Below are 56,152 nucleotides of genomic sequence, written 5' to 3'. Positions count from 1 at the left end.
TCGGCGAGAACCTGCTGTTCGGCGCCTCGCGCAACCCCCTGTTCAACGGTCGCGGGCGGGCGCGCAATCCGTTGCTTCTGAAAGTGCTGGAGGCGGAACAGCTCACCGGCGATCTCATCGGCATCGGCGCGCGCATCGCCTCGACCATGATGGAAATCTTCTCGGACCTGCCGCCCGATCACCCGCTGGTCTCGCAATTCTCGTTTCTGGCCTCCGACGAAATGAGCGATTTCGAGAGCGCTCTCGGCCGCTGGACCCGGCGCGGGTTGCGCGGCCTCGGCCCGGATGATCGCGAGCGGTTGCTGGCCCCGTCGTTCGACTACATCGAGCCGCGCCATCGCCTCGGCCTGCTGGACGACGCCATGCGGGAACGCCTGTTGCGGGCCCGCCGGCACGTTCGCGAGGAAATCACGCGGACGGACGGACGCTGGGATCTTGAACCCTATCGGCGCGATGCGTTCTGCCATAACGCCGTGTTGCGCGACAATCTGCTGTTCGGCCGCGTCGACATGCGCATCGCCAATGCGCGCGCGCGGGTCGCGAAAGTGGTCATCGATGTCGTCAACGATCTCGACCTGCGGCCCGCCATCAGCGCCGTCGGACTCGATCTCGACGTCGGGCCGGGCGGACGCATGCTCACGCGCCGGCAGCAGACCGGAGTCGATCTGGTGCGCTGCATCGTCAAGAAGCCGGAAATCATGATCGTCGACGGAGCGTTTTCGGTCTTTTCGAACGCCGATTGCGAGACCATACTGGGAAAGCTGATCGCACTGTTCCAAAATCGCTGTCTCGTCATCATCACGCGCGATGATGCGGGGCTGGACGCCTTCGACACCGTGTTCGCGTTCGAGAACGGCGCCGTGATCACCCGGCGCCCGGACGCGCACCCCGGGCCGCAGCCGCCGGCGGCATGATCAGGTTTGAGGCGGGGAGCGGATCGACAGGCTGGCGCCCCCCGCAGAACGGCTATCGGAGTGCGGACGATGAATCTTGAAACGGAAGTGCGGGCGCTTCAGCGGGTTCCGATGTTCCGGGATCTCGACAAGGGCCGCCTCAAGCTCCTCGCCTTCACGAGCGAGCGCGTCGGCTTCTCCGCCGGGCAGGTTCTGTTCAACAGGGGCGATACGTCCGATGCCGCCTATGTCATTCTCGAAGGAAAGGCGCATGCCCTGGTGGATGCTCCGACGGGCGTGCTGAAAGTGGCCGAGTTCGGCGCGCACGACCTCATCGGGGAAATGGGCGTGCTGGCGGAAACGCCCCGCTCCGCGTCCGTGGTGGCCATCACGGATCTGCTGGTGCTGCGCATCGACAAGGACGTGTTCCTCGAACTGCTGCACCAGTTCCCGCAGATCGCCATCGCCGTCATGCGCGAGCTGGCGCACCGCCTGGAGCGCACGACATCGCGTCTCGCCCGGACCGGCTCACCGGCCGGCTGATCCTCGAGCGCCGGGGCGTTTCAACAACACGTCGAATGCTGCATCTTTTTGCTTCGATGCATTGTCTTGGATGCATTGTCTTCACGCAAACCGGCATCCGCCCGCACCGCCGCAAACGGAAAATGCCCGCCGGCTTTCGACCGGCGGGCATGGCAACATGGAGGGCAACCACAGGGAAGCCCGTCTTCGCGCATTCGTCCGGCCGACCGCGCCGGGAGGCGGAACCGGCCGGACGATACCGGGATCAGAAGTCGCGCTGCAGACGCAGGCGGGTCTGGATCTGGTCTTCGTTGCGGCCGCGATCGAAGACGAACTGGTTGGTGTTCACGTTGTAGTAGCTGAAGCTGTCACGCTCGACACGGCCGTACAGAACCTCGACACCGATGTCGAACTTGCTGACCGGCGACCAGATAAGGGCCGAGCCGACCTGCCACACGTTGAAGTCGCGCAGGTTGCGGTTGCCGTAGGTGCTGATCGCAGCTTCACGGTTGACGTCGACGCCCGTGTAGGAGCCCCAGAGGGTCGAACGGATGGACGGGGTCCAGTAGTGGACGCCGGCAGCCGTGATGTTCCAGCCCGAGGTCTTCTTGATGTCGCCGTTGACGATGTAACCATCGGCGGCGACGTTGACGGAGCGACCGATCGTGGTGGTGTTGGTGAGGCCGATGTAGCCGAGGGCGCCGTCAGCATAGGCGGCCTGCAGCCACAGGACGTCGCCCTTGCCGAGCGCCGGGACCTTGAGCTTCACACCACCCTGAACGGCCCAGCCGTAGGTCGTGTCGACGCGCGTGGACCACTGGGCGCCCCACGGGTTGTAGATGGTGCCGGAGTTGAGCTGGTGCAGGGCACCGGAGAGCTGGGCGGAACCCCAGTCCTGATCGACGCGGATGTTGGCGACGACGTCGGGAACGCGCTGGCCGGCGACGTCGTAAAGCGCGGGGGAAACCTGACGGTTGTTGCGGTCTTCGAGCGAGAGCGTCGCCGAGAAGCCCGAGCCGAACGTGGCGGTGTAGGCCAGCAGGTTCGTGGTCAAGTCCGAGCCGGGGGTGACGATGGCGCCCCAGTTCAGGTCGGAAGCATAGAAGTCGAAGAACGAGGTCGCGTAACCGGCGGTGATGCCGGCCCACTGGATGAAGGCCTTGTCGAGGAGAGCGCCGTTGCCCGTGCCGTCAGCGCCCGAGCGCTTGTCGATCTGGAAACGGAAGAACGTGCGCAGCGTGCCGAAGTCGGTCGGCGTGCGGGTGTCGACATCCAGACGGGCGCGGGCGCGCCAGCCGATCGTGTCCTTGTAGCGGCCGGAATTGGCGGCGGCGTTCACGTCGCCGAAGTTGAACGACTGACGCGGCTGGGTGTAGTAGTAGTCGGCGCGGACGCGGCCACCCAGCTTGATGCAGGTGTCCGAGCCGGGAACATAGAAGAAGCCGGCGCCGTGCGCGGAACAGACGCGAACGTACTCGACGGGAGCAGCCTTGGTGACAGGCAGGTCGGCAGCCCGGACACCCGAGACGGCAACCAGGCCGGCAACGGAACCAAGAAGAAGGCCCTTTGCGATCTTCATAATCATCAATCTCCAAATGTCATATCTTGCGGCTTCACACGCAAGCCGAAGCTCGCCGGATGGTCTTCAATTGCGCTGCCGCTGCACGGAACCGAATTGAGGAACGCGATCCATGTCCGCAACCTGATTCATATCGCGCTTCAAGACAATACCGCCCCCCGCCATATCTGGCGTATTCGGAATCATTCCAGCCGCCTGTTGCACAAATGACGCTATATATGTCGCCAAATCGACATACGCCGATACACCGGCCGCGAAGTCTCGCGGCGGCGCGCAAACAGGAACGCGCGCGACCGACATCGCCGCGCTCCCGGCGGCGTTTCCGGCGAATCTGTCCGGGGAATCGAGGGCGAATCAGGATTTGTCATGCGTTCCGCGGGGCAATGCCGCCCTTCGCGCGTTCGCGGGCCCGCCCTCACGGATCCGCGACGAAGCGCCGGGAACCGCCCTCGCTCTCATGCCCGGAGCGCTTCCCGATCAAACGAAATCAATCGATCGACAATAATTCAATGGGATCGACAGAATATATCATGCGAGATTTTCAATAGAGCTGCGACATGAGCTAGAGCGGCGTGCATTCAAGTGGAATCGTCACGCCGCTCTAAGTTCTATATTTTACCGCAACTTGCATTCAATTCGATGGATCGATTTGAACGCAAACTGCTCTAGAATGCATGCGTGCTTTCAGGATTGAAAGCGAGCGATACCGGGGCTCCGGCGACAATCCCGGATAGCGCGGCATGGCCGAACGGCAGGCGAACGGAAATCACCGAAGCGCCTGGCGGCTCCACGAGTACATGAATGTTGTTGCCGAGAAAAGTGACGTCGCGCACCACGCCGTCCAGCGTGCCCCGCCCCTCCCCGACCGCAAGATCGATGCGCTCGGGGCGCAGCATCAGCGAAACCTTGCCGGACGTCGCGCCTCCGTGCAGGGGGATCCCGCCGATGACGCCCCCGCCGGGCAATCTGAGCTGCGCGAGACGCCCCTCCACCGCGAGTATCTCGGCGTCGAGGAAGTTGCTGTCGCCGATGAAGCCGGCGACGAAACGCGTCGCCGGATCGGCATAAAGCTCCCGCCCCGTCCCGATCTGCTCGATGCGGCCCTGGCTGAAGACGGCGATCCTGTCGGACAGCCGCAGCGCCTCTTCCTGATCGTGCGTGACATAGAGAATGGTGACGCCCGTTTCCTGATGGATCCGGCGTATCTCGAACTGGATTTCGTCGCGCAGCTTCTTGTCGAGGGCCGACAGCGGCTCGTCCATCAGCAGCACGGGCGGCTCGTAGACGAGCGCGCGCGCCAGCGCCACGCGCTGCTGCTGCCCGCCCGACATGTTCGCGGGCATGCGGTCCTCATACCCGTCGAGGCGCACCAGCTCGAGCGCCGCCTTCACCTTGTCGGCGATCTCCGCGTTCGGACGGCGGCGGATGCGCAGCGGGAAGGCGACATTCTCGCCCACGCTCAGATGCGGGAAAAGCGTGTAGCGCTGGAACACCATGCCAATGTTGCGCTTGTGCGAAGGGGTGGAAAGCAGGCTGCGCCCCTTGAGCAGAATGTCGCCCTCGGTCGGGTCCTGAAAACCGGCCAGGATGTAGAGCGTGGTCGACTTGCCCGAACCCGACGGGCCGAGAAAGGTCATGAACTCCCCTTCCCCGATATCCATGCTGACATTGCCGACAGCCGTCACCGCGCCGTAGACCTTGCGGATGCCGCGAATGCTGAGAAACGGCCCGGTCATGCTTTTTCCCCTTTGCGGAACAGCGCCGCGAATATCATCAGAACGACGGTGAACAGAATGAGCAGCGTGGATACGGCCGCGATGACCGGCGTGAGATCCTGCCTGAGCGTCGTCCAGATCTTCACCGGCAGGGTCTGCAAGGTGGGGCTCGCCATGAAGATCGCCAGAACCACCTCGTCCCACGAGGCCAGGAAGGAGAAGACGGCGGCGGCGAACAGGCCGTGACCGATCGCCGGCACCGTCACCCGCAGACGCGCTTCCCACGGGCTCGCGCCGCACAGGATGGCCGCGTCCTCGATGGAACGGTCGAAGCCCTCGAGCGCATTGCCGATCGAGATGATCGAGAACGGCAGCGCGATGAGCAGATGAGCGACCACGAAGGCGAATGTCGTGCCGGCGAGCCCCATTCTCAGGAAGAGAGCGTAGAGAGCGACGGCCAGCACGACGACCGGCAGGATCATCGGCGTCAGGAAAAGCGCCCGCAGCGCCTCGCGGCCCCTGAACTCGCCGCGATTGAGGCCGAGCGCCGCGAGAAAGCCGACGATCACCGACAGCACGGTGACGATGACGGCGATCTTGAGGCTCGTCAGCGCCGAAAGCAGCCAGCGGGGATCGGCGAACAATTCCTGATACCATCGCAGCGTCCAGGACGGCGGCGGAAAGATCAGCCAGCGCGACGAGCCGAAGGACAGCGCCGCGATGAAGACGATCGGCACCAGCAGGAAGAGGCAGACCGCGACGGTCAGTCCGATCAGGAACCACCGCCATGCCCCCAGTTTGCGGAAATCGAGCAGCATGTCCTACCTCGCCCGGCCGGTGTTGAAGAACCTGAGCTGGATGACGTAGAGCGCGAGCGTCACCACCAGCAGCACGAACGCCGCCGCCCCGCCCATGCCCCAGTTGACCAGCGACTGGACGAACTGGGCCACCAGTTCCGCCAGCATCATGTTGGCGGTGCCGCCGAGCAGCGCCGGCGTGACGAAATAGCCCAGCGACATCACGAACACCATCAGCGCGCCGGCCGCGACGCCGGGCAGCGACAGGGGCAGGAGCACGCGCGTGAAGCTTTGCCAGCGGCTGGCGCCGCACAGGGCCGCCGCCTGAAGGACGGCGGGATCGATCGCGCGGATCACGCCGAGCAGCGGCAGGATGACGAAGGGCAGCATGATGTAGGTCATGCCGATCGTCACGCCCACGAGGTTGTTGACCAGCGCCAGCGGCGCATCGACGATGCCGAGGCTCATCAGCGTCTTGTTGACGACGCCCGTCCGCTGCAGGAGCACCATCCACGCATAGGTCCGCGCCAGCAGGTTGGTCCACATGGACAGGATGATGACGGCCAGCACGAGACGCGGCCACGGCGCCGGCATGATCGCCAGCAGCCAGGCCACCGGATAACCCAGCGCGACGGAGATGACCGTCACCAGCCCCGCGACGACGAAGGTATTGACGAAGATCCGCAGGTAGGTGGAGGAGCCGAGCAGCGTGGCATAATTGTGCAAGCCCGGCTCGGGCTCCAGCACGCTCCGCAGGAGGAGCATGAGAACCGGCAAGATGAAGAAGATAACGACCAGAGCCAGCGCAGGCACCAGATAAGACAGGCTGCCGTCGTACCTTTTCCTGCGCCGCCATCCGTCGGCGGTCAGCGATAATGCCATATCCGATCACCCCGATACACAAGATAGAGACCACGGACCGGGTTCGTCTGGTCCATCTGACGCCGGTCCGCCGGCCCCGTCCGACGATCGGGCGAGCCCGCCCGCACGGGGCCGGACGCGACGCGGTCGCGCCGTCACCGGCCCTTTACCGGGCCTGCCACGCGTACCAGCGGGAGCCGATCTCGTCCCGGTTTTCGGCCCAGTAGCCCAGGTTGGCGTTGACCTGCGTCTCCGTCTGCCTGTCGGGCAGCGTCTCGCGGGTAGCCGCATCCATCTGCGCGCTGGAATCCAGATTGATCGGGGCATAGCCGGTGGCGGCCGCGAACGCCGCCTGCGGACCCGCGCCGGTGGCGTGGGCGATGAACTTCATGGCCGCCTCCCTGTTCTTCGCGCCCTTCGGCACCACGAGGGAATCCGCGGCCGTGATGTTGTTGTGCCAGGAAATCTCCACCGGCACGCCGGTATCCTCCAGCGCCGTCAGACGGCCGTTCCAGAACGAGCCGTAGGGCGCTTCGGCCGAAGCGAGAAGCTGCTGGGACTGTGCACCGCCGTCCCACCAGATGATATCGGACTTGATCGTATCGAGCTTTTTGAATGCCCTGTCGAGATCAAGCGGATAAAGATCGCCGGGAGCAACACCGTCCGCGAGCAGCGCCGCCTCGATGACGCCCGGCGCCGACCATTTGTAGAAGGTGCGCTTGCCGGGAAACGCGGCGGTGTCGAAGAGATCGGCCCAGGTCCTGGGGCAGGTCTTCACCGCATCGCGGTTGCAGCCGATGGCGAAGGAATAATAGAAGCTGCCGACCGAATAGTCGGTCACGAAGCGCGGATCGAGCCTGGCGCGGTCGATGATCGAGAAGTCGAGCTTTTCCAGCAGCCCGGCCCGGCCGGCCTGCTCGGCATAATCGCCCTCGACATCCACGACGTCCCAGCTCACGTTGCCCGCCTCGACCATGGCCTTGAGCTTGCCATAGTCCGTCGGCCCGTCCTGGGTCACGCCGATCCCCGTTTGCGCGGTGAAGGGCGCCGCCCAGAATTCCTTCTGGGCGTCCTGCGTGGTGCCGCCCCAACTGCTGAAGACAAGCTCTTCGGCCTTTGCGGAACCCGCGAGGCCGACGACGGCCGAAACCAGTGCCATAACGATCTTCGTGTTCATATGTCCACCTCTAGAATATTTTATTATTGCGAAAGATCTGCCCTGTTCGAGCACCCCTACCCGTGCGCCTCCTGTTCGCCGGACGGCGAAAAATCCGCCGGTTTCAGGATCTTGTTGTCCGCCGTCACGATGAGATCGCGTATTGCCGGCAGGAAGGCCCGCCACTCGGGATCGGCCTGCAACGCATCCCGCCGGGCCTGCCGGTCGTTCAGGCTCTCGTAGGCCCAGATGTGCACGATCTCGTTGACGGGACCGATTTCGGAGAAGAAATAACCGACGAGCCGGCCGAGATGGCGTTTCTGGATGGCGATGCCGGTTTCGCCCACCGCCTTGAGATATTCCGGGATGGCGCCGTTCTTCAGCCGATAGGTGCGGATTTCGTAATACATGCTCTCACCGCATCACAAAAGGATCGGGAAACGGATCGTCGGAAGTCCGCAGCCATACCGTCTTCGTCCGCGTGTAGTCGAGCGCCGCCGCCAGCCCGCCTTCCCGGCCGTGGCCCGAATGTCCGTAGCCGCCGAACGGCGCGATGGGAGAAACCGCGCGGTATGTATTCACCCACACGACGCCGGCCCGGATCTTTCGAATCATGCGATGGGCGCGGGTGAGGCTGCGCGTGAAGACGCCGGACGCCAGCGCATAGGGCGTTGCGTTGGCGAGGGATACGGCTTCGTCCTCCGTTCCGAAGGACAGCACGGAGAGAACCGGCCCGAACAGTTCCGTCCCGGCGGAGGGCGACGATACGCCGTCGCAGTCCAGAATGGTGGGCGGGTAGAAGAAGCCCTCGCGGTCGAGCGGCTTCGCGCCGGCCACGACCCTCGCCCCCGCCGCGATCGAGGCTGCGACGACACTGTCGATGTGGTCCCGCTGCCTGAGCGTGCAGAGCGGGCCGACCTCCGTGGCCATGTCGAGCGGTTCGCCGATCCGGATCGCCTGCGCCTTTTCCCGAAGCAGATCGAGAAAACGCGCCTTCACCGACGCCTCGACGATGAGGCGCGAACCGGCCACGCAGCTTTGTCCGCTGGCGGCGAAGACGCCGGCGACCTGCGCATTGGCCGCGCTGTCGAGATCGGCATCGGCGAAGACCACGAACGGCGATTTGCCTCCAAGCTCCAGCGAGATGCTGGCGAGATTTTCAGCCGAGTTGCGAATGACATGCGCCGCGGTCGCCGGCCCGCCGGTAAAGGCGATGTGGGCAACGCCCGGATGACGGGTGAGCGCGCTGCCGCAGGAAGGGCCGAAGCCGGTGATGACATTCACCACGCCTTTCGGGAACCCGGCCTCATGCACGAGGCGGGCGAATTCGAGCAGCGGCGCGGGACCGTCCTCGGACGCCTTGACGACGATCGTGCAGCCTGCCGCGAGCGCGGGCCCGATCTTGACGGCGGCGAGGAAAAGCTGGCTGTTCCACGGCACGACGGCGGCGACGACGCCGACCGGCTCCCGCAGGGTCCATACTTCCATGTCCGCCTTGTCGACGGGCAGCGTGGCCCCCTCGATCTTGTCGGCAAGCCCCGCGTAGTAACGATAGTAATCCGCCACATAGGCGATCTGCGCCGAGGTCTCGCGAATGATCTTGCCGGTGTCGCGCGTCTCCAGATCGGCGAGCCGGGCGGCGTTGGCCTGCACCAGATCGGCCAGCCGATAAAGCAGCCTGCCGCGCCCGGTCGCCGTCGTCTGCGGCCAGGGGCCGGACCGCAAGGCCCGCCCGGCCGCGATGACCGCACGATCCACGTCGGCCTCCCGCGCCTCCGGCATCGTGGCCCAGACGGCGCCGGTGGCCGGGTCGAGGCTTTCGAACCGCCCCGCGCCGTCCTCGAAAGCGCCATCGATATATTGCTGGAACCGCTGCATGTCTGACCTCACCGGAACGCGGGCATGACATCGGCGATGAACCGCTCCAGCGAGGCGCGCTTGCGCTCGAAGCTCATGCCGCTGTCGATCCAGAACGAATATTCGTCATAGCCCAGTTTCTCGTAATCCTTCAGCCGGCCGATCACCTCGGCGGCGGTGCCGACGGCGAGGTTGCGGCGCATCACCTGCGGCGAGAGATTTTCATTGGCTGCGATCTCCGCCTCGCCGAGTCGCTCGATCAGCCCCTGGGTAACGGGACGCTCGTTCTTGAACCAGGCGAAGAAGTAATTGTAATAGACGCTCAGTTCCCGCGCCGCCTGATCGATATCCGCCTCGCTCTCCCCGACATAAGTATGCAGAAGCAGCATGATCTTCGGGCGCGGCACCTGCGGATTCCCGTCGCAAGCCGCAGTGAAGCGCTCCATCAGGCTTCCGATCTCCGCGTCGCCGTTCCACAGCGGCGTCACCTGCACGTTGCAGCCGTTGCCGACCGCGAATTCATGGCTGCTGGGGTCCCGCGCCGCCACCCAGAGCGGCGGATGGGGCGTTTGCAACGGCTTCGGAGCGGAGGTCGTCGCCGGGAATTGCCAGAACTCGCCGTCATGCGCGTAGTCGCCGTTCCAGATGCCCTTGACCGCCGGGACGAGTTCGCGCATGCGCTGGCCGGCTCCCCAGGCGTCCAGTCCCGGCACAAGACGCTCGTACTCGAAGCTGTAGGCCCCGCGGGCGATGCCCACCTCAAGCCGGCCCTCCGCGATGATATCCGTCATGGCGGCTTCGCCCGCGAGCTTGATCGGATGCCAGAACGGCGCGATCACCGTGCCGGTGGCGAGGCGCACGTTCTTCGTGCGGCGGGCCAGATCCGCGATGGTGACGAAGGGATTGGGCGCGATGGTGAAATCCATCGCATGATGCTCGCCCGTCCATATCGCGTGCATGCCGCCCCTGTCGGCAATCTCGCACAGCGCGATGAACTCGTCATAGAGCTCCTTGTGGTTCTGGTCGGCGTTCAGTCTTTCCATATGGATGAACAGCGAAAACTTCATGGCTCCCCCTTTGCGGCCACGGCATGCACCCGCCCCTGTTCCTGATTGCCGAAATAGACACCGAAATTGCCGAGCGCGCTTTCGGCCGCGTAACGCGCCAGAAGCTGGCGCACGGCCGCGTCCGCGATCGTTTCCAGCGGCAGGTCGCGGGCCGGAAAGAACCGGCCGTCGCGCGCGTCGCCCGCGCCGAGTTCCGCCCGGTAGATGACGTGCTGGCGCTTCGTCTTGGTGTCTTCATAGACGGAATAGAGAAGACCGGCACGCGCCCGCAACCCCGTAGCCGCCCGCAGATACGCCTCCAGCGCCTCGATGCCGTCGCCCTCCGCCTTTTCCACGAGGGGCAGCGTCCGGTTGCCCGACGCGTCGGCCATCAGCAGGATCTCGCCGTCGCGCTCCGCCACCGCCCCCAGAAGCAGGCCGCCGTCGGAGCCCGCGAGCAGGGTCTTGTCCGCGAGCGCCGGCGAGAAATAGGCGCCGCGCGCATAGCCGAGCCCCGTCCCGCCGCTGTTCCCGAACGCCTCGACGCGGCCGATCAGGATCGCATGATCGCCGGCATCGATGATCTGATGCGGGGAGCAATCGAACCATGCGGCGACGCCGGCGAGAACCGGCGAGCCGAAGTCGCCGCGCCGCCAGTCGACGGCGGCGAATCTGTCCTCCACGGGGCGCGCGAAGGTGTTGGAGACGTCCGCCTGCTCCTCCGACAGAACGTTGACTGCAAATCCCTTCGCCGACACCATCGCCCGGTAATTGCGCGAGGTTCTGGCAAGGCAGACCAGCAGCAGCGGCGGATCGAGCGAAACGCTGGTAAAGCTGTTGGCCGTGAAGCCGATCGGCGCGCCGGCCTCGTTGAAGGCCGTGACCACTGTCACGCCGGTCAGGAAGGCCCCGAAGGCATCACGCAGGGCTCTGGCTTCGATCATCGTTCCCCTCTCCCGTTTCGGCCGCCGTTTTCCACGTCAACCAGTCGGCCAGACATTCGTTGACGGCGTCGGGCGCCGTCAGGTTGACCATGTGCCGGTGCCCCTCGACGACGACGGCCTTGCCGCGCGGCGCGGCCGCCGCCATGGCGCGCGCCATTTCCGGCGTCGAATTCATGTCTCCATCCCCGGTCAGGAAGAGCGCCGGGCAAGTCACCCGCGGCCAGCAATCCGCGTAAACATCGTCTCCGGCGGCAAAAGCCCGATAGGCCGCTGCGTAGCCCTCCCGATCCACGCAAGCGAGCAATTCGCGCGCCAGAACACAGGCGGGGCTGGCGCCTTCATCGGCGGAGAACCACCGCGCCAGAGGCGCCTCGCGATCGAACGCACCCGTCGCGATCTCGTCCGCGCGGGCGATCACCGCCCGGCGCGCCGCCTCGCTGCGCCTGTGGACGCCGTTGAGCAACGCCACGCGCCTTACCAGAGGCGCCGCCTCGACGGCGATGCCGCCGGCGATCATGGCTCCCATCGAGTGGCCCGCGATATTGACCGGGCCGGGAGCGAGTTCCTCGATGACATCGCGAAGCCACGCCACGAAGTGCCTCAGATGCGGCGGCCCGCTCAGCGGGGCGGATGAACCGTGGCCGGGAAGATCCACCGCGAGAACGCGGCAGTACCGGGCCAGCCGGTCGATCTGCGGTCCCCAGGCCTCGCTGCGCATGCCGACGCCGTGGACGAGGACCACGGTTTCATCGCCGCTCCCGGCGTCGAAATACGCGGCACCCGATCGGGTGCTAGACCGCGGCAGGGTTTGCAACGTCATGGCCGAGTTCTTTGAGGTCCTGATACCGGTCGCCGATCCGGTGGTGCGGGCGTCCGCCGATGGAAGCGCCCAGCGCGACGACGATCTCGTCGGCGGCCGGCGCATCCGCGATGGCCGTCTGGATGGTCAGGTAATGCGAACGCCGGCCCTCGTCGTTCTTGTCCATGAGCGGAATGGAGATCGGCGCGTTGGCGGGTCCGCGCGTGTTGGTGAAGGCAAGATACGACTTCGCACCGACCGCGGTGCGGTAGTGATTGCCGAAACGCAGGGTATGGATCAGCGCGGAGGCGTGCTCGATTTCTCCGTCCAGCCCCACTACCGCCGCCTTGCCGTAGCCCTCGACATTCTCGCCCGACCCGGCGACATCGATGACCATCTGCGTCAGCAGCGCGCCGAGAAGAGGCGCGGCGTCGTGGATTCCCGGCCTCAGATCCTCCACGAAACCGAGGCCCGCCCACGGATTCTTCAGCACGGCGATCGCAGCGATCAGCTTGAGCGGCGTCGGCGCTTCACGCCCGCCCTCGAACAGTGTCGTTTCCACGTGCAGCAGGGTTTTACGAATGATCGTCGCCACGGGTTTCTCCTGTCGATTTGACTTTCGCGATCATGGTATACCATCATATGGCATGTCAACATCTTGCGCGGATGAATTTTTGCGCATAAAGGGATGTCATGAGCAAATCAGCCGAAAATCTCGCCGCGCTGCGCATCGAAACCCCGCCGGCGACCCTCCGGGAACTGGCGCTCAAGCGCATGCGCCGGGCGATCATCAGCGGCCTGTTCGAGCCGGGAGAGCGACTGGTGGAACGCACCTTGTGCGATCAGCTGGGCGTGTCGCGCTCCGTCATCCGGGAGGTCATCCGGCATCTGGAAGCCGAAGGGCTTGTCGAGATGCTGCCCAAGCAGGGGCCGATCGTCGCGCGCCTCGACTGGGACAACGCCCGGCAGATCTACGACATCCGCATCGCGCTTGAATCGGCGGCGGTCGCCGATTGCGCGCGTCTGGCCGACGCCGGCATCAAGGCGAAACTCGCGGCGGCGATGGAGGAACTGGACCGCACGTCCAGGACGAATGCGCCGGCCGCGATTCTCGATGCGACCACGGAGCTTTACAGGATCATTTTCGAGGCGGGCGGACATACGATCGCCTGGGAGATCGTATGTCGGCTCAACAGCCGCATTTCCCGGCTGCGCGTCATGACGCTCGCCACCGCCAACCGCACGGTATCCGGCCCCGCCAGGATTCGCGAGATCTTCGGCGCCATCGAGCGAAACGACCCCGTGGCGGCGGCCGAGGCCTGCCGGATACACGTCTCCGAAGCGGCGGCGATCGCCCGCACGCTCCTGGGGCCGGCAGACAGGGCATGACAACCGCCGGGGGCGGCGTCGCCCGCTTTCCGGCATGGTCAGAACGCCGGCGGCGTCAGTCCTTGCGCGCGATGCGCCGCGATGACCGTGTTGGCCATCAGCATGGCGATGGTCATCGGCCCCACGCCGCCGGGCACCGGCGTGATGACGGAAGCGACACCGGCGCATTCCGCGAAGGCGACATCGCCGACGAGGCGGGTCTTGCCCTCACCTCTTTCGGGTGCGGGAATCCGGTTGATGCCGACATCGATCACGGTCGCGCCGGGCCGCACCCAATCGGCTTTCACCATTTCCGGCCGGCCGACTGCGGCGACGAGGATATCCGCGTTTCGACAGAATGACGGCAGGTCTCCGGTGCGCGAGTGCGCGACCGTCACCGTCGCGTTGGCGTTCAGCAGCAGTTGCGCCATCGGCTTGCCGAACAGGTTCGAGCGCCCCACCACGACGGCATTCAGGCCCGAGAGGTCCGCGCCGTGAATACGGCGGACGAAGACCATCGCGCCGGCGGGCGTGCAGGAGACGAGGCCGGTGGCAAGATCGCCGGTGGCGAGCTTGCCGGCGTTGACGACATGGAGACCGTCGACGTCCTTTTCCGGCCGGATCGACTGGATGATCGGCTCCGGGTCGAGGTGCCCCGGCAGCGGAAGCTGCACCAGTATGCCGTGGATGGCGGCGTCGTCATTGAGAGACCGGACGAGGGCGGCGAGTTCCGCCTGCGTCGCGCCGGCCGGCAGCGTATGCTGGATGGAGTTGAAACCGCATTCCTTCGCCATGCGGCTCTTGGCGGCCACATAGGTGTGGCTTGCGGGATCGTCGCCGACGATGACGACGGCGAGACCCGGCCGCACGCCCTGCCGCTGCTCCAGGGCGAGAGCCGCCGCCTTCACCGCCGCGACCACGGAGGCGGCGATCCGCTTTCCATCGATGATTTCAGCCATGGTTCAGCCTCTCAGCCCATCCGCTCGGAAGCATAGCTGCCGGGGCTCGCCGGGAAGACGACCGTGCGGTTGCCGTTGATGAAGGTGCGGTGGTGAATGTGCGCATGGATGGCGCGCGCCAGAACCTGGCTTTCAACGTCGCGACCGATGGAAACGTAGTCGTCCGGGCTCTGCGCGTGGGTGATGCGCACCGTGCCCTGCTCGATGATGGGCCCCTCATCGAGATCGGCGGTCACGTAATGGGCGGTCGCGCCGATGAGTTTCACGCCCCGCTCATAGGCCTGCTTGTACGGATTGGCGCCCTTGAAGCTCGGCAGGAAGGAATGGTGGATGTTGATGACGCGGCCCGACATCTCCGCGCACAGGTTATCCGACAGGATCTGCATGTAGCGGGCGAGCACGATGAGGTCGGTTCCCGTCTGCCGAACGATGTCGAGCAATTGCGCCTCGGCCCGCGGCTTGTTCTCCTTCGTCACCTTGACGTGGTGAAACGGAATATCGTGGTTCACGACGAGCTTCTGGTAGTCGAAATGATTGGACACCACGCCGACGATATCGATCGGCAATGCGCCGATCCGCCAGCGGTAAAGCAGGTCGTTCAGACAATGGCCGAAGCGCGAGACCATCAGCAGAACCTTCATGCGCTCCCTGGTATCGTGGAATTCCCACGCCATGCCGAACTTCTCGGCGATGGGGGCGAAGGTGTCGACGAGGACCGGACGGCCGACGCCTTCCTCGGAAATGAAGGAGACGCGGATGAAGAAGCGGCCGGTGTCGAGATCGTCGAATTGCGACGAGTCGACGATGTTGCAGCCCTTCTCCGCGAGAAAGGTCGTTATCGCGGCGACGATCCCGCGTGTGGATATGCAGGTGGCGGTGAGAATGAAAGTTGTCATGACGGCTCTCGCTCTCCGGACGAGGAGGGCTTCCCCGTGCGCGGCACGGGGAAGATGATCGCTGAGGCGGCTGGGGATCTCAGATGTCCAGGGTGGTCGCGTGTTCCCAGTTCGTGAACTGCGAGCAATAGACGTTCCACTCATCATGCTTGAGCTTGAGATAGGCGGCCGAGAACGCGCCGCCCAAGGCCCTCTGCAACTCCGCATCCCGCTCGTACTCGCGCAATGCGTCGAGCAGGTTGAGCGGCAGTTTCGGCGTATCCGTGAGCTTGTGGCCGTCGGCATACATGTCGATATCGTGGTGCGGCCCCGGATCGGCCTGCGAGCGGATGCCCGACAGGCCGGCCGCGATGATGATCGCCTGAAGCAGATACGGGTTGACGGCGCCGTCCGGCAGGCGCAGCTCGAAGCGGCCGGGACCCGGCACGCGCACCATGTGGGTGCGGTTGTTGCCGGTCCAGGTGATGGCGTTCGGCGCCCATGTCGCGCCGGAGGTGGTTCGCGGCGCGTTGATGCGCTTGTAGGAATTGACCGTCGGATTGGTGACGGCCGCGAGCCCGGAAGCATGCTTCATGATGCCGCCCAGGAAATGCTTGCCCTGCGCGGAAAGACCGAAAGGCATCGACCTGTCGGCGAAGGCGTTCACCTCTCCATCGGGATCCCACACCGAGATGTGGGCGTGGCAGCCGTTACCGGTCAACCCCTTGAAAGGCTTGGGCATGAACGTCGCGCGCAGCCCGTGCTTCTCGGCTATCGACTTCACCATGAACTTGAAGAACGAATGCTTGTCGGCCGTGCGCAAGGCGTCGTCGAATTCCCAGTTCATCTCGAACTGGCCGTTCGCGTCCTCGTGGTCGTTCTGGTACGGTTTCCAGCCGAGTTCGAGCATGCTGTCGCAGATCTCGGCGATGACATGATAGCGGCGCATCACCGCCTGCTGGTCATAGCAGGGCTTTTGCGCCGTATCGAACGTGTCGGAGATGGTCGCGCCGTCCGGCGAGATGAGGAAGAACTCCGGCTCGACGCCGGTCTTCACCCGCAGCCCCTCCTGCGCCGCCTCGGCGATCAGCCGCTTGAGCACGACACGCGGCGCCTGCTCCACTGGCGTGTCGTCCATGACGCAGTCGGCCGCCACCCACGCGACGTCACGATTCCAGGGCAACCGGATGACCGACGAGGCATCGGGGATGGCGAACAGGTCGGGATGGGCGGGGGTGAGGTCGAGCCACGTCGCGAAGCCGGCGAAACTCGCGCCGTCCCGCTGCATGCCGGCGATCGCCTCGGCCGGAACCAGTTTCGCGCGCTGCCCGCCGAAAAGGTCCGTGTAGCTGATCATGAAATACTTGATTCTGTTTTCGGCAGCGTATTCGGAAAGCTCCTGTGTCACTTCAGTTCCCCTTCGGGATATCCGCCGCTTGTGTCGCGGCTTAGCCGGATATCCAACTTTCTTATTGGTGGATGCGAACCTGCCCTCCCGTTACAGGCCGCGGGTTTGGATATCGTCTCAAAAGCCGTTCCCGCCCGGATACCAGCCGGTGCCGGCAAGCGGCACCTGCGCCATGGCGGCCGCCTCCAGGGTGAGGGCGCACAGGTCTTCCGGCTCCAGATTGTGCAGGTGGTTCTTGCCGCAGGCGCGGGCGATGGTCTGGGCCTCCAGCGTCATGACCTTGAGGTAATTCGCGAGCCGGCGGCCGGCGGAGACGGGATCGAGGCGGCTCGCCAGTTCCGGGTCCTGCGTGGTGATGCCGGCGGGGTCACGGCCCTCGTGCCAATCGTCATACGCGCCCGCCGTGCTGCCCAGCGCCCGGTATTCGTCCTCCCAGCGCGGATCGTTGTCACCGATGGCGACGAGCGCGGCGGTGCCGACCGATACCGCATCGGCCCCCAGAGCCAGCGCCTTGGCGACATCGGCCCCCGACCGGATGCCGCCGGAAACGACGAGCTGCACCTTGCGATGCATGCCCAGATCCTGCAATGCCTGCACGGCAGGCCGGATGCAGGCGAGCGTCGGCATGCCGACATGCTCGATGAAGACGTCCTGCGTCGCCGCCGTGCCGCCCTGCATCCCGTCAAGCACCACCACGTCCGCGCCTGCCTTGACGGCGAGAGCGACATCGTAATAGGGCCGCGCGCCGCCGATCTTGATGTAGATGGGCTTCTCCCAATCCGTGATCTCCCGCAACTCCATGATCTTGATTTCCAGATCGTCCGGCCCTGTCCAGTCGGGATGACGGCAGGCGGAGCGCTGGTCGATGCCCTTGGGCAGCGTGCGCATCTCGGCCACGCGGTCCGATATCTTCTGGCCGAGCAGCATGCCGCCGCCGCCGGGCTTGGCGCCCTGGCCCACGACGACCTCGATCGCGTCCGCCCGGCGCAGGTCGCGCGGGTTCATGCCGTAGCGCGACGGCAGATACTGATAAACGAGAATCCGGCTGTGTCCGCGTTCTTCATCCGTCATGCCGCCGTCACCCGTCGTCGTCGAGGTTCCGGCGAGCGTCGCCCCGCGCCCGAGCGCTTCCTTCGCCTGGGCTGACAATGCGCCGAAGCTCATGCCCGCGATCGTGACCGGAATCTTCAGTTCGATGGGCTTTTTTGCAAAACGCGTGCCGAGAACGACCGACGTCTCGCACTTCTCGCGATACCCTTCGAGCGGATAGCGGGATATGGAGGCCCCGAGGAACAGCAGGTCGTCGAAATGCGGCACCTTGCGCTTCGTGCCGCCGCCGCGGATGTCATAGATGCCGGTCGCGGCGGCGCGGCGGATTTCGGCGAGCGTATAGTCGTCGAAGGTCGCGGACTTGCGCGGGGGAGTGTGGGGATTGTGATAGCTCATGACGGGTCCCTCGCTTCAATAGGCGTCCGCGTTGTCGATGTTGAAGTTGTAGAGCGTGCGGGCAGACCCGTAGCGCCTGAACTCCTCCGGGCTGACGTCGTGGACGCCGGCCTTTTCGAGAAGTTCCGCGAGCTTCGCGCGATGTTCCGGCCGCATTTTCTTCTCGATGCAGTCGGCGCCGAGGCTTTTCACCGTGCCGCGAACGAAGAGCCTCGCCTCGTAAAGGGAATCGCCCAGCGCGTCACCCGCATCTCCGAGGACGACGAGATGCCCCGACTGCCCCATGAAAGCCGACATATGCCCGATGCTTCCGTGCACCACGATGTCGATGCCCTTCATCGAGATGCCGCAGCGCGAGGCGGCGTTGCCCTTGATGACGAGGAGGCCGCCCCTGCCCGTCGCGCCCGCGTACTGGCTGGCGTCGCCCTCCACGACGACGGTGCCCGACATCATGTTCTCGGCGACTCCCGGCCCGGCGGAGCCATGGATGACGACGGTGCCGCCGTCGTTCATGCCGGCGCAGTAGTAGCCGACCGACCCGCGGACATCGACGGCCACCGGCGCGTCGATGCCGACGGCGACGGCATGGCTGCCGCGCGGGTTGAGCACCTCGAAGGCGATGTCGTTGCTTCCTTGCGGAAGGTTGCGCAATGCGCCGTTGAGTTCGCGCAGCGGCGTTCTGGAAAGATCGAAAACGGACATGGATGACATGTTCCCCAGGTTTGCGCCTGCTTGATGCAGGCTTGCCGGTCGGGAAGACGGGCGGGCGCTCAGGCGGCCTTGTCGTGGTCCCAGAAATAGACGGTGGCCGGTTCCGGCTCCCAGATGCGGGCGTTCTCGATGCCCGGCAGGTTGACGAGCGCGCGGTATTCGGAACCGAAGGCGACATACCGGTCGGTCTCCGCCATGACGGCGGGCTTGCAGGCGATCGGATCGCGCAGCACGCCGAAGCCGGACGCGGTGCCGACGACGAAGGTGAAGAAACCGTCGAGATCGTCGAGCGCGCTGCCGAGCGCCTCGCCGAGATCCTTTCCCTTCGCCATTTCAGCCGTCAGATAGGCGGCCGCAACCTCGGAATCGTTGTGCGTTTCCAGCGTGATGCCCTCGCGGGCCAGCGCGCGGCGCAGGTTGTTGTGATTGGACAGCGACCCGTTGTGGACCAGGCATTGGTCGGCGCCGGTGGAAAAAGGATGCGCGCCGAGCGTGGTGACGGCGGATTCCGTCGCCATGCGGGTATGGCCCACGCCATGCGTGCCGCCCATGCCGCGGATGCCGAAGCGCTCGACGACATCCTTCGGCAGACCGGTTTCCTTATAGATCTCAACGCTGCAACCCGCCCCCATGACACGGACGGAAGGCCGGCGCGCCGCGAGGAAGGCGCGCACGTCGCTTGCCGGGGCTGCGGTTTCCACGACCGCATGCGTGCTCTTGACCGTGACCGACGCCGCGATGCCGGCCTCCAGCAGATCGGCCTGCAAGCCGACGAAATCCGCCTGCGGAGCCCCCGATTGCAATGTCAGCTTGGTGTCGCCGTCCGGCGACGGCCGATAGATCGCGATGCCCGCCGAATCCGGCCCCCGATCCGTCATCGAGATCAACATGTCGGACAGCAGATCGCCGAGCTTCGGCTCAAGCGTCCGGTCCTTCAAGAATAGTCCGACAATACCGCACATCGTCCCTGCACCCTCCGTTCGTTGATGAACAAGAGCTAGCACGCGGCATCGGGATGGTCAATTATGAAGAATAAAATTTTCTTCTAAGGCAAAGACCCCTCCCCTGCGGCGTGCTTGTGGGGATAGGAGATGATGGAGAGATAGCGCGCGGGCAGCTTGACGAGTTCCTCCGGCCCGTGCGGGGCGTCGGCATCGAAGAACAGGCTGTCGCCGGGCTGCATCGGGTAGAGCTTGTCCGCGTGGCGGTAGACGACCTCGCCCTCCAGCATGTAAAGGAACTCCATGCCCTCGTGCTGGAAGGTGGGGAAAACGTCCGACCCGGTGGTCAGCGTGATCAGATAGGGTTCGACCGTGACGCCGCTCGAATTGTTGTCGACATGGCCGAGCAGGCTGTATTGATGGCCGGCGCGCGTTCCCCGGCGCTCGATGTTGAGCCCCTCGCCCGCCTTGACGAAGGTCGCGTTGCGCGGTTCCTCGAAGCGCCGGAAGAACGCCGTCAACGGCACGCCGAGCGACTGCGACAGCACCTGCAACGTGGTGAGCGAAGGCGAGATGTTGCCATTCTCGATCTTGGACAGCATGCCGACCGACATACCCGTCGCCGCCGCGAGATCCGTGACCGTGAGGCCGAGCTTCTTGCGGTAGGCGCGCACCTCGTGCCCGATCGCCATCTCCAGATTGTTCTCCCGCGGCTCGCGGACCGCGTGCGGGTCCTGGCCGAAACCGGGATGGGGCTCGAGGATCGGCGAGACCTTCCGCGCGCCCTGCTTCTTTGCCGTGTCCTGCGTCATGGTCGCTCCGGTTAAAAACCGACGATATCACTCACAGTAAAAGAAATTCAACTATCAGGAAAATTTCTCGCGCTCGCGGCGGGGCGGATGGCCGAACAGGCGCCGATAGGCGGTGGAGAAATGCGCCGCGCTCGAAAAGCCCGTCGCATACGCGATTTCCGCAATCGACAGCGGGCTTTGCTGCAACAGGCGGCGCGCATGCCGCAGCCGGATATTCCTGTAGGTTTCCAGAAAACTCCGGCCGAGGTGCCCGGCGAACAGGCGGTCGAGGTGCCGGGGACTGATGCCGGCGAAGGCCGCCATCGGGCGGCGGCCGAGCGGTTGTTCGATCGTCGTCTCCATCTTTGCGAGGATGTCGAGCAGGGCCGGATGATGCACGCCGAAACGTTCCGCCGCGGAAGCCCGCTGCGGCGCGGCGGGCTCGGCCACCGCCGTGTGGAGATACCAGTCGCTGACGCGGCGCGCGAAATCCGCCCCCATCCGTTCGGCGATCAGGGCGTGCATCATGTCGAGCGGCGCGACGCCGCCCCCGCAGGTGATGCGGTTACCGTCCAGCACGAACCGCGCCTGACGCGGCGCGAGATGCGGAAACGCCTCGATCAGCGCGGGGGCGTGCTCCCAGTGAACCGTAAAGTCGCGCCCGTCCAGCAGGCCGGCGGCGGCGAGAAGATACGGCCCGCCGGAAATCCCGCCGACGCGCACGCCGTTGCGGGCCATCGTCCGCAGCGCGGCATGCACCTGCGGATAATGCCACTCTCCCGGATGGCCGCCGGCGCAGACGAAAACCGTATGCAGCGCCTGCGCGCCCTGCCCGAGCGGCTCGCAGGCGATCAGCGCGCCCGACGACGAGCGGACGGGCGCGCCGCCGGGTGAGAGCGTCACGATATCGTAAAGCACCCCGCCCGCGAGCAGGTTGGCCGCCCGCAGGGGCTCGGTCGCGGAGGCATAGGACATCAGCGCGAACCCCGGCAGGAGAATGAAGCCCATCGGCTGGGTCAGGCGACCGGGAATCTGCTGCATGTCTTCTTTCTATAATTATCCGTCTTTCATGTGAAACGAAAATCGCTGCCGCGGTCCTATCAAGAGGTATCAACCGGGATCAAGCAGATGCGCTATTCGGCACTTTCGATCTTTCTGAACGGCCTGAGGGGCAACGCGGGCTGGAAGCCGGCCTGGCGCGAGCCGAAGCCGAAGCCCCGTTACGATGTCGTCATCGTCGGCGGCGGCGGGCATGGGCTCGCGACGGCCTACTATCTCGCCAGGGAGTTCGGCATCACCGACGTGGCCGTGCTGGAGCAGAGCTACATCGGCTCCGGCAATGTCGGCCGCAACACGACGATCATCCGCTCCAATTATCTCCTGCCCGGCAACAACCCGTTCTATGAGCTGTCGATGAAGCTCTGGGAGGGGCTGGAGCAGGACTTCAACTTCAACGCGATGGTCTCCCAGCGCGGCGTCGTCAACCTCTACCACTCCGACGCCCAGCGCGATGCTTACGTCAGGCGCGGCAACGCCATGCGCCTGCATGGCGTCGACGCGGAGTTGCTCGACCGTGAGGCCGTCCGGGCGATGCTCCCGTTCCTCGATTTCGACAACGCCCGTTTCCCGATCAGGGGCGGGCTGATCCAGCGGCGCGGCGGCACGGTGCGGCACGACGCGGTGGCGTGGGGCTATGCGCGCGGCGCCGACAACCGCGGCGTCGACATCATCCAGAACTGCGAGGTCGTCGGCATCCGTCAGGAAGGCGGCAGGGTCGTCGGCGTCGACACCACGCAGGGTTTCATCGGTTGCGACAGGCTGGGGCTTGCCGCCGCAGGCAATTCCTCCAGGGTCGCGGCAATGGCCGGGCTCCGGCTGCCCATCGAGAGCCACGTCCTCCAGGCGTTCGTCTCCGAGGCCCTGAAGCCGTTCATCGATTGCGTCGCGACGTTTGGCGCGGGGCATTTCTACGTCTCGCAGTCCGACAAGGGCGGCCTCGTCTTCGGCGGCGACATCGACGGCTACAATTCCTATGCCCGGCGCGGCAACCTCGCGACCGTCGAGCATGTCGCCGAGGCCGGCAAGGCGATGATCCCGGCGCTCTCGCGCGTGCGCGTGCTGCGCGCGTGGGGCGGCATCATGGACATGTCGATGGACGGCTCGCCGATCATCGACCGCGCCCACCAGGACAATCTCTATATCAATGCCGGCTGGTGCTACGGCGGCTTCAAGGCGACGCCCGCCTCCGGCTTCTGCTTCGCCCATCTCATCGCCAGAGGGGAGCCGCACGACACCACGCGGCATATGCGGCTCGACCGTTTCGCGCGCGGCTGCCTGCTCGACGAGAAGGGCCAGGGCGCGCAACCGAACCTGCACTGAACGAGCACGAAGGAGCACGCCCATGGCGAGCCTCATCCCCTGCCCCCATTGCGGGCGGCGACCGAAGGAAGAATTCACCATCAAGGGCGCGGCGCTGGAACGCCCCGCGCCGGACGCGGGCGAAGCGGCGTGGATGAACTACGTCTACCTGCGCGACAACCCGCGCGGCGCCTACCGCGAATACTGGCACCACACATCCGGCTGCCGGCGCTGGCTGATCGTCAGCCGGGACACGGCGACGCACGCGGTGACGGGCGCCGAAGACGCCGCCGCACGGAAGGGAGGCAAGGCATGAACCGTTTCCGCCTGGCAAGGGGCGGTCTCATCGACCGCTCCCGGCCGCTGTCCTTCACCTTCGACGGCAGAAGCATGCGGGGTTTCGCCGGCGACACGCTGGCCTCGGCCCTGCTTGCCAACGGCCGGCGCCTCGTCGGCCGCAGCTTCAAGTATCACCGCCCGCGCGGCATCCTGACCGCCGGCGCGGCGGAGCCGAACGCCCTCGTCACCATCGGCCGGGGCGGGCGCACCGAGCCGAACACCCGCGCCACCGTGCAGGAACTCTACGACGGCCTCGTCGCGACGAGCCAGAACCGCTGGCCCTCGCTGGATTTCGATATCGGCGCGGTCAACGGCGTCCTGACGCCCTTTCTGGGAGCCGGCTTCTACTACAAGACGTTCATGTGGCCCGCCGGCTTCTGGGAAAAGGTCTACGAGCCCCTCATCCGCAAGGCGGCCGGCCTCGGCAAGGCGGCCTGCGAGGCCGATCCCGACAGCTATGAGAAAAGCTGGGCGCATTGCCACCTGCTCGTCGTCGGCGCCGGCCCCGCCGGCCTCGCCGCCGCCCTCACCGCCGGCCGCGCCGGCCTGCGCGTCATCCTCGCCGACGAGGGAGCGCAGCCCGGCGGGTCGCTGCTGTCCGAGACGGCAACCATCGGCGAGAAGCCGGCGCAGCAATTCGCGGCGGATATCGCGGCGGAACTCGCAAGCCTGCCCAACGTCCGCATCCTGACCCGCACCACCGTCTTCGGCTGGTATGACGACAACGTCTTCGGCGCCGTCGAGCGCGTTCAGAAGCATGTCGCGACGCCGTGGGCCGATGCGCCGGTCGAGCGGCTCTGGCGCATCGTCGCCACGCAGGCGCTTCTCGCCACCGGGAGCGAGGAGCGGCCCATCGTCTTCGGCGGCAACGACATTCCCGGCGTGATGATGGCGGGTGCGATGCGCACCTATCTCAACCGACATGCCGTCGCCCCCGGCGGAAAGGTTGCGGTGTTCACCACCAACGACAGCGGCTACCGGCTGGCGGCGGATCTGGAGGCGGCCGGCATCATCCCGGCGGCGATCATCGACAGCCGCCGCGACGGCGCTCCCGCTTACGCGGGCGCCGCGCGCGTCATCAGGGGCGGCGTCGTCTCCGATGCGGCGGGCGGGAAGGCGCTGTCCCGCATCACGATCCTCGCCGACGGACGCGACGAAACGCTCGACGTCGACGCGCTCGCGATGTCGGGAGGCTTCAACCCGGTCATCCATCTCGCCTGTCATCGCGGCGGCAAGCCGGTCTGGTCGGATGCGCACGGCGCCTTCCTCGCGCCGCGGGACATCGACGGGCTGACGCTCGCCGGCGCCGCCTCCGGCATCGGTTCCCTCGCCGGCTGTCTGGCGGACGGCGCGGGACGGGCGGCCCGGATCGCCGGCCTTCTCGGGCGCGAAACCCGCCCCGCGACGTTCGGCCCCGTCCCGGACGACGACGCCGGAAGCGCCGGAAAACCGCTGTGGTCGGTGCCCGGCGTCAGGGGCAAGGCGTTCGTGGATTTCCAGAACGATGTCGGGCTCAAGGACCTGAAACTGGCCGTCCGGGAGGGATACGGCCATGTCGAACTCGCCAAGCGCTACACGACGAACGGCATGGCGACCGATCAGGGCAAGCTCTCCAACGTCAACGCCATCGGTCTTCTCGCCGAGGCGCGCGGCCTGTCGCCGGCCGAGGTCGGCGCCACGACGTTCCGCCCCTTCTACACGCCCGTTTCCTTCGGCGCGCTGACGGGCGCCGCGCACGGCAGGCATTTCCAGCCGGTGCGCAAATCCCCGCTGCACGGCTGGGCGGAGAGAAACGGTGCGACCTTCGTGGAAACGGGGCTGTGGCATCGCTCCGCCTGGTTCGCGCGCGAGGGCGAAGGCTCATGGCGCGACAGCGTCGACCGGGAAGCGCGCAACGTCCGTCTCAACGCCGGCCTGTGCGACGTCTCCATGCTCGGCAAGATCGAGATCCACGGCGAGGACGCGGCCGAGTTCCTGAATCGCGTCTACGGCAACGCCTTCCTCAAGCTGCCCGTGGGGCGGGCGCGTTACGGCATCATGCTGCGCGAGGATGGCATGATCTACGACGACGGCACCACGAGCCGGCTGGGAGATCGCCACTTCTTCATGACCACCACGACCGCCTATGCGGCCGGCGTCCTCAACCATCTGGAGTTCTGCGCCCAGGCCCTGTGGCCCGATCTCGACGTGCGCCTGGCCTCGGTGACGGATCAATGGGCGCAGATGGCCCTGGCCGGGCCGAAGGCGCGGACGATCCTGCAATCGATCGTCGACGACGACATCTCCAACGAAGCCTTTCCCTTCCTCGCCGCGCGGGAAGTGAGCCTGCTCGGCGGGGCGCTGCGCGGCCGGCTGTTCCGCATCTCGTTTTCGGGAGAACTCGCCTATGAACTCGCCGTGCCCGCAGGCTACGGCGAAAGCATTGCCGATGCGCTGATGGAGGCGGGACGCACTCACGGCATCTGCGCCTACGGCGTCGAAGCGCTCGGCGTGCTGCGCATCGAGAAGGGGCACGTCACCCATAACGAGATCAACGGCACGGTGGTGCCGGCCGATCTCGGCTTCGGGAAGATGGTATCCGCCGCCAAGCCCGACTTCATCGGCAAGGCGATGGTTCATCGCGAGGGCCTGACGGCCCCGGACAGGCTGCGCCTCGTCGGGGTGAAGCCGCTCGATCCCGCGGCGACGTTCCGCACCGGGGCGCATGTTCTCGAAAAAGGAGCCGAGGCGAGGCTCGAAAACGATCAGGGCTACGTCAGCTCCTCCGCATGGTCGCCGCATGTCGGCTCCACCATCGGCCTGGCGCTCGTCAGGAACGGGCCGGAACGTCACGGCGAGGAAATCGTCGTGTGGAACGGCCTCATGAACGAAACAACGCCCGCCGTCCTGTGCGATCCCGTCTTCGTCGATCCAGCCAACGAGAAACTCCATGTCTAGCCTGATACCTCATTCCGTGCCCGGATCATCTCTCGCCGATCGTCGCCTTGTCAGCCGTCCCGTCCTCGGAACGAAAACGGCCTTCCGCTCCGCCGGCATCAGCCTCACGGCGCTGCCCGAGGGGCATGTCATCCACGTTCTCGGCAAGCCGGGCGGTCCCGACCTCGCGCCGCTGCTGTCGCGGATGACCGGCGGAAAGCCACATGCGGTGCGCGCGGCGAGCCCGGCGCAATGGTTCATCGTCGGTGACGGGCCGCTGTCGGCAACCGATATCGCGCGCGTCATCGATACCCTGCCGCCCGGCGCGGCGGGGATCGACCAGAGTCACGGCCGCGTGCGTATCCGCATCGAGGGATCGATGGTGGAACAGGCGCTCGCCAAGGGAACCGCCGTCGATCTCGCCGTGTCGGCGTTTCCGGTCGGGCATTCGGCCACGACGCTGATCGGGCACCTCCCGGCTCACGTCACGCGGGTCGCGGAAGACGCATTCGAGTTGATCGTGCTCCGAACCTTCGCGGAAAGCCTCTGGGACGACCTCGTCACGATGAGCAACGGCCCCGCGCCCGGCAGGCGGCATCGGCCGTGACGCCCCTGCCGGCCGATGCTCCGGCGGATGAAAACGCGCGGCCGCTATGTCCGGTATCTGAGCGCGGCATACACGCCCCACAGGATGATCAGTATCGCCGCGATTTCCGCCGGATCGGGCATCTCTCCCAGAAAGGCGGCGGCGAGGATCAGGGTAAATGCCGGAACCAGCGATTGAAACAGCGCGCCCTTGATGGCGCCCAGATCGGCGACCGCGCAGGCATGCAGCGCGAGCGCCACGATACCCGTCAAAACGCCCTGCCCCAGCCCTTGCAGCACGAGTTCCCGCGAGGTGGCCGCCAGCATCCGCGCGCCGGCCATCCAGAAATAGACCGGCAGATAAATGAGCGCCGAGAGCAGCGCCACCGTCGCCACCGCCTCCAGCGCGGTCAGGCCGCTGCGCCGGAAGGCTACGCCGTACACGGCCCATAAAAGCCCGCCCGCCAGAAAATAGCCGATGCGATCGCTTCCGCCCGCCGCCATCGCCAGCCACGCAAGGCCCATCAGCGTTATCGCGATGGCGCCGGCCTGCATGCCGCTCAGGCGTTCCCGCAGGAACAGCCTGCCGCCGATCAGCGTGAACACCACGCCCGAACTCGCCGACACCGCCCCGCCGAGCAGCGCCGGGGCGGACAGGAAACCATGGCCGACGACGATCACGAAAAGCGGCCCCACGCCGAGCGTCATCAGCAGGGCAAGCGGCAGCTTCGCCATGGGAAAGGGCGCGCGGCGCACCAGCAACATCAGGATCGGCGCCGCCACCATGAACCGGAGCGCGGCCAGATCGTAAGGATCCAGCCCGCCGGACGTGACGCCGTGCCGGGCAAGGACATACCATCCGCTCCAGATCGTCGCGGCGGCGATCCCCGCCGATACGCCCCTTGCGACGATCGCGGCATTTGCAGGCGTGGGGTCGGTCATGCTCAAACCAGCATCGACTTCTGAACCTTGCCCGACGGAGCGATCGGCAGTTCATCGATGAAGGCGACGATGCGGGGCACCTTGTAATCGGCGACGAGGCCGCGGCAATGAGCGACCACATCCTCCTCGCTCAGTCCGGGATCGGCCTTGACGACCACGGCCTTCACCACCTGCCCGAAAACCGGATCGGGGCTGCCGACCACGGCCGCGGCGGCGATGCCCGGATGGACGAGCAGGGCATCCTCGACCTCTATGGGAGCGATCTTGGCGCCGCCCGAGATGATCTGGTCGCGGTTGCGCCCGACGATGAAGAAATTGCCCTCCTCGTCGCGGGTGACGAGATCGCCGGTCAGGAACCACCCGTCCGTCATCGCGCCGGCGGTGCGTACCGGGTCACGGTAATACGCGCCGGAAAAGCTCGGGCCGCGCACGCGCAATTCACCCACCTCGCCCTCGGCCACGTCGGCGCCGCTCTCGTCCACCAGGCGGATCTCGGTCGGCGCGATCAGGCGGCCGACCGAGCCGGCGGGCGGCCGGCTCTCCGGGCGCAGGCGCTCCTGGCGCAGGTCGAAGGAAAAGATCGGCCGCACCTCGGTCATCGCGTAATAGGGGCGCACCGTGATGCCGATATACCGCCGGCAATCCGCGACGATCTGCTCGTTGAGCGCCGCCCCCGACGCCGCGCACAACCGCAGCGAGGAGACGTCGAAGCGCCGTCCGTCCTTGCGCGCCACGTCCGCCATCATGGCGTACATCGTCGGCACGCCCAGAAAGACCGTGGGCCGCAGGCTCTCGATGGCCTCCAGCGCGAGGCGGGGGTGGAACTTCGCGGCGAGCAGCACGGTCGCGCCGCTCAGCAAGGCGACATAGGTCGCGGCATGAAAGCCGAAGCTGAACGTCAGCGGCAGCGTCACCAGCAGCCGGTCTTCGGGCGCGATGCACCACATGCCGCTGTAGGCGAGGCCCGACGCAAGTTCGTTGGCGTGGGTGGCGGCGACGCCCTTCGGCGTGGAGGTCGTGCCCGACGTGTAGCACAGCAGCGCCAGATCCTCACCCGATCCGGCCTGCGGCCCGGCATAAGGCTCCGCCGCCCTCGCCCGGGCGAGAAAACCGTCGAAGCTCTCGCGCGCCGGCGCCGGCTCCAGCCCGTCGACGGCCCGTTCCACCGTCTGCGCCAGTTCGTCGGCCGAGATCAGCAGTTTCGCCCCGCTGTGCGCCAGAACGTAGTTGACCTCGTGCGGGGCGAAATCCGCGTTCACCGGCACGATGGCGGCGCCGATCATGGCGACGCCCAGATAGAGCGAGAATATCTCGGGCCGGTTCGCCGACAGCATGGCCACACGGTCGCCCTTTTCGACTCCGGCGTCCAGCAGCGCGGTCGCCGCCCGGCGCGCGCCTTCCGCCAGCGCCCCGTAGGAAAGGCTTTCGCCGTTGAACACGAAGGCGGCGTGATCGGGCCGCGCGGCCGCGTGGCGCAGCACCGGCGATACGATATCGGTAAAGTTCATGCTCCTGCTCCTGCCGATCGGTCAGACGAGGCCAAGGCGCTCGGGGCCGTCCGCCTTGATCATCTCGCGCGCGATGATGATGCGCTGGATTTCGTTGGTGCCTTCGGTCAACACGTAGATCGGCGCCTCGCGATACAGCCGCTCGATGGGAAATTCGGCAACGTAGCCGTAGCCGCCCAGAACGCGCATCGCGTCCTGCGTGATCTGCATGGTGGTTTCGGTCGCGAACAGCTTGGCCATGGAAGCGAGCATGTCGGCCCGTCCATACCGGGCCTTGTGGTGCAACGCCTCCTTGAGCAGCGCCCGCGCCGCGACCAGTTGGGTCGCCATGTTCGCCAGATGGATCTGGACCGCCTGATGGCCGGCGATCGGCTGGCCGAAGGTCTCCCGGTCCTTGGCGTATTGCAGGGCGACGGACAATGCCTGGCGCGCCATGCCCAGCGCCGTGCCCGCCATGGCGAGCCGGCCGGTTTCCAGCATCGACAGCACCTGCGGCAACCCCTTGCCCGCCTCTCCGCCCAGCAGGGCATCGGCCCCCAGGCGCACCTCGTCGAAGCGCAGCTCCGCGGTGTCGACGTGCTTGAACCCCATCTTGTCGATGACGCGCGTCACCTCGAAGCCCGGTGTCTGCGGCTCGACGATGAACAGGCTGATCGGCCCCTTGCCGTCGGCGGCGGGCGCGCGCGCGAGAACCATGTGCAGGCCCGCGCGCAGACCGTTCGTGATGAAGGTCTTCTGGCCGTTGAGGATATGGCCGCCATCGGGCTGCGGCGCCGCCTGCGTGCGGATCTGCTTCAGGTCCGAGCCGGTCGAGGGCTCGGTCAGCACGATCGCGCCGCGCCGCGATCCGTCGGCGAGTTGCGGCAGGTAGCGCGCCTTCTGCGCCTCGGTGCCGTAGAGCGCGATGAGCCGCGCCACGGTGCAATGGCTGTTGAGGAAGCTCGGCATCGCGGACCAGCCCGCCCCCAGTTCCTCCATGATCGCCACGTAATCCGCGAGCGGCAGATCGAGCCCGCCGTGGCTTTCGGGCACGACCATGCCGAACAGGCCGAGGCCCGCCATGGCGTCGACGACGTCCTGCGGAAAATCGTCGGCCTCCTCCAGCCGGGCGACGCGGGGCGCGATCTCGCGGCGCACGAACTGCCGCACGCCCTCGACGATAGCGGAGACTTCTTGATCGGACATTGCGTTTTCCTTCCTACATCGTCAGATAGGCGCGGCAGACCGCCTCGTTGGCCGACAGCTCGGCCATGGTGCCCTCGAAGACGATCTGGCCGCGGTCGAGCACATAGGCCCGGTCGGCGAGCGCCGCCGCGAAGGCGAGGTTCTGTTCGGAGAGCAGGATCGTCAGCCCCTGCGCCTTCAGATCGAGAATGAGGCGCGCGAGGCGCTCCACGATCACGGGCGCGACGCCCTCCGAGGGCTCGTCGAGAAGCACCAGATAGGGATTGCCCATCAGGGTGCGCGCGATGGTGAGCATCTGCTGCTCGCCGCCGCTCATGTCCGAGCCGGGGCGATGCGGCATCGCGGCGAGGTTGGGGAACACCTCGAACAGCGTTTCGACCGTCCATGTCGCGGCGCCCTCGCGCGGGGGCTGGCGCCCGAGATCGAGATTCTCCAGCACCGTCAGTTCGGAGAAGATGCGTCGATCCTCGGGCACGAAGCCCAGGCCGCGCCGGGCGATCTGATAGACAGGCAGCTTTTCGATGGACTCGCCGCGCAGCCGCACGGAGCCTGAACGGTTGCGCAGATGGCCCATGATGGCCTTGAAGGTCGTGGACTTTCCGGCCCCGTTGCGCCCCATGACGGCGACGACCTCGTTGGGATGAACCGTGAGATTGACATTGAACAGGATCTGCGCCCGCCCGTATGCGGCGTTCAGCCCGTTCACTTCCAGCATTGGCGTGGTCATTGGCCCATATCCGAGCTTTCGAGGAAGGCGCCGGTGCCGAGATAGACTTCCTGCACCAGAGGGTTTTCACGGATCTCTTCTGGCGAGCCGCTGGCGATCAGCTCGCCGCGCGACATCACGACCACCGCATCCGCATGCTCGAACACGACATCGACGCTGTGCTCGGTGAACAGGACCGACAGACCCATTTCCTTCACCAGCCGGGCGGTGAGGCCCATCAGCTCGTTGCGCTCCTTGGGCGCCATGCCCGCGGTCGGCTCGTCCATCAGCAGCAGCCTGGGGCGGTTGGCCAGCGCCATGGCCAGTTCCAGCCGCTTCACGTCGCCATAGGCCAGAACGCAGCACGCCCGATCCGCCTGATCCAGCATGCCGACCGCCTCCAGCAGCGCGTCCGCCTCCGCGGCGTAGCCGGACATCAGCGGCGACCAGAGCCCCCACAGGCGACGGTTGAGCGAATGCAGCACCATCTGCACGTTCTCGCGCACCGTCATCGATCCGAAGGTCTGGGCGATCTGGAAGGTTCGCCCCACCCCTCGGCGCCATATCTGGCTGGGCGTGTCGCCGGTGATGTCCTGCCCGTGAAAATGCACCGATCCGGTGTCCGGGCGAAGCTGGCCGTTCAGCATGTTGAAGCAGGTCGACTTGCCCGCGCCGTTCGGCCCGATCAGAGCCATCATCTGGCCCGGACCGACCTCGAACGAAACGCCCCGCACCGCCTTGAGACCATAGAACGACTTGCTGATATCGTTGACTGTCAGAGTGCTCATCTCTCACCCTTTCCGAAGCGGCTCATGAATGCGCCCGCAATCCCCTGCGGCATCTTCAGCACGAAGAGGACGATGAAGATGCCGAGTATCAGCCGCCAGTAATCGGAGAGATTGCGGATCAGTTCGGCCGAGACGATGTGGTAGCCGAATGCGCCGATCAACGGGCCGCTGACGGATTGAACCCCGCCCACCAGCACCATCACGAGGGCGTCGACCGTGGTCGCGACCGAAAAATCGGTCGGGAAGACGGAACCGCGGTGATAGGCCATCAGCGCGCCGGCGAGCCCCGCGAAGGCGCCGGCCAGCACGAAGGCTCCCCACTGGATGCGGGCGACGTCGATGCCGATGGCGGCGGAGCGCGCCAGCGAATCCCGGCCGGAGCGGAAGGCGTAGCCGAAGGGCGAATACAGCGCCCGCCGCATCAGCCAGGTGGCAACCACCACCGCCCCGAGCGACAGATAGTAATAGGCGACATGCGAGTTCAGCCAGGCCGGCCGCACGAGGCCGATGATGCCGTTGTCGCCGCCCGTGAACGATACCGTCTGCACCGACAGCGCATGCAGGATCTGCGCGAACGCCAGCGTCAGCATGGCGAGATAGACGCCCTTGAGGCGGGTGCAGAACCAGCCGAACAGCACGCCGCCCAGCGCCGCGACCAGCATCGCCGCCACGATCCCCATGCCCATGGGAAGGCCGAGACGCGTCGCCGCGAGCGCCGCCGCGTAGGAGCCGAGCCCGTAATAGGCCGCGTGCCCGAAGGACACGATGCCGCCGACGGAGAGCAGGAAGTGCAGGCTGCTGGCGAAGATCGCCAGGATGAAGACCTCCGTCATCATCACCTCCACATACACCGGCGCCAGCAGCGGCAGCAGCGCCAGCGTGAGGATGACGGCCAGCGTCGCCTGTTGCGCGCGCCGCGACTGCGGGCGGAAGGGCTGATCGATGGACAGATCGCCCGGACGCTGGGGGATGAGCCGCGCGCCCATGATGCCGTTCGGGCGGAAGATCAGGATCAGCACCATCACGAGGAAGATGAGCACCGATACCGCCTGCGGGAAGAACAGCACGCCGAAGGCGTTGATCACCCCGACCAGCACGGCCGCCAGGAACGCGCCGATGATCGAGCCCATGCCGCCGATCACCACGATCACGAAGGCCTCGACGACGATGTTGATGTCCATCTGGAGATTGGCGGATTCCTTCGGGATCTGCAACGCGCCGGCCAGCCCCGCGAGGAAGGTGCCGATGAAGAAAACGACCGTGAACAGCGTCTTCTGGTTCACGCCGAGCGAGGCGACCATCTCGCGATCCTGCGTCGCGGCCCGGATCAGCCGGCCCCAGCGGGTGCGGTGGGTGAGCCACCACAGCAGCCCGAGAAAGATCGGCCCCACGAAGATCAGCACGATGTTGTATTGCGGGATGCGCTCGCCGAAGATCGTCACCGCACCCCGCAGGCCGGGCACGCGCGGCGCCAGAACCTCGTCCGGCCCCCAGAACTCGAAGATCAGGTTCTGGAACACCAGCACGAGACCGAAAGTCACGAGGATCTGGAACACCTCGGGCGCGCTGTAGATGCGGCGCAGGATCGTGACCTCGATGAGGCAACCGATGGCCCCGACGATCAGGGCGGCGATGAGCACCCCGCTCCAGAAACCATATGCGGTGTTCGGCATGATGCCGATCAACGTCAGGGCGACATAGGCGCCCAGCATGTAGAATGAACCGTGGGCGAAGTTGACGATCTTCGAGACACCGAAGATCAGGGCCAGTCCCGAAGCGACGAGAAACAGCGTCGACGAATAGGACAGGCCGTTCAGAAGCTGAACGAACAGCGTGGATGCGTCATACATGACCTTCGGTCCTCAGTAGCGGACAAGCCCCGCCCGTCGCGAAACGCGCGCGGAAACGGATTCAGGGGCGCAGGTTTCGCGTCTGTCGGCGCTGGTGGCGGCCAGTCGGTGCGACCGGCCGCACCGCCGATCACCGGGTTGCGGCTTCGGGACGCAGCGTCTTCACGACATCGTCCGGCAACTGATAGTCGGCGCCGTCGTAGAACTTCCAGTCGACCATTTTGCCGGCGCCGTTCTCGACGGCGAGCTTGCCGATGAAGAAACCGAAGGTGGATTGATGATCCTGCGGCCGGAACGTCACCGGGCCGACGGGCGTGTCGAACGTTACCCCGCGCGCGGCGGCGATCAGGGCCTCGGTGTCGGTGCCGCCCGCTTTCTCGACGATGGCCTTGATGGCCTGCATCTCGCTGTAGCCGATCAGCGAGCCGACCTTGGGCGACAGGCCGTAAGCCTTTTCGTAGGCCTCGCGGAAAGCCTTGTGCGCGGGGGTGTCGATCTGCTCCGCCGGGTAGCCCGTGACGATCCAGCCCTCCGGCGCCTCGTCGCCGAGAGGCTCAAGGTATTCCGGCAGGCCGGTCAGCACCGAGAAGACCTCGCGCCCCTCGAACAGGCCGCGCATGTTGCCCTCGCGCACGAACTTCGCCAGATCGGCCCCGAAGGTGGCGTTGAACACCGCGTCGGGACGGGCCGCGATCATGGCCTGAACGGTCGAGCCGGCCTCGAGCTTGCCCAGCGCGGGCCATTGCTCGTTGACGAACTCGACATCGGGACGCAGGCGCTTCAGTTCCTGACGGAACCCGGCCACCGCCGACTGGCCGAACTCGTAATTGGGCGCGATCGTCGCCCAGCGTTTCGCCGGCAGTTCCGACGCCATCTTCGCCAGCGCCAGAACCTGGGAATTGTTGCTGTTGAACAGGCGGAACGTGTAGCGATTGCCCCGCTCCCACACCAGCGCATCGCTCTGCGGCTGGCCGACGAGGAAGAAGATCTTGTTGGTATTGGCGAAATCCGCCACCGCCACCGCGACATGCGACAGATAGGTGCCCGTCAGCAGGGCGACCTTCTCGTTGGTGACGAGTTCCTGCGCGGCGCGCAACGCGGCGTCGGGCCGGCCGGTATCGTCCCGCGAGACCACTTCGAGGCGCTTGCCGAGGACGCCGCCGGCCGCGTTGATCTCCTTCACCGCCAGTTCCCAGCCCTTGCGATAGGAATCGGTCGATTGCGGGTTGGCGGAATAGGACGACATCTCGCCGATCCTGATGCTGTCGGCCAGCGCATGGCCGAAAGGCCAAAGCGCCAACGTGAGCGCCATGGCCGTCCTGCAAATGGAACCTTTCATTTATTCATTCCCTCTCTGGTTTGATCTATTTCCAGTATAATTTTGATTTTATTTGTAAAAACGCTATCTCCCGGACGCGTAACGGACCCATCCGTCCTTGAGCACCTGCCGGTCTCCGGCCACGACATCGAAGCCCAGGCCGCCGTCCCATGACGCGGCGCGCACCGTCAGGACGTCGCCGGGCAGCACCGGCGCGCTCAGGCGGGCGGTGGCGGATTGCAGCGCGGCCGGGTGGCTGCCGGACGCCGGCCCGAGCAGCCGCAGGGCGATGCCCAGCGTGCAAAGCCCGTGCAGGATCGGGCGCTCGAATCCGTAACTGCGCGCCACCTCGACATCGACATGCACCGGATGCAGATCCCCTGTCAGCCGATACAGGACCGCCTGTCCGGGCGAGGTCGCGTATTCGGCCACCGGCGTCAACGCGGGCGCGGCATCCGCCCGGACGGCGGCGGGCGCGTTCACCCCTCCCCAGCCGCCGACGCCGGGCAGGAAGATGGAATAGGTGGCGGTGAAGATCTCGCTGACGACCTCGATCTCGACGATGGTGGCCTTGCCCTTGTCCCATACCGCCGCCACGCGCCCCTGTGCGGGGAAACGCGCATTGCGCGGCAAGAACGCGCCGCCCTCGGGCGCGCGGATCCCGGGCGCGTGGATCTCGATCCCTTGGGAAACATGCAGCGATTTCTTCCGGTCATACACGCCCAGATCGCCGCACTGTTCCACCGCCCACAGGCCGAGCGCGCTGACGAGGCCCGGCAGCGGCCGCAGGTCGCGCTCGTACACCAGATCGAGTTCGTCGGCCCCCGCGCCGCAGGCGATGGCGTAGAGGATCGCGTCTCTTTCGGTCCAGCCGATCTCCCGCGTGCCGAGATCGAGACCGATCAGATCGTGAAATGTCTCCGGATGCTTCATTTTTTCGTCCTTGCTTGCCGCAGGGCCTCGCGCCTCTGGTCCGATTCCAGCAGCGTGAGCCGCCGGGCTTCCCAATCCGCAGCCTTGAAGTCAGGGCTTTCGAACGACACGGCGAAGGCCTTCGCCGCATCCTGCGCCAGGGCGGGCAGCGCCGCCGCCGCCGTAGCCAGCGCCAGCGCACGGTCGCGCGCCGCCTCCGCGCCGGGCCGATCCGTCACATGGGTGACGATCCCGCCGAGTTGCGCCTCGGCGCAATCCAGCCGTTCCGCGAGCAACAGCAGCCGGGCTGCGGCGGCGCGGCTGATCATCGGCAGGATCTGCGCGAGCCGCCGCGGATTGTAGAGGATCCCCATCCGCACCGCCGGCAGGGCAAAGACCGCGCCGGGCGTGGCGACCCGGAAGTCGCAGGCCAGCGCCAGATCGAGGCCAGCGCCGATACACGCGCCGTCGATCGCCGCGATTGAAATGACCGCGCTGTCCCGCAGGCTCGCCGTCAGCACCGACATCGCGTCATCGAAGGCGAGATCCGCCGTACTGCCGTCCAGATCCGCGAAATCCGCCCCGGCGGAGAAGACGGGCCCCTCCGCCGCGATGACGACGGCCCGCGCGCCCTCGGCCCGCGCGGCGGCGACCGCGCCGTGCAGCGCCCCGATGAGGCTGCGCGACAATGCATTGCGCCGTGCGCTGCGGGAGAGCACCAGCAGGCGGACGCCATCCGCCGGCGTTTCGATGCGCAGGTCATCCATTGCCGGCCCGCCTCCCGACCTGCAATGCCGCAATCCGTTCGCCGAAGGTCAGCGCCTCCTCCAGATCCTCCGCCAGATCGAGAAGTTGCCCGTCCTGCCCCGTGCGCCCGACGAGCTGGACCGAAACCGGCAACCCGCCGATCGTGTCGCAGGGGATCGCCGCCGCCGGATTTCCCCCGACATTGAAGGGGCTGGTGAAGGGAAACGCGCCCCAAAGGCGGCTGACCTTCCGCCCGTCGATCTCGCGCGGGCGCTCCCCGATGGTAAAGGCCGGCGAGGCTGTCGCCGGCGTCAGCAGCACATCGAAGCCGTCGAACAGCCCGGCGATGCGCGCGCGGTATCCGGCGTGGCGGCTGCGCGCCGCCGCGACCTGCTCGACGCTCAGGCTCGTCGCGGCCGCGCGCAGGCTCGCCAGCGCATAATCGCTCAGATCGTCGCCGCAGTAATCGAGCATGAACCCGCGTTCGCGCCATTCCTCGGCCAGGACGAGCGCATTGAACACCTCGTCCCAGCCGCGCAGATCGAGATCGATTTCCTCGACCTCGTGTCCGAGATCGCGCAGGGCGGCGGCCGCCTTGACCACCGCCGCGCGGATGCCCGGATCCACGGGATGATCGTCGGGCGAGACGCACAGTCCGATGCGCAGCGCCTCGCGAACGCTCCGGCGGCGCAGGTCCTCGTCCGCGAGAACGGACAGGAAGAGCCGCGCATCGGCAACCTCATGCGACATCGGCCCCGCGCAGGCGAACTCGCTCATGGCCCGGAAGCCGCCCTCGTCGGCGCAGAGCCCGTAGCTCGGCTTGAAGCCGAAGATGCCCGTCATCGCCGCGGGAATGCGGATGGAGCCGCCGCCGTCGGCGCCGAGCGCCAGCGGCACGTATCCCGCCGCGACCGACACGGCCGCCCCGCCGCTGGAGCCGCCCGGCGTCGCGTGCAGATTCCACGGATTGCGGGTGACTTGCGGAAGGCGGTTCTCGCAAGTGGCCGACTGGCCGAACTCGGCCGTGTTGGTCTTGCCGACGAAAACCGCCCCCGCCGCGCGCAACCGCCGCACCGCGCCGCTGTCCTCGAACGCGAGGTGCCGGCTGTGGATTCGCGACCCGCGTGTCGTGACGGAGCCCGCGATATCGAACGTATCCTTGATGGTGATCGGAACGCCGGCCAGCGGCGCGGCATCTCCCGCCCGCCAGGCATCCTCGGCCCGCCCCGCCTGGGTGAGAGCCAGATCGTCGAGCACGAGCACCATGGCGTTGAGCGTGTCGTCGCAATCGCGGACCCGTTTCAGCGATTTACGGGCCACCTCCACCGGCGAAAGCTCGCGACGCCGGAAAGCAGCCAGCAGGCTGTGGGCCGAAGGAGCGGCGTCGACGAAAACATCGTTCCTGTCAGGCATGCGGATGGACTCCGCCGCTGACACCGTAGGTTTCGCCGGTGATGTATCCCGCCTTGACGTCATCGACGAGGAACGACACGAGATGCGCGATGTCCTCGGGCCGGCCGAGCCGGTTCACGACCGCCTTCTTTTCCAGATAGCTGTCGAAGAATTCGTCGGGATAGATGCGGCGCAGGAAATCGTTGTAGATCAGTCCGGGCGCGATGGCGTTGACGCGGACGCCGTGCTTGCCGTTCTCGGCGGCGGCGACGCGGGTCAGCGCCATGACGCCCGCCTTGGCCGCGGAATAGGCCGCACCGTGTTCGGTGGTCATTTCCCAGCCGGAAATCGACGAGATGTTGACGATCGCGCCCGAACGGGCCGCGATCATGTGCGGCAGCGCGAAGCGCATGCAACTGAATGTCCCGGTCAGGTCGATGGCGAGGCATTTCTGCCAGGTGTCGAGGGACATCTTGGCGACGGGCTCGATCTTCGACCAGCCGGCGTTGTTGACCAGAACGTCGATCCGTCCGAAACGCTCCGCCACCGCGCCGAACACCGCCTCCACCTCGGCATGGTCGCTGACATCCAGCTTGTAGGACGGGCACTCCAGCCCGCAGACCTGCGACAGCTCCCCGGAGAGCTTGGCCATGCGCCCTTCATGCAGGTCGGTGATCACGACATGCATGCCGTCCGCGGCCAGTTGGCGGGCCACGGCCGAGCCGATACCCGCACCTGCGGCGGCGGTGACAATAGCGACCTTCCTATCGCTCATCTGCTTCTCCCTTGCTTTGAATGATGGTCCCGGCCAGCACGCGGGACAGTTCCCCGGCCAGCAGATCGGGCTGATCGGCCGCGATCAGGTGTCCGGCGTCGGGGATCTCCGCGTAGCCCGCGTCAGGCATGGCCTCACGCAGGATCTCGGCCGCCTTCAGCGGACAGAACGCGTCGTTCTCGCCCTGGATGATATGGACCGGCACGCGGATGTCGCGCAGCCTTTCGGTCATGGGCGCGGCCGCCAGCCCCACCATGGCGCGCGCCGCGTTGACATAACCGGCGCCGTCGCCCACGGCGGCGATCCGCCGTGCGGCAATGGCCGCCAGCTCCTGCCGGTTGCGCAGGACCTGCGCGTCCGTGTCCTCGGCGAGCGCCCGGCGAAACCCGTCGATATCCGACGTGGCCTGCCGGATGCGCGCCTCGAAAAAACCCGCGGCGGCGCGCCCCACCTTGCTCGACGTGCCGATGACGACGGCGCGGCGAACCAGATCCGGGCGCTGCAAGGCGGCCTCCAGAACGACCACCCCGCCCAGCGAGAAGCCGACGCAGACGGCAGGCCCCGTCACCTTTTCCAGATAAGCCGCGAGATCGCCGGCGAGCTGGGATACGGTGCCGTTTCCCTGTCCGACGGTGGAGCCGCCATGTCCGCGCAGATCGAGCAGATGGGCGCGGACGCCTGGGGGCAGGCGAGCCACGACCTGCGACCAGCTTTCCTTGTCTTCGGCCAGGCCATGGACGAATATGACCGGCTGCCCTTCGCCCAAGCGTGCGAAAGCGACGGATATATCGCCCAGCGATACGGTTCCCTTTTCGGAAGCGCGCAAAGCGGCTTCCGGGGCGGATAAGCGCACCATAGCTATCGTTCCCATTCCCCCCGCGATGTTCATCATCGTCGGTTGTCCTTTGATTGGGTTGAGCCTATGCTGGTTGCCTCATAAAAGCAATAGTGATGTCACTTTTTTAAAATGCGTGGAACGATGGAAAAGCTAGCAGAACCGAACCTTCCGCAACCGACCACGCCCAAGGGGCGGGCCACGCTGGCGCGCATCCTCGAAAGCGGCCGTGAAGTCTTCGGCGAGGCGGGATATGTCTCGATGCGCATGAGCGATCTGGCTCAAAGGGCAGATCTGTCGATGGGGGCGCTGTACCGCTACTTCGACAACAAGGATGATGTCTTTCTCGCGATCATCCACAGCATTCACAGCGAACTCTACGCGGCCAGCCGCGGCAGCGACCGATATTCGTTCCGCACCAGCCCCTACGAAGTCATTCTGGAAGCCAACCGCGGATACCTGTCTCACTACTATGCTCACCGCAAGGTCATGCGGGCCTTCATCGAGGCAACCATGGTAGACCGGCGATACAACGACATGTGGTGGTATATGCGGGAGAGCCACATCGTCCGCGTGGCCGCCGCGCTGCGCCGGGATCACGGCATCACGGAAATCGGGGGGAAGCCGGTCAGGGCGTCGCTCGAAGCGCTGGCATCGATGACCGAGCAATCGGCCTATGTGTGGTATGCCCATCCCGGCGACGCCAAGGAGATGATCTCCATCGACGACGCCACACAGATTATCAGCCAGATCTGGTATAGAGCCATATTCCACTAAGAATAATATAATTATTCGGAAATTGAAGAATATTTCAAATAATAATTACGAATATGGCGAATTATTTCGCAGCCTGCCCTCAAGGATATTCTTGAATCACCCGGTCAAACGGGGTCCGGCTCTATTTCGACAAGATAGAACAGAGCGCGTCCGTGTCGCACGTATATTTGCGCGCCGCCGCGATCCGGCATGAGCAGATCAAACGGCTCCATCTCCGCCCGAGGCCCGGCCGCGAACCACGGCGAAGCGCCGATCACCAGCAGCGTATCGGCGTCACTCCGAAGCAACGCCATGCCTTCCACAACATGACGCCGCACCCGATGCGTGTAGCGGCCTCTCCGGCTCATCACGTTCAGGTCGGTTATCGGGCCGCCCAACAGGCGCGCGCCGGTCGGCACGTCCGCGGGAAAGGAATACGGCTCGCTTTCCCGCCGCAGCGTCTTCGCCGGGCCGGCCGCGACCATGAGTTCGATACCCTCGCCCTCAAGCACGGCGAGCGTGCGATCGACGCCGGGAAAGCCCGAGAAGGGACCGTCGGCCGCGACCTTGGCCATGCTCACGCGCCAATCGAAATCATTCACCGATGCCATGGGCGGATGAACGGCGACCTCCAGCGTTTCGCCGCCGCCATTTTTCCACGGCATGCGGCGAAAGTCGCCGTTGCGGATGATCTTCATGCTGCGGCTCCGGGCTCCGGAGAAGGCCGGCGCCCGGCCCTCCCCTTGCGTTTTCATTCAGTTGCCGAGGATGCCCGGCAGGCGCAGGCCCTGCTGCCTGGCGCAATCGACGGCGATCTCGTAGCCGGCATCGGCATGGCGCATGACACCGGTGGCAGGATCGTTCCAGAGAACGCGCTCCAGACGCCTCGCCGCGTCATCGGTGCCATCGGCGCAGATGACCATGCCGGAATGCTGGCTGAAGCCCATGCCCACGCCGCCGCCGTGATGCAGCGACACCCAGGTGGCGCCCGAGGCGGTATTGAGCAGCGCGTTCAGCAGCGGCCAGTCGGAAACCGCGTCCGAGCCATCCTTCATCGCTTCCGTCTCGCGGTTCGGCGAGGCGACAGAGCCGGAGTCCAGATGGTCGCGGCCGATGACGATCGGCGCCTTCAACTCGCCGTTCCTGACCATCTCGTTGAAGGCGAGGCCGAGCCGGTGGCGATCGCCGAGCCCCACCCAGCAGATGCGCGCCGGCAGCCCCTGAAAGGCGATGCGCTCGCGCGCCATGTCCAGCCACTTGTGCAGATGCTCGTTGTCCGGCAGCAGCTCCTTCACCCTGGCGTCGGTCCTGTAGATATCTTCCGGGTCGCCCGAAAGCGCGGCCCAGCGGAACGGGCCGATGCCGCGGCAGAAGAGCGGGCGGATATAGGCGGGCACGAAGCCGGGAAAGGCGAAGGCGTCCGCCAGACCTTCATCCTTGGCCACCTGACGGATGTTGTTGCCGTAGTCGAGCGTCGGCACGCCGGCATTCCAGAAGGCGACCATCGCTTCCACATGGACCTTCATGGAGGCGCGGGCGGCGGCGATTACCGCCTGCGGGTCGCTTTCGCGCTTCGCCCTGGCCTCGGCCACCGTCCAGCCGATCGGCAGGTAGCCGTTCAGCGGGTCGTGGGCGGAGGTCTGGTCGGTGACGATATCGGGACGCGGGCCGCCGGCCTGCATGCGCCGCACCAGCTCCGGGAAGATTTCGGCGGCATTGCCGAGCAGGCCGACCGACTTCGCCTCGCCCGCCTTCGTCCATTTCTCGATCATGGCAAGCGCTTCATCGAGCGATCCGGCCTTTTCGTCGACGTAGCGGGTGCGCAGGCGGAAATCGATGCGGGTCTCGTCGGACTCGACCGCGAGGCAGCAGGCGCCGGCCATCACGGCCGCGAGCGGCTGCGCGCCGCCCATGCCGCCGAGACCGCCGGTCAGGATCCACCTGCCCTTGAGATTGCCGCCGTAATGCTGCCGCCCCGCCTCGACGAAGGTCTCATAGGTGCCCTGCACGATGCCCTGCGTGCCGATGTAGATCCAGGAGCCGGCCGTCATCTGGCCGTACATGGCAAGGCCCTTCCTGTCCAGCTCGTTGAAGTGATCCCACGTCGCCCAGTGCGGCACGAGGTTGGAATTGGCGATCAGCACGCGCGGCGCGTCCTTGTGCGTGCGGAACACGCCGACCGGCTTGCCGGACTGCACCAGAAGCGTCTCTTCCTCGCCCAGCGTCTTCAGCGTCGCGGCGATGCGGTCGAAATCCTCCCAGGTCCGGGCGGCGCGGCCGATGCCGCCGTAGACGACGAGTTCATGGGGATTTTCCGCAACATCGGGGTCGAGGTTGTTCATCAGCATGCGCAGCGGCGCTTCGGTCGCCCAGCTCCGGGCGTTCAGCTCCGGGCCGCGCGGCGCGCGAATCTCGCGAACGTTGTGGCGTGGATTGGTCATGTGCGTCAGTCCCCTGTTCTATTTCTTGAAATCGTGCGCGATGCGTTCGAGACGCGTCAGGATGTGCTTCAGATGCGGGCGCAAGCGCTCCGCCTTGCGCTCGTCACAGGAAAACGGCGGCTCCTCCACCGAGAGATGGGTGGACTGGGCAAGCTCCATCTGGATGGCATGCACGCCCGTTTGCGGCCTGCCGTAGTGGCGGGTCGTCCAGCCGCCCTTGAACCGGCCGTTGAGGATTCCGCTGAACCCTTCCGCACCGGCGACAATCTCGACCACGGCGCGCTCGATTTCCCCGGCGCAGGTCGCACCGCCATCGGTGCCGATGTTGAAGTCGGGAAGCTTGCCCTCGAACAGAAAGGGGATATGCGAGCGGATCGAGTGGCAGTCGTAGAGAATGGCGATGCCGTGGAGCGCCTTGATGCGCTCGACCTCGGCCCGCAAGGCCGCGTGATAGGGGCCATGGAAGACGGCGAGACGTTCGGCGATGTCCTCCGCGCCCGGCTCCGCCCCCCCGTTCCAGATGGGCTCGCCATCGAAATCGGTTCGCGGCACAAGCCCGGTCGTGTTCTGGCCGGGATAGAGGCTGGTGCCGGCCGGATCGCGGTTCGCGTCGATGACGTAGCGGTGGAAGGTGGCGCGGACGACGGTGCCGTCTTCCAGCAGGCCGTCGTACAGATCATGGATATGCCAGTCCGTATCGGCCAACCGCCGGCCGTTGTCGTTCAATCTGCGCCAGATGTCGTCGGGAACATCGGTTCCGGTATGCGGCATGCCGAGAATGACGGGAGATGTGCCCTGTCGGACTTCGAAAACGCTCATCGCTCGATCTCCGTTGAAAATATTGGCTCTGACGGCGCCCCGACAGCGGCCGTGATCTGCGCATTCAGGGCGTCAGGCGTTGGCCCCTGAAGATGCGGGCATGCAGCGGATTGAAGCCGATGCGATAAACAAGCTCGGCCGGCCGGGCTATGTCCCAGACGGCGAAGTCGGCCGATTTCCCGACTTCAAGCGTTCCCGTGATCGATAGCAGGCCGAGGGCGCGCGCGGCCTCGCGCGTGACGCCCGCCAGGCATTCGTCGACGTTCAATCCGAAAAGCGTGGCGGACATGTTCATGGCCAGCAGCAGCGAGGTCAGCGGCGAGGTGCCCGGATTGCAATCCGTCGCGATGGCGATCGGCGCGCCGGCGTCGCGCAAAGCCCGCACCGGCGGCAACTGCTTTTCCCGCAGGGTATAAAAGGCCCCCGGCAGCAGCACGGCCACGGTCCCGGCCGCCGCCAGGGCGCGGGCGCCGTCTTCATCGAGATATTCGAGATGATCCGCCGAAAGCGCCCCGCGGGAAGCCGCAAGCCGGGCGCCGCCGAGATTGCTCAACTGCTCGGCGTGCAGCTTGACGGGAAGCCCGAGCCTCTCCGCAGCGTCGAAGACGCGGGAAATCTCGTCACAGGAAAACGCTATGCTCTCGCAGAACCCGTCGACCGCATCGACCAGCCCCTGACGGGCCGCCGCTTCGAGACCCGGAACGACCACATCCGCGATGTATCCGGCATTGTCACCACAATAGGCTTCGGGCGTCGCGTGCGCGGCCAGATAGGTGGTTCTGATGCGCACGGGCCGAAGCCTGGCGAGTTTTCTGGCGGCCCGCAGCATCTTCAATTCGGCATCGATGTTGAGACCGTAGCCCGACTTGATCTCCACGGTGCAGACGCCTTCCGCGAGGAGCGCGTCCAGACGGGGCAGCGCCTGCCGCACCAGCTCGTCTTCCGACAATTCGTTGGTCGCCTTGACGGAAGAGATGATGCCGCCGCCCGCCCGCGCAATCTCCTCATAGGAGGCGCCGGCCAGCCTCATCTCGAACTCCAGCGCCCGGTCGCCGCCGTAGACAAGGTGCGTGTGGCAATCGACCGGCGCAGGCGTGATCCAGCGGCCCTCCAGATCGATTTCAGCCGCCCCCCGCGTCAGGGCTGGAGGGAGATTTGCGTCAGTGCCGACATAGGCGATCCGTTCGCCCTTGACGACGATCGCGCCCGCTTCGACGACACCCAGGCCGCCCGCTCCTTCCGCAACGGTCGCCAGGCGCGCATTCCTCCAGACAACGGTTTCCTCATCGGATGTGGACGGTGCCTCTGACAATTTCGGTCCCCGCTATCTGCATTTGTCTTTCCTTATTATGATTTTGTATATACCATTTATGCGAATTGCAAGCACCAAGTTGCGCGCATCGGGGATCGCCGAGCCATATTCGAGGGGGCAAGCCATGGCAATGATGAACGGAACAGCACTTTTCGCGCAGAAGGCCCTTTTGCCGGACGGTTGGCGCGACCGCGTTCGGCTGCTGGTCGAGGATGGGATCATCGTATCGGTTGAGGCGGATGCGACGCCGGCACCGGGCGACGAACGCCATGAGCTGATCCTGTCCGCGATGAGCAATCTCCACAGCCACGCCTTCCAGCGCGCCATGGCCGGGCTGACTGAAACGCGCGGGCCTGCCGACGACAGCTTCTGGAGCTGGCGCAATACAATGTATCGTTTCGCCCTGACGATGAGCCCCGAGGATGTCGAGGCCGTCGCGGCGCAGCTATACATGGAGATGCTGGAAGCAGGCTTCGGCCGTGTGGGCGAGTTCCACTACCTGCATCACGGACCGGACGGCGATCCCTACGCCAACATTGCCGAAATGGCGGAGCGTATCGTCGCCGCCGCGCATATTGCGGGCATAAACCTGACATTGCTGCCGGTATTCTACGCCCATTCGGGTTTCGGCGGGCTTGCGCCGGCGGACGGGCAACGGCGCTTCATCAATTCGCTGGACAGCTTCGAGCGCCTGATGAGCGGCTGCCGGTCGCTGATCGGCCAATGCGAGGGCGCCGCGCTCGGCGTCGCGCCGCACAGCCTGAGAGCCGTCACCCCGCAAGAGCTTGACGCGATCGTTCAGGCGTCGGCCGGGGGACCGATCCATATTCACATCGCGGAACAGACGAAGGAGGTCGCCGATTGCCTCGCGTGGTCTTCCGCCCGCCCCGTCGAATGGCTGCTGGACAACGCGTCGGTGGATGAGCGCTGGTGCCTCATTCACGCCACCCACATGACGGAGGCCGAAACCCGAAGCCTGGCGCGCAGCGGCGCCGTCGCCGGACTGTGCCCCATAACCGAGGCGAATCTCGGCGACGGCATCTTCTCCGGCCACATCTTCCTTGAGGAAGGAGGCCGGATCGGTGTCGGCTCCGACTCGAACGTCCTCATTTCCCTGAACGGGGAACTGCGGCAACTCGAATACTCGCAGCGGCTGGGGCGTCAGGCGCGAAACGTTCTGGCCGCGCCCTATCAATCCACCGGCCGTCATCTGCTGGATTCGGCGGCCCACGGCGGCGCTTTGGCGTTGCATGCGACGACCGGCATCGTCACGGGCCACCCCGCCGACATGCTGTCGCTCGATCTCACCGCCGCCCCGTATCTGGTGAACGACGAAATTCTGGATCACTGGATCTTTGCCGAGGGGGTAACGGTCGACAGCGTCTGGATTCGCGGCCGCCGGCAAGTCGTCGCGGGCCGCCATGTCGCGCGCGATGAAATCAATCGCCGGTTCGTGACGACGATGCGGAAACTGCTCCGTCAGTGAGCGCCCGGCCGGCGTGACATCGTTTTCCTCCGGCCGAACCCGAAGCCGTTCAAAAGAAAGGGGCGCCGGGCGCCCCTTTCTTCTTGATGGCCATCTTCACCTCTCCACCGCCCGACGCATGCCGATACTGAGCGATTCCTTTTGATCCGAAACCGCTTCAGCTACGGCGACCGGTAAAGACGTTGAGGCCCACGAGGCGATCGATGACGAGGACGATGATCGCGGAGCCGATGACCGACCAGGTCGAAACCGCCGCGATGATCGGCCTGTATTGGTACAGGAGATATTCGTAGATCTTGATCGGCAGCGGCTGCAACTCGCGCGGCGTGAGAAAGACGGAGATGGAAAAATCGTTCCACGACGTAATGAAGGCGAACAGAAAGCCCGCAATGACGCCCGGCTTGATCAGGGGCAATGTGACTGACACGAATGTTCGCCAGGGGGTCGCGCCCACGCTGCTGGCCGCATCTTCCAGCGCGGGATCGAGATGCTCCGTGACCGCCGTGATGGTTCGCACCGGATAGGGCATGGTGATGATCACATGGCCGATCATCAGGATGAACAGGTTGGTGACGCCGAACGCATAGATCATGACGGAATAGAGCGACAAGGCGAAGATCACCGAAGGGACGAGCAACGGCCCCATGAACGACAGGGTCAGCACCCTGGCCACCGCCGGCGGCGCCTTCCGCAACTGGAGCGCGACCGGAAGGGCGAAGAGCGTCGAGATCGAAGCCGCCGCAACCGCCACGACAAGGCTGATCAGCGCGCCATTGACGAAGCTGCCTTCCGTGAGCGCCGCGACCATCCAGTGCAAGGTCAGTTGGCGCGGCGGGAAGAACATCGCTTCCGCGTTGAGCGCGGCGCCGGCCACCACGACAAGCGGCGCGACGACGAAGATGAACGCGAAGAAGGCGGCGATTCCCAGCCCCGTCGGCAAGGGCAACCGCCATTTCCCGTTTGATATTGCTGTCGAGACGGTCATGCTGCTTTCCTCGCCGTGCGGAAGGTTCGACTGATGACGAGCAGATAGAGCGCCGTGATCACGATGCTCAGCATCGTCAGGCTGATCCCGACCGCGGCGGCGAACGGGAAGTTGCCCTGCACCGTCGCCTGATCATAGGCCATCTTGCCCATCATCCTGACCCGGCCGCCCCCCATGAGCGAGGGAATGGCGAAGGCCGCGGCGTTCAGGGTGAAGGCGATCAGCGTGCCCGCCACGACGCCCGGGAGCGACAGCGGAAAGGTCACGGCCCAGAAGGTCCTGATCCGGTTCGCGCCGACGCTGGCCGCCGCCTCCTTGAGCGCCGGATCGATCGCGGCGATCACGCCGATGAGAGGCAGGACGACATAGGGCACGGCGATCTGCACCAGTCCGATCAGCACGCCAAGCTCGGTATACATGATGCGAACCTTCGGCAGGCCGATCATGGTCAACGCGCTGTCGATCAGCCCGCCGCTCATCAGCAGAACGTTCAAGCCGAATATTCGAATGACGATGTTGACCGAGAGCGAGACGACCACCATGCTGGTGAGAAAGCCTCTGCGATGCGGGGGAAGCTCGGCAATGTAATAGGCGAGCACGTATCCGACGATCAGTGCCAGCACCGTGGAGGCAACCGAAAGCTTCACGGTCGTCCAGAGCGCCGTTTCCAGATAGAAGGGATCCGTCCAGAAACGCGCGTAATGCTCCAGCGTGCCGGTGAATGCGGGCGGACTGCCGACCTCGTGCGTCGACATGCTCGTCGCCACGAGCCAACCCATGGGCACGAAAAAGAAAAGGATGACGAAGACGAACGGCACGAACAGCGGCGCTTGCGTGGCCCACGCAACGGCCCGCTCCCGGAGCCCGCCGTGATCGTCAGTCTGTGGCAATGACGGCGTTGGCGACATTGATCCTCACCTTGTCTCCGGGTTTCAGGACATCGACATTCGATCGTTCCTGCAAGAAGACCGATGTCTCGGGATCGTGATTCAGCTTGATCCCGTATCGTACCGCCGAGCCCTCGTAGATCACGTCGCCCACGGTGCCTGCGAGCTGGTTCGCCGGCGGCTGATCGCCCTGCCGCTCCAGCACGAGCCACTCGGGCCGAATGATGACGGTGACTTTTTCGCCGGCCGGTTTCACCGAGGGCGCATAGGCGCCGACGACGGCACCGTTGCCGAGCCTGATCCGGGCCCTGCCCTCTCCTGCGTTCTCCACCAGCTCGCCGGGCAGGAAATTGGCGCTTCCGAGGAAGCCGGCGACGAACCGGTTCGCCGGACGCTCATACACGGTTCGCGGATCGGCAATCTGCTGTATCCTCCCCGATTGCATGACGACGACCTGATCCGACATGGAGAGCGCCTCCTCCTGATCATGGGTGACGAACAACATGGTCACGCCGAGAGACCTCTGGAGACGCTTCAGCTCGATGCGCAGTTCTTCCCTCAGCCGGCGATCGAGATTGGAGAGGGGCTCATCGAGAATGATCACCTCGGGATCGATGGCGAGAGCCCGCGCCATGGCGACGCGCTGCTGCTGCCCGCCGCTCAGCTCGCGCGGATAGCGATCCTTCAATCCCGTCAACTGAACCATGTCGAGCGCCCGGTCCACGCGGCGGGCGATCTCCTCCCGGCCCAGCTTGCGAATGCGCAGGCCGAACCCGAGGATCTCGGCGACGGTCATATGGGGCCAGAGAGCGTAGTTCTGAAAAACGACGCCGATGTTGCGCCTGTAGGGCGGCAGGCGCGTCACTTCCCTGCCCCTGATCGAGACATGCCCGCTATCGGGGATGATGAATCCCCCGATAACACGCAGCGTCGTCGTCTTGCCGCACCCGCTGGGACCAAGAACGGTGATGAACTCACCGCGCCTGACCTGGAGGGAGACGTCATCGAGCACGGTGACGGCTCCGTAACGCTTGCCGCAATGCGACAGCTCGATATCGAAATTCCCGGCCATTAGCGTTGAATTTCCCGTTCCCAGCGCTGCTGCCACTGATCGTAGACCGAGACGATGTACTTCCAGTCGGCGCTTTGCAGATCCTTCACGTTATCCGGCGTGATCATGATCTTCGCCTGCACTTCCGCCGGCAGCCTGACTTCACGGTTCGTCGGGAAATATCCGAGGCGCGCCGCCATGTTGAGACCGGATTCCGGGCTCAGCAGATGGTTGACCAGCTTCTGCGCCAGCTCGGCGTTCGGCCGGCCGGCGACGACGCTGAGCGTGGAGGCGAGCGGGAAAAAGCCTTCCTTCGGAATGGTGCCCTGGATCTTGACGCCTTCGGTGTCACTCGCCCACGCAATGCGGCCGTCCGTCCACATGCTCATGGAGATTTGATCGTTGCGATAGAGTTCCAGATGGTGAGCGTGGGAATCGACCCAGACATCGATGTTCCGGGCGATTTTCGCCACCTCGGCGAAGCCGGCGTCGGGATCGCGCTCGCTGCCGCCGGCGCGCTTGGCGAACAGGGTGATCAGGTCGATGTTTTCCGGGCGGAAGCCGCGCAGGGCGATGCGGCCCTTGTATTCGGGCTTCGCCAGATCATACCAGGATTCCGGGGCCTTGACCTCCGCCGGGTTGTACGCGACCACATATGCGCCGAAATTCGCCGCCACGACCGCGTCGGAGTAGATGGCGTTCGGATAGAGGTTCTTCAGGTTGGGAACCAGGCCGGGATCGAGGGGCACGAACGCCTTTTCCGCTTCCATACGGAGGGCGAACACCGGATCGGACACGATCACGTCGACTTCCTTGTTGCGAACTCGGGCGATGTTGTTCGCACCCGAGCCCGCAACGATGGTGATCTTGACGCCGTTTTCCTGCTCGAAGGACTTGACGCTCGCAGCCATCGCCTCGTCGTAGGCGCCGCCGAACCCGCTAAGGATCAGCTCTCCCTGTTGCGCCAGAGTGGCCGAACTCAGCGCGCAGGCCGCCGCCATCATCATGCCGCCGACGACGGCTTTCCTGAATTGCCATTTCATGGATATGCTCCCCTGTGGTTGGAATTGCTCCGCTCCGACGCGATCGGGACGAGATGAAGCGTTTCCCGTCCGGCACGACGCCGGAACGCGAGCATTCAGCTGATTTTCCGGTTTCATGAACGGCCCCTCTCGTTCCAGGGGCATATCAGTTCGCAGACGAACGGCGCCCTCGGCGGGTCCGCCACGGGACACCGGCTGCAAGTTCAGCGCAATTGAACAGGTCCCGCCGGAGGTTTCGACATCGAAAGCCTCCAAAGCTCCTCAAGGCATGCGGCCGCTCAGGCGTGCGACTGCCCCGGATCACGCCGGAAAGCCGACGGACGGCAAGGATTCCCGCCGCAGGCCGCGCTCTCGGGAGCGTGACCGATCATCTCAGGTTCGAACCGGAATGTCATTGCATCGTTCTCCTCTGTCCGCATTTTTTCTGCGGTTTGGTATATACATATTATCAGGTAGGATCGGCCGATCAAGTCACATTTTTCACTGCCCGGATTGAAACGGCCCCGCTGCGGGGCCGCATGACCTGTCGTTCTCAGGCGCGTTCAACGGTCAGGAAGACGGGCTCCTTCGTCTCGAAGGTGCTCTTCAGCACGGCGCGCCCCACTTCCGTAAGCAGATCGCGGTATTCGGGCAGGATCTCGCCGAGAACGGGGGTTTCGATGTCTTCGGTGACTTCGCCATATTGAACGATGAGCTTGTTGCCGGTTCCCTGCGAATAGCGAATGCGGCCGACGGGAGCGTCGCACTGGCGCTCCTTCACATGCACGGGCGAGGTGCTGACGACGGGCGCCCAGGCGTACATGGATTCACCGCTGACGACGGCGTGGTCCTGCACAACGGTGAAGGGCAGTTGGCTGAGAACGTCGTCGCAAAGTTCCGGGTTTTCCTTCGTGGCGAAAACCGCAATGACGCTGATGCCCAACGGCTGCCAGGTCAGGCGGACTTTTTGGCCGTCGGCGATGTGAACGCGGCGCGAAAGGTCCGCCAGCGCCGCGACCGAGCCCTCCGGCGCGGTATAGGTGAGATGCTTGCCGATGTCCCACGGGAAATAGTGGAACGACCAGGCCGCAAGGCGATTGAGATACCCGAGGAAAGCGCGAACGGCCTCGATGGCCTCTTCACGGCTTGAAGCGGTCGGCAGATGCTTGCTCACGGCGGCCGCGAGCGCGCCCATCTGGGGAAAGCCGCTGTACCGGAGATAGTTGCTGTATGCATAGTCGAAGCGATCGACGAGCGCGCAACATTGCTCCAGGGAGAACCGCCGATCTTCGAACGTCTTCAGAAGCGGATACCAAGTATACATGGACTGGTCGCGGATCATGCCGTTCGCGAAATCCCATGTCGTGAAATATTGATTGTTGGTACCGACTTCCAGTTTGCCGCTGCGAATTTGAAGAATTTCCCCCGGTTCGGTGCTTTCGATAGCGATCGTTGCTTCCTTCACCGCCTTAACGACGTCATTCAAGCTGTTAAACGACATTTCGCAGATTCCTGTCTTTGACCGAGCGGCAACCAGCCCGCACCGTGCCAGCATATCCAATGAGGCAGTTTTGTATATACCAAAAATGGAATTTGTTCGGGCAATCGGATCCGGCATTTCGGAGAATCGAAACAAACAAAGTACATAATCACTGAAAGCAGCCTGCCTTCGCGCCGGAACCGGCAAGGAAAGGCCGAATCCGGTTGGAGGGCCGCCGCGGAATCGATTCACGGGAAAGAGCGAATTCCTGCGCAGATGTAGACAAAATACCTATTTTGTATGGTATTTTTCTATTCCATTCGCAGAAATATGCCTTGCGGAACGCGGAATGACCTATATGGTATATACCTATTCGGGCCATTTATCTCATCTGGCCTGATCAATTACCAAAATGGGGATATGAAATGGGTAGGCTGATTGATATCGCATGGCCGGAGCTCGACATCGTTGTGGTGGCCGAACTCGCGGACGAGGAAAACCCGGAACTTTGCGAAGAGTTCTGGCAGGATCTTCCCTTCAAGGTGATGCAGGCCCATCCGGTGGTGTCGGGAGAGTCGCTTTATGCGTGGACGCCGACGATCAGCACCGCGCCGGTTCGCCTGCGCCGCCGCATCATCGATTGCGCGGTCGGCGATCTGAGGTATTCGCAAGCCACCGGCAACAAATTCTCGATCCAGTACGGCAAGGGGCTTGAGCCGCTCGCCCAGCCGGTGCTTGGAAAAGTCCTGCCTGAATATCACCATCTGTTGCCGGTCGTCGGAAAGGCGATATGGAACAACCTGTTCTTCGCCAAGGAAAAAATCTTTGTCGAAGTGAAGCCGCACGACCCGTCGCAGACCTTCACGGGTGAAGGCCGCTTCGCGAACCTCAAGGGCGTCGCGGCGGAATTCTACAACGAGGCGAAGCGAATCCAGACGGTGGAGCCGGAAGACCTGCGGCGCATACGCACCGGCGAGATCGGCGACACGGGAACATACGGCCAGTATTTCACTGCCTGGGATTTCGCCAACGGCATGTTGCGCGATTACATCATGTACACCGCCTATCCGCTCCTGAAGCTGATCGACACGCTTTCCCACGAGGACTTCGTGGCGGCTGTCGACGCGTTCGATCCGGCCTATTCCGAATATCTCGGCTATTCGGGGCTGAACACGCTTCTCGACTTCTCGAACAAGCTGCGCGCCGCCATCCGCGAGACCGACGACAAGGAGGAACTGCGCACGCTTCTGCGGACCTTCATTATGTACGGCAACCGCCTCTGCGCCTGGTCGTACCACTACTTCCCCTGGTATCTCGGCATGTTCTACGGCCGGGCCGTGAACGGCCAGGAATTCCCCGGCCGCTTCAACCCGGTCAAGCCCGCATAATCAACCCTGTAGCGCAAGAACCCGTGTCATGGGCGGCCTTCACACCGAAGGCCGCCCATGTCATTTGCGGAGAGAGCGCTTTACATCCGCGTGAATTTCGTATGGTATATACAAATATAGGGCATATTGCGAATATGTCTGGCCAACCCTTATCCTTCCAAGGTATCGATATGTCGCGCACGCTTGTTCCCGGAAATGTCTCGCTCGAAACATTGGCAGCCGTCTACGAGAACTCGTGGATCCCCGTGCTGGATGAGAACGCCCTGAAGCGGGTGCAGGCGTCGGCCGACAGGGTCGCCGAGATCGCCGGCGGCGAGAAGGCGCATTACGGGATCAACACCGGCTTCGGCAAGCTCGCGAGCGTGCGCATTCCCGCGGGCGACGTCGAGACCTTGCAGCGGAACCTGATCCTCTCTCATTGCTGCGGCGTGGGCGCTCCGCTCGCCGATGGCATCGTTCGGCTCATCATGACGCTGAAACTGATTTCCCTCGGACGGGGCGCCTCGGGCGTGCGGCCGCAGGTCATCCACACGCTCGGCGCCATGCTGGAGAAAAACGTTCTTCCGGTCATTCCCGGGAAGGGGTCCGTCGGGGCATCGGGCGACCTTGCGCCGCTCGCCCATATGACGGCGGCCTTGATCGGCGAGGGCGAAGCGAAATTCGACGGCGAGGTCATGCCGGCGAAGGAAGCCCTTGCAAAGGCGGGCATCGCCCCGATCATCCTGAGGGCCAAGGAGGGCCTTGCGATGATCAACGGCACCCAGACGTCGACCGCGCTCGCCCTGGCCGGGCTCCTCCGCGCCCATCGCGCGCTGATTTCGTCGCTGGTTTCCGGCGCGCTCTCCACCGACGCCGCCATGGGGTCGACATCGCCTTTCCACCCGGAGATCCATGCGCTTCGCGGCCATCAGGGCCAGATCGACGCCGCCGCGGCGCTGAGCGCGCTGATGAGCGGCTCGGAAATCCGCGCAAGTCACGAAGAAGGCGACGAGCGCGTGCAAGATCCCTATTGCCTGCGCTGCCAGCCCCAGGTCGTCGGCGCGTGTCTGGATCTTCTGCGCCAGGCGGCGCGCACCCTGATCGTCGAGGCGAACGCGGCCACGGACAATCCGCTCGTCCTGTCCGACGGAACGATCGTCTCCGGCGGCAACTTCCACGCGGAGCCCGTCGCGTTCGCGGCGGATCAGATCGCAATCGCCGTCTGCGAAATCGGCGCCATCGCCCAGCGGCGCATCGCCCTGCTGGTGGACCCCGTCCTGAGTTACGGATTGCCGGCTTTCCTGACACCCAAGCCCGGCCTCAACTCCGGCTTCATGATCGCGGAAGTCACCTCGGCGGCGCTGATGTCGGAGAACAAGCAGATGGCGCATCCCGCTTCGGTGGATTCCACCCCGACCTCGGCGAATCAGGAAGACCATGTTTCCATGGCCTGCCATGGCGCCCGCCGCCTCCTCCAGATGACCGAAAACCTGTTCGCGATCGTGGGCATCGAGGCCATCAGCGCCGCGCAGGGCATCGATCTGCGCGCGCCCCTCACCTCCAGCCCGGCGCTCGATGCCGTCCGCGAGGTCATACGTGCCGAGATACCGAAGCTCGATGACGACCGCTACATGGCGGGGGACCTCAACCGCGCGACCGGGCTTATCGCGGACGGCCGCCTGATCGCCCCGTTGGCGGGCGAGATCCTGCCGGCTCTCCGACCGGCCGCGCCCCTTTGATGTACGTGCAAATCACCATATGTTATATACCAATAAGAAGTTTTTTTCAGATGGTGAGAGAGGTACGATCGTGAGCTATTCCCCCATCCTCAAGGCAGCATCTTCCGCCCATGGATGAGCTTGCAACGGAAAAACAGGCCTCGTCTCGCTACGCGGAGATTCAGCGCGACATCGAGAGCAAGATAGCGACCGGAGAATGGGGGCCGGGCACCCGGATTCCGCCGGAACGCGAATTGGTCGAGCTCTATAACTGTTCGCGGATGACGGTGAACAAGGCCCTGTCGAGCCTGGCCGCTTCCGGCATGATTTCCCGGAAGCGGCGGTCCGGCTCTTTCGTCGCGCCGCCGCGGATCGAAGAGCCGCTGATGCATATTCAGGACATCCATGCGGAGGTATTGGCGATCGATCGAACCTATTCGTTCGAGATCACCAACCGCAGCATTCGAAAAGCGACCGATCAGCTCGACGCGCGCCATGTCGGCGTCCCCATCGGAACGCGCCTTCTGACCCTCGAGGTCATGCACTACGCCGACAATCTCCCGTTTACGATGGAGACGCGCCAGATTAATCTCGATGCCGTTCCGCAAGTGGAAAGGCTTCAGTTCAAGGATGAGCCGCCCGGCAGTTGGCTATTGCACAATGTGCCGTTTACCGAGGGGGAACATTCGATACGGGCCGTGTCGGCGGATGCCATTCTCGCCAAAAGGCTGCAAGTCGTCGAACGCACCGCGTGCATTTCCGTCGCTCGCAGGACATGGCTGGACGGGCAACTCATCACTTTCGTCCGCCTCATTTACCCCGGCGATCGGCACCGCTTCGTCGTTCGCTTCAACTCCTCGACACAGCCAGGCGTCTCCTAGGGTCGAGACTCAACGCAACCAGCATGTGACGAGCGCCGCGAGGCATAGAGAAGCGAGATAGTTTCTGGCCAGCTTGTCGTATCTGGTTGCGATGCGCCTGAAATCCTTGAGGCGGCAGAACAT

At 65.2% G+C, this 56,152-nt stretch carries 53 protein-coding genes and 1 pseudogene (1 of these 54 cut by a window edge); 12 read left to right on the top strand and 42 right to left on the bottom strand.

Features of this window, described 5'->3' with window-relative positions; all coding sequences use genetic code 11:
* Positions 1–914 carry the 3' portion of an ABC transporter transmembrane domain-containing protein gene (locus ACOYJQ_RS06685; RefSeq protein ID WP_433457265.1) on the top strand. The gene continues 1,789 nt to the left of window position 1, outside the view, so only the last 914 of its 2,703 coding nucleotides appear in the window; its start codon lies beyond the left edge, outside the window; its stop codon occupies positions 912–914.
* 69 nt (positions 915–983) lie between these two features.
* Entirely contained in the window at positions 984–1,436 is a 453-nt protein-coding gene (locus ACOYJQ_RS06680) for a Crp/Fnr family transcriptional regulator (protein WP_433457264.1), read from the top strand.
* Positions 1,437–1,680: 244 nt separating this feature from the next.
* On the opposite strand, the gene ACOYJQ_RS06675 is transcribed toward ACOYJQ_RS06680, so the two are convergent.
* The 12 genes from ACOYJQ_RS06675 to ACOYJQ_RS06620 all read right to left on the bottom strand — a co-directional run bounded on the left by ACOYJQ_RS06675 (position 1,681) and on the right by ACOYJQ_RS06620 (position 12,764).
* Positions 1,681–3,000, bottom strand: a complete 1,320-nt coding sequence (locus tag ACOYJQ_RS06675; RefSeq protein WP_433457490.1) for a porin — start codon at positions 2,998–3,000, stop codon at positions 1,681–1,683.
* A 60-nt stretch (positions 3,001–3,060) separates the two neighbouring features.
* Entirely contained in the window at positions 3,061–3,294 is a 234-nt protein-coding gene (locus ACOYJQ_RS06670) for a hypothetical protein (protein ID WP_433457263.1), read from the bottom strand.
* A 365-nt stretch (positions 3,295–3,659) separates the two neighbouring features.
* The gene (locus ACOYJQ_RS06665; protein WP_433457262.1) at positions 3,660–4,730 is read right to left on the bottom strand and encodes an ABC transporter ATP-binding protein; all 1,071 of its coding nucleotides are present in this window, start codon (positions 4,728–4,730) and stop codon (positions 3,660–3,662) included.
* The gene (locus ACOYJQ_RS06660; protein WP_433457261.1) at positions 4,727–5,527 is read right to left on the bottom strand and encodes an ABC transporter permease; all 801 of its coding nucleotides are present in this window, start codon (positions 5,525–5,527) and stop codon (positions 4,727–4,729) included. Before ACOYJQ_RS06660 ends, ACOYJQ_RS06665 begins: the two co-directional genes overlap by 4 nt.
* A 3-nt stretch (positions 5,528–5,530) precedes the next feature.
* Positions 5,531–6,388, bottom strand: coding sequence for an ABC transporter permease (locus ACOYJQ_RS06655; protein ID WP_433457259.1), 858 nt, complete (start codon positions 6,386–6,388; stop codon positions 5,531–5,533).
* Between the two features lie 145 nt (positions 6,389–6,533).
* On the bottom strand, positions 6,534–7,544 hold the full coding sequence (locus ACOYJQ_RS06650; protein ID WP_433457258.1) for a polyamine ABC transporter substrate-binding protein: 1,011 nt from the start codon (positions 7,542–7,544) through the stop codon (positions 6,534–6,536).
* Positions 7,545–7,600: 56 nt separating this feature from the next.
* Positions 7,601–7,933 carry an NIPSNAP family protein gene (locus tag ACOYJQ_RS06645; RefSeq protein ID WP_433457257.1) on the bottom strand — a complete coding sequence of 111 codons (333 nt, stop codon included), beginning with the start codon at positions 7,931–7,933 and terminating at the stop codon, positions 7,601–7,603.
* Positions 7,934–7,937: 4 nt separating this feature from the next.
* On the bottom strand, positions 7,938–9,401 hold the full coding sequence (locus ACOYJQ_RS06640) for an aldehyde dehydrogenase (protein WP_433457255.1): 1,464 nt from the start codon (positions 9,399–9,401) through the stop codon (positions 7,938–7,940).
* 8 nt (positions 9,402–9,409) lie between these two features.
* Positions 9,410–10,447: an LLM class flavin-dependent oxidoreductase gene (locus ACOYJQ_RS06635; protein ID WP_433457253.1), complete on the bottom strand. Its 1,038-nt coding sequence runs from the start codon at positions 10,445–10,447 to the stop codon at positions 9,410–9,412.
* On the bottom strand, positions 10,444–11,370 hold the full coding sequence (locus tag ACOYJQ_RS06630) for a flavin reductase (protein WP_433457252.1): 927 nt from the start codon (positions 11,368–11,370) through the stop codon (positions 10,444–10,446). The genes ACOYJQ_RS06635 and ACOYJQ_RS06630 overlap by 4 nt, the downstream gene beginning before the upstream one ends.
* Entirely contained in the window at positions 11,345–12,190 is an 846-nt protein-coding gene (locus ACOYJQ_RS06625) for an alpha/beta fold hydrolase (RefSeq protein ID WP_433457250.1), read from the bottom strand. The genes ACOYJQ_RS06630 and ACOYJQ_RS06625 overlap by 26 nt, the downstream gene beginning before the upstream one ends.
* Entirely contained in the window at positions 12,162–12,764 is a 603-nt protein-coding gene (locus ACOYJQ_RS06620) for an amino acid synthesis family protein (RefSeq protein ID WP_433457249.1), read from the bottom strand. The genes ACOYJQ_RS06625 and ACOYJQ_RS06620 overlap by 29 nt, the downstream gene beginning before the upstream one ends.
* 98 nt (positions 12,765–12,862) lie before the next feature.
* Here ACOYJQ_RS06620 and ACOYJQ_RS06615 point away from each other — a divergent pair, with 98 nt between their 5' ends.
* Positions 12,863–13,558, top strand: a complete 696-nt coding sequence (locus ACOYJQ_RS06615) for a GntR family transcriptional regulator (RefSeq protein ID WP_433457248.1) — start codon at positions 12,863–12,865, stop codon at positions 13,556–13,558.
* Positions 13,559–13,596: 38 nt separating this feature from the next.
* Here ACOYJQ_RS06615 and folD read toward each other — a convergent pair whose 3' ends face one another.
* From folD to ACOYJQ_RS06575, 8 genes are all read right to left on the bottom strand, one after another.
* Entirely contained in the window at positions 13,597–14,496 is a 900-nt protein-coding gene (folD, locus tag ACOYJQ_RS06610) for a bifunctional methylenetetrahydrofolate dehydrogenase/methenyltetrahydrofolate cyclohydrolase FolD (RefSeq protein WP_433457247.1), read from the bottom strand.
* A gap of 11 nt (positions 14,497–14,507) precedes the next feature.
* On the bottom strand, positions 14,508–15,392 hold the full coding sequence (purU, locus tag ACOYJQ_RS06605; RefSeq protein WP_433457246.1) for a formyltetrahydrofolate deformylase: 885 nt from the start codon (positions 15,390–15,392) through the stop codon (positions 14,508–14,510).
* 79 nt (positions 15,393–15,471) lie between these two features.
* Positions 15,472–16,779, bottom strand: a complete 1,308-nt coding sequence (gene glnT / locus ACOYJQ_RS06600) for a type III glutamate--ammonia ligase (protein ID WP_433457245.1) — start codon at positions 16,777–16,779, stop codon at positions 15,472–15,474.
* 117 nt (positions 16,780–16,896) lie between these two features.
* Positions 16,897–18,225 carry an FMN-binding glutamate synthase family protein gene (locus ACOYJQ_RS06595; protein ID WP_433457244.1) on the bottom strand — a complete coding sequence of 443 codons (1,329 nt, stop codon included), beginning with the start codon at positions 18,223–18,225 and terminating at the stop codon, positions 16,897–16,899.
* 15 nt (positions 18,226–18,240) lie between these two features.
* Positions 18,241–18,927, bottom strand: coding sequence for a protein GlxC (locus tag ACOYJQ_RS06590; RefSeq protein ID WP_433457243.1), 687 nt, complete (start codon positions 18,925–18,927; stop codon positions 18,241–18,243).
* 68 nt (positions 18,928–18,995) lie between these two features.
* Positions 18,996–19,898, bottom strand: a complete 903-nt coding sequence (locus ACOYJQ_RS06585; protein ID WP_433457242.1) for a class II glutamine amidotransferase — start codon at positions 19,896–19,898, stop codon at positions 18,996–18,998.
* Positions 19,899–19,981: 83 nt separating this feature from the next.
* On the bottom strand, positions 19,982–20,689 hold the full coding sequence (locus tag ACOYJQ_RS06580) for a helix-turn-helix domain-containing protein (RefSeq protein WP_433457241.1): 708 nt from the start codon (positions 20,687–20,689) through the stop codon (positions 19,982–19,984).
* A gap of 54 nt (positions 20,690–20,743) precedes the next feature.
* A complete protein-coding gene (locus ACOYJQ_RS06575; protein WP_433457240.1) occupies positions 20,744–21,709 on the bottom strand; it encodes a GlxA family transcriptional regulator in 966 nt (321 codons plus the stop codon).
* Positions 21,710–21,796: 87 nt separating this feature from the next.
* On the opposite strand from ACOYJQ_RS06575, the gene ACOYJQ_RS06570 reads away from it, so the two are divergent.
* From ACOYJQ_RS06570 to ACOYJQ_RS06555, 4 genes are read left to right on the top strand one after another with little or no spacing between them, the layout of a single operon-like run.
* Entirely contained in the window at positions 21,797–23,047 is a 1,251-nt protein-coding gene (locus tag ACOYJQ_RS06570; protein ID WP_433457238.1) for a sarcosine oxidase subunit beta family protein, read from the top strand.
* A gap of 22 nt (positions 23,048–23,069) precedes the next feature.
* Positions 23,070–23,342, top strand: coding sequence for a sarcosine oxidase subunit delta (locus tag ACOYJQ_RS06565; RefSeq protein WP_433457237.1), 273 nt, complete (start codon positions 23,070–23,072; stop codon positions 23,340–23,342).
* Positions 23,339–26,302: a sarcosine oxidase subunit alpha family protein gene (locus ACOYJQ_RS06560; protein ID WP_433457236.1), complete on the top strand. Its 2,964-nt coding sequence runs from the start codon at positions 23,339–23,341 to the stop codon at positions 26,300–26,302. The genes ACOYJQ_RS06565 and ACOYJQ_RS06560 overlap by 4 nt, the downstream gene beginning before the upstream one ends.
* A gap of 16 nt (positions 26,303–26,318) precedes the next feature.
* A complete protein-coding gene (locus ACOYJQ_RS06555; RefSeq protein WP_433457235.1) occupies positions 26,319–26,888 on the top strand; it encodes a sarcosine oxidase subunit gamma family protein in 570 nt (189 codons plus the stop codon).
* Positions 26,889–26,932: 44 nt separating this feature from the next.
* On the opposite strand, the gene ACOYJQ_RS06550 is transcribed toward ACOYJQ_RS06555, so the two are convergent.
* The 12 genes from ACOYJQ_RS06550 to ACOYJQ_RS06495 all read right to left on the bottom strand — a co-directional run bounded on the left by ACOYJQ_RS06550 (position 26,933) and on the right by ACOYJQ_RS06495 (position 39,845).
* Positions 26,933–27,808, bottom strand: coding sequence for a DMT family transporter (locus ACOYJQ_RS06550; protein WP_433457234.1), 876 nt, complete (start codon positions 27,806–27,808; stop codon positions 26,933–26,935).
* Between the two features lie 2 nt (positions 27,809–27,810).
* The gene (locus ACOYJQ_RS06545; RefSeq protein ID WP_433457233.1) at positions 27,811–29,316 is read right to left on the bottom strand and encodes a class I adenylate-forming enzyme family protein; all 1,506 of its coding nucleotides are present in this window, start codon (positions 29,314–29,316) and stop codon (positions 27,811–27,813) included.
* A gap of 21 nt (positions 29,317–29,337) precedes the next feature.
* Complete coding sequence (locus ACOYJQ_RS06540) at positions 29,338–30,501, bottom strand: acyl-CoA dehydrogenase family protein (RefSeq protein WP_433457232.1); 1,164 nt, start codon at positions 30,499–30,501, stop codon at positions 29,338–29,340.
* Positions 30,502–30,514: 13 nt separating this feature from the next.
* Positions 30,515–31,228, bottom strand: a complete 714-nt coding sequence (locus ACOYJQ_RS06535; RefSeq protein ID WP_433457230.1) for an ABC transporter ATP-binding protein — start codon at positions 31,226–31,228, stop codon at positions 30,515–30,517.
* Complete coding sequence (locus ACOYJQ_RS06530; protein WP_433457229.1) at positions 31,225–31,995, bottom strand: ABC transporter ATP-binding protein; 771 nt, start codon at positions 31,993–31,995, stop codon at positions 31,225–31,227. The genes ACOYJQ_RS06535 and ACOYJQ_RS06530 overlap by 4 nt, the downstream gene beginning before the upstream one ends.
* Positions 31,992–33,845, bottom strand: a complete 1,854-nt coding sequence (locus tag ACOYJQ_RS06525; RefSeq protein WP_433457228.1) for an ABC transporter permease — start codon at positions 33,843–33,845, stop codon at positions 31,992–31,994. Before ACOYJQ_RS06525 ends, ACOYJQ_RS06530 begins: the two co-directional genes overlap by 4 nt.
* Positions 33,846–33,975: 130 nt before the next feature.
* The gene (locus ACOYJQ_RS06520) at positions 33,976–35,184 is read right to left on the bottom strand and encodes an ABC transporter substrate-binding protein (protein WP_433457227.1); all 1,209 of its coding nucleotides are present in this window, start codon (positions 35,182–35,184) and stop codon (positions 33,976–33,978) included.
* A 63-nt stretch (positions 35,185–35,247) separates the two neighbouring features.
* Positions 35,248–36,096: a MaoC/PaaZ C-terminal domain-containing protein gene (locus ACOYJQ_RS06515; RefSeq protein WP_433457226.1), complete on the bottom strand. Its 849-nt coding sequence runs from the start codon at positions 36,094–36,096 to the stop codon at positions 35,248–35,250.
* The gene (locus ACOYJQ_RS06510; RefSeq protein ID WP_433457225.1) at positions 36,093–36,842 is read right to left on the bottom strand and encodes an enoyl-CoA hydratase/isomerase family protein; all 750 of its coding nucleotides are present in this window, start codon (positions 36,840–36,842) and stop codon (positions 36,093–36,095) included. Before ACOYJQ_RS06510 ends, ACOYJQ_RS06515 begins: the two co-directional genes overlap by 4 nt.
* The gene (locus tag ACOYJQ_RS06505) at positions 36,835–38,235 is read right to left on the bottom strand and encodes an amidase (RefSeq protein ID WP_433457223.1); all 1,401 of its coding nucleotides are present in this window, start codon (positions 38,233–38,235) and stop codon (positions 36,835–36,837) included. Before ACOYJQ_RS06505 ends, ACOYJQ_RS06510 begins: the two co-directional genes overlap by 8 nt.
* On the bottom strand, positions 38,228–38,989 hold the full coding sequence (locus ACOYJQ_RS06500) for an SDR family NAD(P)-dependent oxidoreductase (RefSeq protein ID WP_433457222.1): 762 nt from the start codon (positions 38,987–38,989) through the stop codon (positions 38,228–38,230). The genes ACOYJQ_RS06505 and ACOYJQ_RS06500 overlap by 8 nt, the downstream gene beginning before the upstream one ends.
* On the bottom strand, positions 38,979–39,845 hold the full coding sequence (locus tag ACOYJQ_RS06495) for an alpha/beta fold hydrolase (RefSeq protein ID WP_433457221.1): 867 nt from the start codon (positions 39,843–39,845) through the stop codon (positions 38,979–38,981). The genes ACOYJQ_RS06500 and ACOYJQ_RS06495 overlap by 11 nt, the downstream gene beginning before the upstream one ends.
* A gap of 123 nt (positions 39,846–39,968) precedes the next feature.
* On the opposite strand from ACOYJQ_RS06495, the gene ACOYJQ_RS06490 reads away from it, so the two are divergent.
* Complete coding sequence (locus tag ACOYJQ_RS06490) at positions 39,969–40,601, top strand: TetR/AcrR family transcriptional regulator (protein WP_433457220.1); 633 nt, start codon at positions 39,969–39,971, stop codon at positions 40,599–40,601.
* Positions 40,602–40,705: 104 nt separating this feature from the next.
* On the opposite strand, the gene ACOYJQ_RS06485 is transcribed toward ACOYJQ_RS06490, so the two are convergent.
* The 4 genes from ACOYJQ_RS06485 to hutI form a co-directional block, all read right to left on the bottom strand.
* Complete coding sequence (locus ACOYJQ_RS06485; RefSeq protein ID WP_433457219.1) at positions 40,706–41,278, bottom strand: HutD/Ves family protein; 573 nt, start codon at positions 41,276–41,278, stop codon at positions 40,706–40,708.
* Positions 41,279–41,335: 57 nt separating this feature from the next.
* Positions 41,336–43,021: a urocanate hydratase gene (hutU, locus tag ACOYJQ_RS06480; protein ID WP_433457218.1), complete on the bottom strand. Its 1,686-nt coding sequence runs from the start codon at positions 43,019–43,021 to the stop codon at positions 41,336–41,338.
* Between the two features lie 18 nt (positions 43,022–43,039).
* On the bottom strand, positions 43,040–43,840 hold the full coding sequence (hutG, locus tag ACOYJQ_RS06475) for an N-formylglutamate deformylase (protein ID WP_433457217.1): 801 nt from the start codon (positions 43,838–43,840) through the stop codon (positions 43,040–43,042).
* Positions 43,841–43,904: 64 nt separating this feature from the next.
* Entirely contained in the window at positions 43,905–45,152 is a 1,248-nt protein-coding gene (gene hutI / locus ACOYJQ_RS06470; RefSeq protein ID WP_433457216.1) for an imidazolonepropionase, read from the bottom strand.
* Between the two features lie 124 nt (positions 45,153–45,276).
* On the opposite strand from hutI, the gene ACOYJQ_RS06465 reads away from it, so the two are divergent.
* Positions 45,277–46,638, top strand: coding sequence for a formimidoylglutamate deiminase (locus ACOYJQ_RS06465; protein WP_433457215.1), 1,362 nt, complete (start codon positions 45,277–45,279; stop codon positions 46,636–46,638).
* A 157-nt stretch (positions 46,639–46,795) separates the two neighbouring features.
* Here ACOYJQ_RS06465 and ACOYJQ_RS06460 read toward each other — a convergent pair whose 3' ends face one another.
* The 5 genes from ACOYJQ_RS06460 to ACOYJQ_RS06440 form a co-directional block, all read right to left on the bottom strand.
* The gene (locus tag ACOYJQ_RS06460; protein ID WP_433457214.1) at positions 46,796–47,584 is read right to left on the bottom strand and encodes an ABC transporter permease; all 789 of its coding nucleotides are present in this window, start codon (positions 47,582–47,584) and stop codon (positions 46,796–46,798) included.
* A 35-nt stretch (positions 47,585–47,619) separates the two neighbouring features.
* On the bottom strand, positions 47,620–48,531 hold the full coding sequence (locus ACOYJQ_RS06455; protein WP_433457213.1) for an ABC transporter permease: 912 nt from the start codon (positions 48,529–48,531) through the stop codon (positions 47,620–47,622).
* Positions 48,500–49,582, bottom strand: a complete 1,083-nt coding sequence (locus ACOYJQ_RS06450; protein ID WP_433457212.1) for an ABC transporter ATP-binding protein — start codon at positions 49,580–49,582, stop codon at positions 48,500–48,502. Before ACOYJQ_RS06450 ends, ACOYJQ_RS06455 begins: the two co-directional genes overlap by 32 nt.
* On the bottom strand, positions 49,582–50,859 hold the full coding sequence (locus ACOYJQ_RS06445) for an ABC transporter substrate-binding protein (protein WP_433457211.1): 1,278 nt from the start codon (positions 50,857–50,859) through the stop codon (positions 49,582–49,584). The genes ACOYJQ_RS06450 and ACOYJQ_RS06445 overlap by 1 nt, the downstream gene beginning before the upstream one ends.
* Before the next feature lie 277 nt (positions 50,860–51,136).
* The gene (locus tag ACOYJQ_RS06440; protein ID WP_433457209.1) at positions 51,137–52,084 is read right to left on the bottom strand and encodes a hypothetical protein; all 948 of its coding nucleotides are present in this window, start codon (positions 52,082–52,084) and stop codon (positions 51,137–51,139) included.
* A gap of 404 nt (positions 52,085–52,488) precedes the next feature.
* Between ACOYJQ_RS06440 and ACOYJQ_RS06435 the strand changes: the two genes are divergently transcribed.
* From ACOYJQ_RS06435 to hutC, 3 genes are all read left to right on the top strand, one after another.
* A complete protein-coding gene (locus ACOYJQ_RS06435) occupies positions 52,489–53,451 on the top strand; it encodes a hypothetical protein (protein ID WP_433457208.1) in 963 nt (320 codons plus the stop codon).
* Between the two features lie 170 nt (positions 53,452–53,621).
* A complete protein-coding gene (gene hutH / locus ACOYJQ_RS06430; protein ID WP_433457207.1) occupies positions 53,622–55,169 on the top strand; it encodes a histidine ammonia-lyase in 1,548 nt (515 codons plus the stop codon).
* A 110-nt stretch (positions 55,170–55,279) separates the two neighbouring features.
* Positions 55,280–56,029, top strand: coding sequence for a histidine utilization repressor (gene hutC / locus ACOYJQ_RS06425; RefSeq protein ID WP_433457206.1), 750 nt, complete (start codon positions 55,280–55,282; stop codon positions 56,027–56,029).
* A 9-nt stretch (positions 56,030–56,038) separates the two neighbouring features.
* On the opposite strand, the pseudogene ACOYJQ_RS06420 reads toward hutC, so the two are convergent.
* A pseudogene (locus tag ACOYJQ_RS06420) lies at positions 56,039–56,152 on the bottom strand (IS5/IS1182 family transposase); the annotation flags it as partial.

It is taken from the genome of Pseudochelatococcus sp., assembly GCF_050946405.1.
Lineage (GTDB): Bacteria > Pseudomonadota > Alphaproteobacteria > Rhizobiales > Beijerinckiaceae > Pseudochelatococcus.
The sequence above is the reverse complement of the archived record's forward strand: the minus strand, read 5'-3'. Positions and strand labels throughout refer to the sequence as shown.

Bases quoted from the DNA above. Each gene is read 5' to 3' on its own strand.
- ACOYJQ_RS06680 (WP_433457264.1), top strand. From the start codon at position 984: ATGAATCTTGAAACGGAAGTGCGGGCGCTTCAGCGGGTTCCGATGTTC.
- ACOYJQ_RS06675 (WP_433457490.1), bottom strand. From the start codon at position 3,000: ATGATTATGAAGATCGCAAAGGGCCTTCTTCTTGGTTCCGTTGCCGGC.
- ACOYJQ_RS06670 (WP_433457263.1), bottom strand. From the start codon at position 3,294: ATGTCGGTCGCGCGCGTTCCTGTTTGCGCGCCGCCGCGAGACTTCGCG.
- ACOYJQ_RS06665 (WP_433457262.1), bottom strand. From the start codon at position 4,730: ATGACCGGGCCGTTTCTCAGCATTCGCGGCATCCGCAAGGTCTACGGC.
- ACOYJQ_RS06660 (WP_433457261.1), bottom strand. From the start codon at position 5,527: ATGCTGCTCGATTTCCGCAAACTGGGGGCATGGCGGTGGTTCCTGATC.
- ACOYJQ_RS06655 (WP_433457259.1), bottom strand. From the start codon at position 6,388: ATGGCATTATCGCTGACCGCCGACGGATGGCGGCGCAGGAAAAGGTAC.
- ACOYJQ_RS06650 (WP_433457258.1), bottom strand. From the start codon at position 7,544: ATGAACACGAAGATCGTTATGGCACTGGTTTCGGCCGTCGTCGGCCTC.
- ACOYJQ_RS06645 (WP_433457257.1), bottom strand. From the start codon at position 7,933: ATGTATTACGAAATCCGCACCTATCGGCTGAAGAACGGCGCCATCCCG.
- ACOYJQ_RS06640 (WP_433457255.1), bottom strand. From the start codon at position 9,401: ATGCAGCGGTTCCAGCAATATATCGATGGCGCTTTCGAGGACGGCGCG.
- ACOYJQ_RS06635 (WP_433457253.1), bottom strand. From the start codon at position 10,447: ATGAAGTTTTCGCTGTTCATCCATATGGAAAGACTGAACGCCGACCAG.
- ACOYJQ_RS06630 (WP_433457252.1), bottom strand. From the start codon at position 11,370: ATGATCGAAGCCAGAGCCCTGCGTGATGCCTTCGGGGCCTTCCTGACC.
- ACOYJQ_RS06625 (WP_433457250.1), bottom strand. From the start codon at position 12,190: ATGACGTTGCAAACCCTGCCGCGGTCTAGCACCCGATCGGGTGCCGCG.
- ACOYJQ_RS06615 (WP_433457248.1), top strand. From the start codon at position 12,863: ATGAGCAAATCAGCCGAAAATCTCGCCGCGCTGCGCATCGAAACCCCG.
- folD (WP_433457247.1), bottom strand. From the start codon at position 14,496: ATGGCTGAAATCATCGATGGAAAGCGGATCGCCGCCTCCGTGGTCGCG.
- purU (WP_433457246.1), bottom strand. From the start codon at position 15,392: ATGACAACTTTCATTCTCACCGCCACCTGCATATCCACACGCGGGATC.
- ACOYJQ_RS06595 (WP_433457244.1), bottom strand. From the start codon at position 18,225: ATGAGCTATCACAATCCCCACACTCCCCCGCGCAAGTCCGCGACCTTC.
- ACOYJQ_RS06590 (WP_433457243.1), bottom strand. From the start codon at position 18,927: ATGTCCGTTTTCGATCTTTCCAGAACGCCGCTGCGCGAACTCAACGGC.
- ACOYJQ_RS06585 (WP_433457242.1), bottom strand. From the start codon at position 19,898: ATGTGCGGTATTGTCGGACTATTCTTGAAGGACCGGACGCTTGAGCCG.
- ACOYJQ_RS06580 (WP_433457241.1), bottom strand. From the start codon at position 20,689: ATGACGCAGGACACGGCAAAGAAGCAGGGCGCGCGGAAGGTCTCGCCG.
- ACOYJQ_RS06575 (WP_433457240.1), bottom strand. From the start codon at position 21,709: ATGCAGCAGATTCCCGGTCGCCTGACCCAGCCGATGGGCTTCATTCTC.
- ACOYJQ_RS06570 (WP_433457238.1), top strand. From the start codon at position 21,797: ATGCGCTATTCGGCACTTTCGATCTTTCTGAACGGCCTGAGGGGCAAC.
- ACOYJQ_RS06565 (WP_433457237.1), top strand. From the start codon at position 23,070: ATGGCGAGCCTCATCCCCTGCCCCCATTGCGGGCGGCGACCGAAGGAA.
- ACOYJQ_RS06560 (WP_433457236.1), top strand. From the start codon at position 23,339: ATGAACCGTTTCCGCCTGGCAAGGGGCGGTCTCATCGACCGCTCCCGG.
- ACOYJQ_RS06550 (WP_433457234.1), bottom strand. From the start codon at position 27,808: ATGACCGACCCCACGCCTGCAAATGCCGCGATCGTCGCAAGGGGCGTA.
- ACOYJQ_RS06545 (WP_433457233.1), bottom strand. From the start codon at position 29,316: ATGAACTTTACCGATATCGTATCGCCGGTGCTGCGCCACGCGGCCGCG.
- ACOYJQ_RS06540 (WP_433457232.1), bottom strand. From the start codon at position 30,501: ATGTCCGATCAAGAAGTCTCCGCTATCGTCGAGGGCGTGCGGCAGTTC.
- ACOYJQ_RS06535 (WP_433457230.1), bottom strand. From the start codon at position 31,228: ATGACCACGCCAATGCTGGAAGTGAACGGGCTGAACGCCGCATACGGG.
- ACOYJQ_RS06530 (WP_433457229.1), bottom strand. From the start codon at position 31,995: ATGAGCACTCTGACAGTCAACGATATCAGCAAGTCGTTCTATGGTCTC.
- ACOYJQ_RS06525 (WP_433457228.1), bottom strand. From the start codon at position 33,845: ATGTATGACGCATCCACGCTGTTCGTTCAGCTTCTGAACGGCCTGTCC.
- ACOYJQ_RS06520 (WP_433457227.1), bottom strand. From the start codon at position 35,184: ATGAAAGGTTCCATTTGCAGGACGGCCATGGCGCTCACGTTGGCGCTT.
- ACOYJQ_RS06515 (WP_433457226.1), bottom strand. From the start codon at position 36,096: ATGAAGCATCCGGAGACATTTCACGATCTGATCGGTCTCGATCTCGGC.
- ACOYJQ_RS06510 (WP_433457225.1), bottom strand. From the start codon at position 36,842: ATGGATGACCTGCGCATCGAAACGCCGGCGGATGGCGTCCGCCTGCTG.
- ACOYJQ_RS06505 (WP_433457223.1), bottom strand. From the start codon at position 38,235: ATGCCTGACAGGAACGATGTTTTCGTCGACGCCGCTCCTTCGGCCCAC.
- ACOYJQ_RS06500 (WP_433457222.1), bottom strand. From the start codon at position 38,989: ATGAGCGATAGGAAGGTCGCTATTGTCACCGCCGCCGCAGGTGCGGGT.
- ACOYJQ_RS06495 (WP_433457221.1), bottom strand. From the start codon at position 39,845: ATGGTGCGCTTATCCGCCCCGGAAGCCGCTTTGCGCGCTTCCGAAAAG.
- ACOYJQ_RS06490 (WP_433457220.1), top strand. From the start codon at position 39,969: ATGGAAAAGCTAGCAGAACCGAACCTTCCGCAACCGACCACGCCCAAG.
- ACOYJQ_RS06485 (WP_433457219.1), bottom strand. From the start codon at position 41,278: ATGAAGATCATCCGCAACGGCGACTTTCGCCGCATGCCGTGGAAAAAT.
- hutU (WP_433457218.1), bottom strand. From the start codon at position 43,021: ATGACCAATCCACGCCACAACGTTCGCGAGATTCGCGCGCCGCGCGGC.
- hutG (WP_433457217.1), bottom strand. From the start codon at position 43,840: ATGAGCGTTTTCGAAGTCCGACAGGGCACATCTCCCGTCATTCTCGGC.
- ACOYJQ_RS06465 (WP_433457215.1), top strand. From the start codon at position 45,277: ATGGCAATGATGAACGGAACAGCACTTTTCGCGCAGAAGGCCCTTTTG.
- ACOYJQ_RS06455 (WP_433457213.1), bottom strand. From the start codon at position 48,531: ATGTCGCCAACGCCGTCATTGCCACAGACTGACGATCACGGCGGGCTC.
- ACOYJQ_RS06450 (WP_433457212.1), bottom strand. From the start codon at position 49,582: ATGGCCGGGAATTTCGATATCGAGCTGTCGCATTGCGGCAAGCGTTAC.
- ACOYJQ_RS06440 (WP_433457209.1), bottom strand. From the start codon at position 52,084: ATGTCGTTTAACAGCTTGAATGACGTCGTTAAGGCGGTGAAGGAAGCA.
- ACOYJQ_RS06435 (WP_433457208.1), top strand. From the start codon at position 52,489: ATGGGTAGGCTGATTGATATCGCATGGCCGGAGCTCGACATCGTTGTG.
- hutH (WP_433457207.1), top strand. From the start codon at position 53,622: ATGTCGCGCACGCTTGTTCCCGGAAATGTCTCGCTCGAAACATTGGCA.
- hutC (WP_433457206.1), top strand. From the start codon at position 55,280: ATGGATGAGCTTGCAACGGAAAAACAGGCCTCGTCTCGCTACGCGGAG.